At 63.0% G+C, this 56,319-nt stretch carries 53 protein-coding genes and 1 tRNA gene (1 of these 54 running past the window's edge); 28 read left to right on the forward strand and 26 right to left on the reverse strand.

The annotated features are described in order from the left end of the window. The 7 genes from N5J29_RS00510 to N5J29_RS00540 form a co-directional block, all read right to left on the reverse strand. On the reverse strand, positions 1 to 452 hold the 5' portion of the coding sequence (locus N5J29_RS00510; protein ID WP_279924064.1) for a hypothetical protein. 109 nt of this gene lie to the left of the window's left edge; 452 of the gene's 561 nt are visible here — the first part of the coding sequence; it begins with the start codon at positions 450 to 452; the stop codon falls past the left edge of the window. Between the two features lie 430 nt (positions 453 to 882). Beyond that, the gene (locus N5J29_RS00515) at positions 883 to 1,347 is read right to left on the reverse strand and encodes a hypothetical protein (RefSeq protein WP_279924065.1); all 465 of its coding nucleotides are present in this window, start codon (positions 1,345 to 1,347) and stop codon (positions 883 to 885) included. Between the two features lie 13 nt (positions 1,348 to 1,360). Further along, positions 1,361 to 1,579: a hypothetical protein gene (locus N5J29_RS00520; protein WP_279924066.1), complete on the reverse strand. Its 219-nt coding sequence runs from the start codon at positions 1,577 to 1,579 to the stop codon at positions 1,361 to 1,363. Beyond that, on the reverse strand, positions 1,579 to 1,788 hold the full coding sequence (locus N5J29_RS00525; RefSeq protein WP_279924067.1) for a helix-turn-helix domain-containing protein: 210 nt from the start codon (positions 1,786 to 1,788) through the stop codon (positions 1,579 to 1,581). Before N5J29_RS00525 ends, N5J29_RS00520 begins: the two co-directional genes overlap by 1 nt. 181 nt (positions 1,789 to 1,969) lie before the next feature. Beyond that, positions 1,970 to 2,356: a hypothetical protein gene (locus N5J29_RS00530; protein WP_279924068.1), complete on the reverse strand. Its 387-nt coding sequence runs from the start codon at positions 2,354 to 2,356 to the stop codon at positions 1,970 to 1,972. An 83-nt stretch (positions 2,357 to 2,439) separates the two neighbouring features. Further along, positions 2,440 to 2,712 (reverse strand): hypothetical protein, encoded by a 273-nt coding sequence (locus N5J29_RS00535; RefSeq protein WP_279924069.1) that lies wholly within the window; start codon positions 2,710 to 2,712, stop codon positions 2,440 to 2,442. A gap of 79 nt (positions 2,713 to 2,791) precedes the next feature. After that, a complete protein-coding gene (locus N5J29_RS00540; protein WP_279924070.1) occupies positions 2,792 to 3,016 on the reverse strand; it encodes a helix-turn-helix domain-containing protein in 225 nt (74 codons plus the stop codon). A gap of 119 nt (positions 3,017 to 3,135) precedes the next feature. Here N5J29_RS00540 and N5J29_RS00545 point away from each other — a divergent pair, with 119 nt between their 5' ends. The 12 genes from N5J29_RS00545 (at position 3,136) to N5J29_RS00600 (ending at position 18,957) form a co-directional block, all read left to right on the forward strand. Further along, positions 3,136 to 3,504 (forward strand): Arc family DNA-binding protein, encoded by a 369-nt coding sequence (locus N5J29_RS00545; RefSeq protein WP_279924071.1) that lies wholly within the window; start codon positions 3,136 to 3,138, stop codon positions 3,502 to 3,504. Continuing rightward, the gene (locus N5J29_RS00550; RefSeq protein WP_279924072.1) at positions 3,501 to 4,664 is read left to right on the forward strand and encodes a tyrosine-type recombinase/integrase; all 1,164 of its coding nucleotides are present in this window, start codon (positions 3,501 to 3,503) and stop codon (positions 4,662 to 4,664) included. Before N5J29_RS00545 ends, N5J29_RS00550 begins: the two co-directional genes overlap by 4 nt. Before the next feature lie 10 nt (positions 4,665 to 4,674). Then, positions 4,675 to 4,750: transfer RNA gene (locus N5J29_RS00555), tRNA-Ile, on the forward strand. 175 nt (positions 4,751 to 4,925) lie between these two features. After that, a complete protein-coding gene (locus N5J29_RS00560) occupies positions 4,926 to 6,134 on the forward strand; it encodes an integrase arm-type DNA-binding domain-containing protein (RefSeq protein ID WP_164151318.1) in 1,209 nt (402 codons plus the stop codon). Between the two features lie 164 nt (positions 6,135 to 6,298). Continuing rightward, positions 6,299 to 6,715: a very short patch repair endonuclease gene (locus N5J29_RS00565; protein WP_164151317.1), complete on the forward strand. Its 417-nt coding sequence runs from the start codon at positions 6,299 to 6,301 to the stop codon at positions 6,713 to 6,715. A gap of 42 nt (positions 6,716 to 6,757) precedes the next feature. Further along, a complete protein-coding gene (locus tag N5J29_RS00570; protein WP_164151315.1) occupies positions 6,758 to 8,068 on the forward strand; it encodes a DNA cytosine methyltransferase in 1,311 nt (436 codons plus the stop codon). Between the two features lie 61 nt (positions 8,069 to 8,129). Then, positions 8,130 to 10,109, forward strand: a complete 1,980-nt coding sequence (locus N5J29_RS00575) for a hypothetical protein (RefSeq protein ID WP_164151313.1) — start codon at positions 8,130 to 8,132, stop codon at positions 10,107 to 10,109. 173 nt (positions 10,110 to 10,282) lie between these two features. Next, entirely contained in the window at positions 10,283 to 11,554 is a 1,272-nt protein-coding gene (locus N5J29_RS00580; RefSeq protein ID WP_164151311.1) for a hypothetical protein, read from the forward strand. 1 nt (position 11,555) lies between these two features. After that, positions 11,556 to 17,021, forward strand: coding sequence for an FtsK/SpoIIIE domain-containing protein (locus N5J29_RS00585; protein ID WP_164151309.1), 5,466 nt, complete (start codon positions 11,556 to 11,558; stop codon positions 17,019 to 17,021). A 258-nt stretch (positions 17,022 to 17,279) separates the two neighbouring features. Continuing rightward, complete coding sequence (locus N5J29_RS00590) at positions 17,280 to 17,408, forward strand: hypothetical protein (protein ID WP_275576337.1); 129 nt, start codon at positions 17,280 to 17,282, stop codon at positions 17,406 to 17,408. 86 nt (positions 17,409 to 17,494) lie between these two features. Then, the gene (locus N5J29_RS00595) at positions 17,495 to 18,451 is read left to right on the forward strand and encodes a DUF932 domain-containing protein (protein ID WP_164151308.1); all 957 of its coding nucleotides are present in this window, start codon (positions 17,495 to 17,497) and stop codon (positions 18,449 to 18,451) included. Continuing rightward, positions 18,451 to 18,957: a JAB domain-containing protein gene (locus N5J29_RS00600; RefSeq protein WP_164151306.1), complete on the forward strand. Its 507-nt coding sequence runs from the start codon at positions 18,451 to 18,453 to the stop codon at positions 18,955 to 18,957. Before N5J29_RS00595 ends, N5J29_RS00600 begins: the two co-directional genes overlap by 1 nt. A 162-nt stretch (positions 18,958 to 19,119) precedes the next feature. Here N5J29_RS00600 and N5J29_RS00605 read toward each other — a convergent pair whose 3' ends face one another. Next, positions 19,120 to 19,461 (reverse strand): hypothetical protein, encoded by a 342-nt coding sequence (locus tag N5J29_RS00605; protein ID WP_164151304.1) that lies wholly within the window; start codon positions 19,459 to 19,461, stop codon positions 19,120 to 19,122. Here N5J29_RS00605 and N5J29_RS00610 point away from each other — a divergent pair. Together N5J29_RS00610 and N5J29_RS00615 are read left to right on the forward strand one after the other, a co-directional pair. Beyond that, entirely contained in the window at positions 19,435 to 19,830 is a 396-nt protein-coding gene (locus N5J29_RS00610; protein ID WP_164151302.1) for a hypothetical protein, read from the forward strand. The two genes, N5J29_RS00605 and N5J29_RS00610, sit on opposite strands and share 27 nt — an antisense overlap. A 224-nt stretch (positions 19,831 to 20,054) precedes the next feature. Continuing rightward, positions 20,055 to 21,755, forward strand: coding sequence for a hypothetical protein (locus tag N5J29_RS00615; protein WP_164151300.1), 1,701 nt, complete (start codon positions 20,055 to 20,057; stop codon positions 21,753 to 21,755). 629 nt (positions 21,756 to 22,384) lie between these two features. Here N5J29_RS00615 and N5J29_RS00620 read toward each other — a convergent pair. From N5J29_RS00620 to N5J29_RS00655, 8 genes are all read right to left on the reverse strand, one after another. Next, positions 22,385 to 23,950 (reverse strand): serine hydrolase, encoded by a 1,566-nt coding sequence (locus N5J29_RS00620; protein ID WP_197624506.1) that lies wholly within the window; start codon positions 23,948 to 23,950, stop codon positions 22,385 to 22,387. A gap of 43 nt (positions 23,951 to 23,993) precedes the next feature. Next, positions 23,994 to 25,118, reverse strand: a complete 1,125-nt coding sequence (locus N5J29_RS00625) for a hypothetical protein (protein ID WP_164151299.1) — start codon at positions 25,116 to 25,118, stop codon at positions 23,994 to 23,996. Between the two features lie 4 nt (positions 25,119 to 25,122). After that, positions 25,123 to 26,175: a DUF1611 domain-containing protein gene (locus N5J29_RS00630; protein WP_197624509.1), complete on the reverse strand. Its 1,053-nt coding sequence runs from the start codon at positions 26,173 to 26,175 to the stop codon at positions 25,123 to 25,125. A gap of 60 nt (positions 26,176 to 26,235) precedes the next feature. After that, positions 26,236 to 28,581: a TonB-dependent receptor gene (locus N5J29_RS00635; RefSeq protein ID WP_164151295.1), complete on the reverse strand. Its 2,346-nt coding sequence runs from the start codon at positions 28,579 to 28,581 to the stop codon at positions 26,236 to 26,238. A gap of 140 nt (positions 28,582 to 28,721) precedes the next feature. Beyond that, complete coding sequence (locus N5J29_RS00640; protein WP_164151294.1) at positions 28,722 to 30,428, reverse strand: D-aminoacylase; 1,707 nt, start codon at positions 30,426 to 30,428, stop codon at positions 28,722 to 28,724. 13 nt (positions 30,429 to 30,441) lie between these two features. Then, positions 30,442 to 31,713, reverse strand: coding sequence for a peptide MFS transporter (locus N5J29_RS00645; protein WP_227255308.1), 1,272 nt, complete (start codon positions 31,711 to 31,713; stop codon positions 30,442 to 30,444). Then, positions 31,710 to 32,711 (reverse strand): dipeptide epimerase, encoded by a 1,002-nt coding sequence (locus N5J29_RS00650; RefSeq protein WP_239519772.1) that lies wholly within the window; start codon positions 32,709 to 32,711, stop codon positions 31,710 to 31,712. Before N5J29_RS00650 ends, N5J29_RS00645 begins: the two co-directional genes overlap by 4 nt. 61 nt (positions 32,712 to 32,772) lie before the next feature. Then, positions 32,773 to 34,806 carry a serine hydrolase domain-containing protein gene (locus tag N5J29_RS00655; protein ID WP_164151291.1) on the reverse strand — a complete coding sequence of 678 codons (2,034 nt, stop codon included), beginning with the start codon at positions 34,804 to 34,806 and terminating at the stop codon, positions 32,773 to 32,775. A gap of 245 nt (positions 34,807 to 35,051) precedes the next feature. On the opposite strand from N5J29_RS00655, the gene N5J29_RS00660 reads away from it, so the two are divergent. Continuing rightward, on the forward strand, positions 35,052 to 35,771 hold the full coding sequence (locus tag N5J29_RS00660; protein ID WP_164151289.1) for an XRE family transcriptional regulator: 720 nt from the start codon (positions 35,052 to 35,054) through the stop codon (positions 35,769 to 35,771). 146 nt (positions 35,772 to 35,917) lie between these two features. Here N5J29_RS00660 and N5J29_RS00665 read toward each other — a convergent pair whose 3' ends face one another. Further along, positions 35,918 to 36,853, reverse strand: coding sequence for a LysR family transcriptional regulator (locus tag N5J29_RS00665; RefSeq protein WP_164151287.1), 936 nt, complete (start codon positions 36,851 to 36,853; stop codon positions 35,918 to 35,920). Between the two features lie 99 nt (positions 36,854 to 36,952). Here N5J29_RS00665 and N5J29_RS00670 point away from each other — a divergent pair, with 99 nt between their 5' ends. The 5 genes from N5J29_RS00670 (at position 36,953) to N5J29_RS00690 (ending at position 44,108) form a co-directional block, all read left to right on the forward strand. Beyond that, positions 36,953 to 37,279 carry a nuclear transport factor 2 family protein gene (locus N5J29_RS00670; RefSeq protein WP_065174462.1) on the forward strand — a complete coding sequence of 109 codons (327 nt, stop codon included), beginning with the start codon at positions 36,953 to 36,955 and terminating at the stop codon, positions 37,277 to 37,279. After that, positions 37,276 to 38,058 carry an SDR family oxidoreductase gene (locus N5J29_RS00675; protein ID WP_164151285.1) on the forward strand — a complete coding sequence of 261 codons (783 nt, stop codon included), beginning with the start codon at positions 37,276 to 37,278 and terminating at the stop codon, positions 38,056 to 38,058. The genes N5J29_RS00670 and N5J29_RS00675 overlap by 4 nt, the downstream gene beginning before the upstream one ends. A gap of 244 nt (positions 38,059 to 38,302) precedes the next feature. Then, positions 38,303 to 41,530, forward strand: a complete 3,228-nt coding sequence (locus N5J29_RS00680; RefSeq protein ID WP_279924074.1) for a DUF6531 domain-containing protein — start codon at positions 38,303 to 38,305, stop codon at positions 41,528 to 41,530. Next, positions 41,530 to 43,734 (forward strand): RHS repeat protein, encoded by a 2,205-nt coding sequence (locus N5J29_RS00685; protein ID WP_164151283.1) that lies wholly within the window; start codon positions 41,530 to 41,532, stop codon positions 43,732 to 43,734. The genes N5J29_RS00680 and N5J29_RS00685 overlap by 1 nt, the downstream gene beginning before the upstream one ends. Next, entirely contained in the window at positions 43,731 to 44,108 is a 378-nt protein-coding gene (locus N5J29_RS00690; protein WP_164151281.1) for a hypothetical protein, read from the forward strand. The genes N5J29_RS00685 and N5J29_RS00690 overlap by 4 nt, the downstream gene beginning before the upstream one ends. Here the strand turns inward: N5J29_RS00690 and N5J29_RS00695 are convergent. Both N5J29_RS00695 and N5J29_RS00700 read right to left on the reverse strand, forming a co-directional pair. Then, on the reverse strand, positions 44,080 to 44,697 hold the full coding sequence (locus tag N5J29_RS00695) for a hypothetical protein (protein ID WP_111186239.1): 618 nt from the start codon (positions 44,695 to 44,697) through the stop codon (positions 44,080 to 44,082). The two genes, N5J29_RS00690 and N5J29_RS00695, sit on opposite strands and share 29 nt — an antisense overlap. Before the next feature lie 178 nt (positions 44,698 to 44,875). Further along, a complete protein-coding gene (locus tag N5J29_RS00700; RefSeq protein ID WP_065174465.1) occupies positions 44,876 to 45,268 on the reverse strand; it encodes a DoxX family protein in 393 nt (130 codons plus the stop codon). Positions 45,269 to 45,451: 183 nt separating this feature from the next. Between N5J29_RS00700 and N5J29_RS00705 the strand changes: the two genes are divergently transcribed. Beyond that, a complete protein-coding gene (locus tag N5J29_RS00705; protein WP_164151279.1) occupies positions 45,452 to 45,859 on the forward strand; it encodes a hypothetical protein in 408 nt (135 codons plus the stop codon). A 52-nt stretch (positions 45,860 to 45,911) separates the two neighbouring features. Here the strand turns inward: N5J29_RS00705 and N5J29_RS00710 are convergent, their stop codons facing one another. From N5J29_RS00710 to N5J29_RS00730, 5 genes are all read right to left on the reverse strand, one after another. After that, on the reverse strand, positions 45,912 to 46,667 hold the full coding sequence (locus tag N5J29_RS00710) for an SDR family NAD(P)-dependent oxidoreductase (RefSeq protein WP_053517143.1): 756 nt from the start codon (positions 46,665 to 46,667) through the stop codon (positions 45,912 to 45,914). Positions 46,668 to 46,918: 251 nt separating this feature from the next. After that, positions 46,919 to 47,560, reverse strand: a complete 642-nt coding sequence (locus tag N5J29_RS00715) for a glutathione S-transferase family protein (protein ID WP_065181604.1) — start codon at positions 47,558 to 47,560, stop codon at positions 46,919 to 46,921. 74 nt (positions 47,561 to 47,634) lie between these two features. Then, positions 47,635 to 48,207: an isochorismatase family cysteine hydrolase gene (locus N5J29_RS00720; protein ID WP_065174468.1), complete on the reverse strand. Its 573-nt coding sequence runs from the start codon at positions 48,205 to 48,207 to the stop codon at positions 47,635 to 47,637. Positions 48,208 to 48,210: 3 nt separating this feature from the next. After that, complete coding sequence (locus tag N5J29_RS00725) at positions 48,211 to 48,849, reverse strand: DUF6766 family protein (RefSeq protein WP_164151277.1); 639 nt, start codon at positions 48,847 to 48,849, stop codon at positions 48,211 to 48,213. A gap of 99 nt (positions 48,850 to 48,948) precedes the next feature. Beyond that, entirely contained in the window at positions 48,949 to 49,143 is a 195-nt protein-coding gene (locus N5J29_RS00730; RefSeq protein WP_053517152.1) for a hypothetical protein, read from the reverse strand. Between the two features lie 157 nt (positions 49,144 to 49,300). Here N5J29_RS00730 and N5J29_RS00735 point away from each other — a divergent pair, with 157 nt between their 5' ends. From N5J29_RS00735 to N5J29_RS00745, 3 genes are all read left to right on the forward strand, one after another. Then, a complete protein-coding gene (locus tag N5J29_RS00735) occupies positions 49,301 to 50,464 on the forward strand; it encodes a zinc-dependent alcohol dehydrogenase (RefSeq protein ID WP_065174470.1) in 1,164 nt (387 codons plus the stop codon). 7 nt (positions 50,465 to 50,471) lie between these two features. Continuing rightward, on the forward strand, positions 50,472 to 50,966 hold the full coding sequence (locus N5J29_RS00740; RefSeq protein ID WP_065181605.1) for a hypothetical protein: 495 nt from the start codon (positions 50,472 to 50,474) through the stop codon (positions 50,964 to 50,966). Positions 50,967 to 51,089: 123 nt separating this feature from the next. Then, positions 51,090 to 51,518, forward strand: coding sequence for a BLUF domain-containing protein (locus tag N5J29_RS00745; RefSeq protein ID WP_053517158.1), 429 nt, complete (start codon positions 51,090 to 51,092; stop codon positions 51,516 to 51,518). Positions 51,519 to 51,560: 42 nt separating this feature from the next. On the opposite strand, the gene N5J29_RS00750 is transcribed toward N5J29_RS00745, so the two are convergent. After that, positions 51,561 to 51,953 carry a response regulator gene (locus tag N5J29_RS00750; RefSeq protein WP_053517160.1) on the reverse strand — a complete coding sequence of 131 codons (393 nt, stop codon included), beginning with the start codon at positions 51,951 to 51,953 and terminating at the stop codon, positions 51,561 to 51,563. Positions 51,954 to 52,144: 191 nt separating this feature from the next. Here N5J29_RS00750 and N5J29_RS00755 point away from each other — a divergent pair, with 191 nt between their 5' ends. The 4 genes from N5J29_RS00755 (at position 52,145) to N5J29_RS00770 (ending at position 55,716) form a co-directional block, all read left to right on the forward strand. Beyond that, positions 52,145 to 52,483 carry a hypothetical protein gene (locus N5J29_RS00755; protein WP_239519770.1) on the forward strand — a complete coding sequence of 113 codons (339 nt, stop codon included), beginning with the start codon at positions 52,145 to 52,147 and terminating at the stop codon, positions 52,481 to 52,483. 164 nt (positions 52,484 to 52,647) lie between these two features. Then, on the forward strand, positions 52,648 to 53,169 hold the full coding sequence (locus N5J29_RS00760; protein WP_053517162.1) for a ferritin-like domain-containing protein: 522 nt from the start codon (positions 52,648 to 52,650) through the stop codon (positions 53,167 to 53,169). Between the two features lie 30 nt (positions 53,170 to 53,199). Beyond that, positions 53,200 to 54,108 (forward strand): manganese catalase family protein, encoded by a 909-nt coding sequence (locus tag N5J29_RS00765; RefSeq protein WP_074899883.1) that lies wholly within the window; start codon positions 53,200 to 53,202, stop codon positions 54,106 to 54,108. Between the two features lie 120 nt (positions 54,109 to 54,228). Then, positions 54,229 to 55,716 carry an FAD-dependent oxidoreductase gene (locus N5J29_RS00770; RefSeq protein WP_164151275.1) on the forward strand — a complete coding sequence of 496 codons (1,488 nt, stop codon included), beginning with the start codon at positions 54,229 to 54,231 and terminating at the stop codon, positions 55,714 to 55,716. Positions 55,717 to 55,774: 58 nt separating this feature from the next. On the opposite strand, the gene N5J29_RS00775 is transcribed toward N5J29_RS00770, so the two are convergent. Then, on the reverse strand, positions 55,775 to 56,089 hold the full coding sequence (locus N5J29_RS00775; RefSeq protein WP_053517166.1) for a KGG domain-containing protein: 315 nt from the start codon (positions 56,087 to 56,089) through the stop codon (positions 55,775 to 55,777). Positions 56,090 to 56,319 lie beyond the last annotated feature (230 nt).

Here is a 56,319-nt window from a genome sequence, read left to right on the forward strand (position 1 = left end):
TGGTCGGCGCCACCGATGGCGCGGATACCCTTCGCGATGCTAACGGCATCAGCGTGCCAGGACGGCGGCTGAGAGGCGCGGGCGCGCCCACCAGCGGCTCTGGCCGCGGCCACCTTGTGTGCTGCCTGCATCAACGGCTCCGCCGCGAACCTCTGAAGCACCATGGATGCCGCCAGTCGATGGATCTGGATCCGCAGATCGTTGATGGCGCTCAGCTGATTGCCGATTACCCGCTCCAGCGCATCCAGCGCCGCGGTGTGCCGCTGCAGATCCCGGCGATAGGCATCCAGCTGGGCGGTGTCCAAGCGCCATGCCCGCTCCACCTCCGCGAACTCCCGCCAGAGGACGGCAGACAGCAGCTCGCCTGGCTGATAGCTGTGCACCCGATCCCACCGGGCCTGGTCACTGCCATCGGTCAGGTTGTAGGTGGTGGCCGGCGCGTGCCTTTTCATGGACTCGGTAACCCTTGGCGAAAGCCTTCCGGCAAGCCTTCGGCGAAGCCCCTTCGAAGGGGTGGGCAAGGGGTCAGTGAGGCCTCATTGATGCTGCAGTGAGCGGGCCTGCTACTAGCACGAAATTTGATGCTACTAGCAATGCTACTAGCACGGCACAGCTGCTCTGGCCGCGTGCCACGTACCATTGCAGCACTTGCCGATCGGTTGGCGAGCGCTCGGCGAGTCCTCGGCGAATGCGTGCCGCCGACCGCCGAAATCGAGTTTTCGCCGTTCGCAGTGCAGGTGCCCAGGAAGCGGTGATGCAAGGCAGCAGCGGGCGCCTGTGCGCTGCCGCCTGGTAGATATATATAAGGGACCACCCTCAGGGGGGTAAAAGACGCGTCCAAGATGGTAAACGTACCCCCCTGAGGGGTGTAAACGACCGTTCTCATGCGGCCTTTACCCCCCTGAAGGGGGTAACACACCCCCCTGAAGGGGGTAATGAATCTGTTTTTCGCCAGTCATTGCGGGCGGGGCCAGGCCCAATCTCGAGCCCCTTACCTGCGCACTCATCGATGCCATACCAGGTGAGCGCGTACAGACTGCACATCCGTTTGATGCCGTGCCTGGTCTTCACGATGAAGCCGGCGTCCTCTAGCTCCACCAGCAGGGAGTGGACCTTGCTGGGCGTGCATACGCCCGCCGTGCGAACCATGCTCTCTGTGGCGCTTAGATCGCCATTGTTCTTGCCGTTGTACTGGCCGGCGAGGAACAGCAGCAGCTTCACAGCGGCGCCCCCCAGCTTGTAGAACTGCTGGGACTGGATCATGTGGTGCGGCATCTGGACGAACGAATGCCCCTTGCCGCGCCCGGTGTGCTTGGCGCGCTTCCGCTCGGGGATTCTGTAGGACATCGAGATCCGCTCCTCAGGCCAACACGCGGGACAGCTGCTTGGTCAGCAGCTTTCGGTTGTGCTCGCAGACGGCGCGGTCGTTGGCGTACTGAGGGGCGTTGCACCCCATCGCGATGAGCGTGTCCAAGGCGCCCTCCGCGGTCCTGGTGCTGTCCAGCCAGCGCTGGAGGTGCGTGCGCGGGATGCCGCGTAGCTGACGGGCCGTGAGGCAGCGGATGGGTTGATAGGACATCAGTTCACCTCCTGGACAAGGCCGGCGCGGATCAGCGCCTGGCGGTACCTGCAGGCTGAGGCACGGGACATGCCCCAGCGTTCCACGATTTCAGCGATGGTCGGCGCGCGCCGCCGCCGGGTAGCCCATGCGGCGAACTGGAAGATCGCCTCGGTGTGGCTGGCCACGCCGGCAATGCGTTCCGAGTAAGCAGGGCTCCGCCGGCTCATACGCACCTCGTGGCTTGGCGGCTCGTGCTGAGTTCCCGGAGCTCTCGCAAGCGCCGCGCGAATGCGCTGCCAGGGTCCATCGCCATCTCCCTCAGCTTACTCAGGGCTCGCTGTTGTCCTGTCTGCTGGAAGCTGGGTGCTGCAGCAGCCGGCTTGGGAAATTGGATGACGTTGTTGGCGATCATTTCGGCACGCCCTCCTGCCAATACTCGTCATGATCGCGCAGCTGCTGCATGTCCTTGCTCGCCTGCAGGAGCAGCACCTCGATGATGCTGTGCAGATCCTCGATCTGTGAGGGACGCAGCGGATCGGGCCCGCTTTCGCGGATGGCGCCACACCATTCCGCTTTACGTTCGTCGTTGAGCAGCATGTTGTGCATGCCCATGACGCCCTGCAGAGCACGATCAATCGCGCTGAGCCGCATGGTCACGGCACGGGGAATCTGCTTGTCCTGCCATACCTCGTCCGACCAATGCTGCGACTGGCGGGAGCTGCGAGTACTCGGCTTGGTCGGAGAGACGGGTGCAACTGTCGGGTTGAGCTGCTGGCGCTGCGCGGTCGCTTTCATGGTCTTGTTGTTCCTTTCGAGGGCTCGGCGGCTCGGGTGCTCCAGCACTCGGGCCATCGTCGTTGCGGAAGGGTGTGAGGCCGTCAAACGACGCCTCCATACGAACGCGACTGGGTGAAAACGGGGGGCACAGCGGCCGCGCTGGCCATCTGCAGCAGAGCAGTCCGAGCAGCAGCCAGGCTCGGCGAACTGGTGTAAGCCTTGCGCCATGCCTGATTGAGGCGACGCTCGCTGCGCAGCATCACCAGCGAGAGCATCACGTCATCAAGGGGGAGGGCATCCAGGACATTCGGGATGCGCTTACGCGAATGCGCCGGGCGGGTTGCGGCGGCGGCGGGGGGGAGTACCATGTTCATGGTCGCTTCGTTCCTGTGAGAGGGTACGGGGATGGCTCAACGGCTCGTTCCGGGTGCAACCGGGCGGGCCGTTCTCTTTTCAGCCGGCACGGGTACGGCTGTCGGTCGTCTCCACGACCGCTGCTTCCAGATAGGCGTCGAGGTCCGATTGACGGTAGAAGACCCGCCCGCCGACCTTGAGGTATCTCGGGCCACGGCCGGTATGGCGCATCTTCTCCAGCGTGCTGTGGCTCAGGCCCAGATAGGTCGCTGCGTCCTGGCCCTTGAGGCGGGAGGTAGGAAGATCGGTAGGGGCTCTGGTCATGTCTGGTTTTCTCTGTGATTTGGCGTTCATAGCGAACGCAATAAAAGCTACTCCGGCAATTTCTGGATTGCAAGTGTTATTTGCGTTATCTTGCGTTCGCTCCGTGGAAACCGCCCTCTATGCCTAGCAACACCCCCAAGCGGCAAGGCCGCCCCCCAAAGCCGGAATCTGAACGGACGGGCAATTTCAGCGTCCGAATGCCCCAGGATCTCCGCGCCAAGCTGGAAGAGGCGGCGCAACGGGCTGGGCGATCGACCAATGCAGAGATCGTCCACCGCCTGCAGGGCAGCATTGAGGGCGTGGAGGGCTCGCCTAAGCGTCAGGCGGTCATCGATGCGCTCATTGAGGCAGCGGAGGAGGCAGTAAGGTGGTGGGAGGCGGTGGGCGATGCTCCAGAGGCTGAGGAGTACCGCGATCTGTTGAAGGATTCGATGGACGACCTCGACACCTGGCTCACCCGGCTGACGCGCCTCGACTCAGCAAAATGAGCATCTTCACCAAGCTCACCCGTGCAGGTATGCGCGGCTTGCGGCCTGGCCAGTCTGTGAGCGAGCACGGGATCACCTACACCCGGACAGCTGCCGGCGACGGCCGCTGGTCTGTCAACGTGATGGTGGCCAGACGCCGGCACCACCAGGTGGTGGGGTTGGAGTCGGAGGGTTACACCCGCACGCAGGCCGAGCAGCTGGTTGCCACGCTGAAGGCTGCCAAGCGCAGCGCTGGGCACGGGGTGCAGGGGAGCAGGGCCAACGCCTCGCAGAGCGTCGCGCAGGCTGCCGACGACTACCTGGCCTACCTGCGCCTGCACGATGGCAAGGACATCGACACGAAGGAGCGCCGGTTCCGCGATCACATCAATCCCCATCTCGGGCGCCGGCCCGTGGCCAGGCTGACCGATGACGACTGGCTGGCCTACGTGGCAACTCGGAAAGGCGAGGGAGCCAGCGCCGGCACCATCAACCGCGAGCGGTCAGCGCTGTTGCACATGCTCAACACCATGCGCCGTCGCAAGCTTCTCGCTGCAGCGCCGCTGCTGGTCCGCCAGCGCGAACCGCAGGGAAAGCTGGTGTACCTGACCCCCGAGGAGTCCCGGCAGCTGCTGCTGGCCGCCCAGGAGGATCTGTCGCCATTGGCACACCGGTTCGTGATGGTGACGCTCTACACCGGGCTGCGGCACAGCGCTGCGCTCAACCTTCGCGCGGGCGACGTCGACGTGCAGCGGCGGATCCTGTGGATCGGCAAGGACAAGGCCGGCCGGCGTGAGCAGCCCATGCCGCAGGTGCTGGCCGAATACCTGGCCAAGGTCATCGAGGGTCTCCAGGCCGACGACTTCCTCTTCCCCTCGGCACGCGCTGGCAGCGGCCGGGCGTACCAGATGAATGCCGTGTTCGCGCGATGCGTGCGAGCCGCTGGCATCACCAAGCACGTCACCCCGCACACCATGCGCCACACCGCGGCGACCAACGCTGCGCACGCCGGTCTTGATGCGGCCACCATCCAGGCAATGGGCGGCTGGAAGACAAGAGCCATGGCCGAACGGTACACTCACGCGGCTTCGATGCAGGACGCAATGGCGGCCCTACAGCAGCACCTTTCAGGCGACGCGGTTACACCGGAATTACCACGGTCGTCGCGCAAACGCGCCTGAAACCCTTACAGGGCCTATAGCTCAACGGTTAGAGCAGGGGACTCATAATCCTTTGGTTCCAGGTTCGAATCCTGGTGGGCCCACCACTTAGTAGTCCAAGGTTGTCCAGATTAGTCTGATGATTCTTGATAAACCCCACAAAAAGCGGGTTTTTGTGCACCATAGTCCAAGTTGATCCGCTTGAATCCGGGAAAGAAGTGAGTCAGGATGTGAGTCAAAGAGCATGGACTGTGCTCGATGATTCACAATCACCTGACTCACATGCTGACCGACACCAAGCTGCGCTTCCTGAAGCCACGCGAAGACGCTTACCGTGTCGCCGACACGAATGGTCTATGCATCGAAGTGCGGCCGTCGGGGGCGAAGGTGTGGCGCTATCGCTATCGCTACTCGGGCAAGGCCAGCATGATCACGCTGGCCGAGTACCCGGCCATGTCGCTCGGCGAGGCGCGAGCCGAGCGGGATCGGCTGCGGGCATTGGTCAAGGGCGGCGCCAACCCCGCCCAGGTGGCTCGTATCGAACGAGTCGCACAGACCGAGCGAGCCGAATCCACCTTCAGTGTGATCGCCATTGAACTGCTGGAGAAGCGAACCAAGGAAGGGCTGACTCCCGGGTCGGTAAAGCGCGAGCGCCGCCTGATCGAAAAGGACTTGGCGAGCATCAGCGATATCCCGATTACGGACGTAACAGCGCCTGTGCTGCTGGCAGCGTTGCGTAATTTGGAGAAGCGCGGCGTTGCCGAGACGGCCCACCGGACGCGCTCGCTTGCTAGTCGCGTGTTTCGCTACGCGATTGCCACTGGACGGGCGACATCAAACCCAGCCGATAGCTTGGTCGGAGCGTTGGAGCAACCACAAACCAAACACTTCGCGAGCATGACCGATCCTGCGCAGATCAGCGATCTTCTGCGGGCAATGTATTCCTATCAAGGGTCGCCGGTGACCTTGGCTGCGTTGAAGCTGGGGCCGATGCTCTTCGTGCGGCCTGGGGAGTTGCGAAAGGCTCGGTGGGAGGATGTCGATATTGAAAAGGCAGAGTGGCGTTTCATTGCCAGCAAGACGGGAACCCCGCACATCGTGCCCCTCTCGTCTCAGGCGAAAGAGATCTTCGAGGATCTGAAGCCTCTCACCCGGCGGAGCGAATTCGTCTTTCCGGGGGTTAGAAGCTCGAAGCGCCCGATGAGTGAGAACACGATCAATGCGGCGTTGCGGAATCTTGGCTTCGATGGCGGCACCATTACCGGTCATGGCTTTAGGGCCATGGCGAGAACAGTCTTGGATGAGGTCTTGGGATTCAGACCGGACTACATCGAACATCAATTGGCGCACGCTGTCAGAGATCCGCTTGGGCGCGCCTACAACCGCACCTCACACCTGGCTGAGCGAAAGAGGATGATGCAGGCGTGGGCGAATTATCTGGACTCGCTGAGGCTAAATGCCAATGTCGTTTCGATACGTCGCGCCGGGTAAACCTATCGGCTTCCTGATCGCTCGTGAGGTGCCGGCATGTGGCCGGCGCCGTGGAGCGGGGCTGTTTCTAAGCAGTCTCTTGTCAGGACAGTTCATTGCTCTGGCAATGACGTGCTTACTGAATAGCATGCCCTGGATGAAGGCATCCCGAGAAGAGCCCGGCAATGGCTGACATCATGACGTCAGCACAGCGGAGCGAAAGAATGTCGCGCATCCGCAGCCAGGATACCAAGCCGGAGATGCTGGTCCGGCGGTTCCTGCATGGACAAGGATTTCGATTCCGCTTGCACGCCAGAGATTTGCCTGGCAGGCCAGACTTGGTCCTGCCAAAATACGGGGTTGTGGTGTTCGTGGAAGGTTGCTTCTGGCATGGGCATTCATGCCAGAAAGGCCGCATTCCTGGCACCAATTCGGCTTTTTGGCACGCCAAAGTGACCTCCAACCAAGCTCGCGACAAGCGCAACCAACACGCATTGAGACGCGATGGCTGGCGGGTCATTCGTGTCTGGGAGTGCCAACTGGCCAAGAGCACGACTCGGGACGTGACCTTGGCACGGCTTGCTTCGCGGATTTTGGACTAGCTTGGCTGCTGGATTATCTAGAGATATTTTGGGGGAATTTTTTTGCAAAACAAACCTTTAAGCGTCGTGGATTTGTTCGCGGGGTGCGGTGGGTTCGGGCTCGGCCTTGAGCAGGCAGGCTTTACGCCCATTTTCGTCAATGAGTTGAATGATGATGCGCGCGGCACCTACATCGCTAACCGGAAAGATCGTCACGAGCACTTCGCGCGCGGCCTTGACGAGAGCAAGTGGCTGAATGATTTCAGTACTTCCGATGCGCGGAAGATAGTGAGCAAGAAGGGCTATCTTGATGGCCTCCAAAGGCTGTTCAAATCCGAATTCGGGATTTCACATGGCGAGATCGACCTGGTGGTGGGCGGGCCTCCATGCCAGGGGTTTTCCGGGATAGGGCACCGGAGATCCTATGCGGTGGATAAAAAAAATCTCCTGTCGAACCACCTCTACAAGGACATGGCCAAGATCATTGGCCATCTACGCCCGCGCGCATTCGTTTTCGAGAACGTACGAGGATTGCTGACCGGGCGCTGGACGGAGGACGGTCGAAGCGGGGAGATATGGCGAGACGTCAAGAGAGAGTTCGCGGGGATTGGTGAGTATACGCTTGCCGCCGAGTTGGTTTACGCAAAGAACTACGGTGTGGCGCAGAACCGACCGCGCATCATTCTTGTTGGCATAAGGTGCGATGTCATCGGCAGGGAAGCCACCACGAAGGCAGAGATTGAGCATATCGACGGAACCGGTATCTCCGGTGGCTTCTTGCCGCAGGGTGAGCCGGGAAAAGCGCCAAACATGATTGATGTCCTCGGTGACCTCGTTGATCCGTATTATGAAAACGGGGGGAGCACGACCGAGTATCCGTCCAAAGTAATGTGCGAAATCCAACGTCGGTTCAGGGCCTCGCCTGATGGTTCGCACGTAGCACCCAAGGGGTCCCCGGTCACCGAGCATGATTACAGCAAGCACCATCCGAACGTGGTCAAGAAGTTCAAGGCCATGATCCGTGGTGGCGAGTTCGAAGCCACGAAGAAGTTCGCCCAGCGCGTACTTCCGGAAGAGTGGGGGCCGACGGGCCCGTCGATAACGGCGACATCGCTGCCGGACGACTATGTGCATTTCGAGCAGCCGCGCACGTTGACGGTGCGGGAATGGGCACGGTTGCAGGGGTTCCCCGATTGGTATGAATTCAAGGGTAAGCGAACCACGGGTGGCTTGCGTCGTGCTGGTAATCCGCTTGAAGGGATCCATTTCCGCGAATTGCCTAAGTACACCCAGATCGGGAATGCAGTGCCAGTTCCCATGGCTAGGGCCATTGGGGAACATTTAGCGAGTATTCTCCGGAAGGAGAAGAAGTAGCTCCAGCCCGATGGCCGCGGCTTAGACCATTCACGTGCAGGAATCTTGACAGGGGGGGGTGATGAGTAGCGATCCGGGGAGTTCGGAAGCCGGGATCCATGCCGGGCTATCGGCGGATGCCACGCACGAAACAAGTTTCCAGAAACTCCAAAAGCGGGCTTTTGGCGGGGAAGATGTTGCTGCTCGCCCAGGAGCCGAGGATGACGAGTGGTGGCCCAAGGGCCCCTTGCTTCCCGGTGTTCAGGAATTGACCAGGGACTTCGTCGCTGGCACGGAATCCCCCGAGGGCCTGCATATCGTCTTCTTGCTTGGCGGCGCGGGCAACGGCAAGTCATTTGCCGCCCGATCACTCGGGAAGGAGCTTGGCCTCTCCGCATCTGCGAATGATGCGCTTGCGCATCGCATTTACAGAGCAGCTAGAAATGGGGTGAGCATTGAGCTTCTCAATGACGCAACAATTGCGCCAAGCGCGGACTACCAATCGCACCAGCCGGTTGCGCTTGCCTTTGACATACAGCGCTGGTGGAAAGAGTCGGTAGCCGGTCCTGTAGCAGCTTTTTGCTGCGTCAATCGGGGAATCGTCATTGATGAGCTGCGTTCGCTATCCGAGCATAGTCATGAAATCGAAGTCCTCGCGCGTGCCGTCCTCGCTTGGCTCGCTTCCTGGGAACAGGATGTCGCAGGCCAACTAGGCACTTCGCTGGAGGAACCCAAGCTGGTTCTTGGCGACCACTACCACGAGCTTCGATTCAATCTGGGTGGGCGTACAGTGCGAATCTCGGCCATGTCCGTGGATGCCTGCTCGCTGATGGACCTTGATGGCCACCAATCCCGCGCTGGAACATTGTTCCAACGAATCGTGGAACGATGCCGTGATGACGCCATGGTCAGGCCAGAGGATTGTCCGATCAGGGCCAATGTCCAGCAGTGGCTTCCTCCCAACACCATCCTGGGCTGGGAGAATATCCTCTCACACGCAGAGATAGCGTCGGGGAGATTGCACAGTTATCGCGATATCTGGGGGCTAGCTGCACTAAGCATCCTTGGGCCTCGATTCGCGGCCATTGATGGTTCGCGCTCCTTGCTGGATCACGTGGATCGCTGCCTGCATACCGCGCGTGATGGATCTTCGCTGAAGGGGAGGCTGGACGCCTTGCTTGAGTTGTCCCATTTCCGCATGCATAACGCCCTGTTTCGGGCTCCAATACCTACGGGTGATGATGCACTGCCTTTCTATCCGCCGACTACGCCGGCACACCTCGGGCTGTCGCTCGTAGATCCTTCGGCTTGGGAGGCAAAGGATAGCCAAGCCGTAGAAGCGGCAATGCAGAGCGTTACGCTCGGTGGGATGCCGAGTGAATCATTGCTCGGGAGCGGGTTGCTCGAAAATGCCTGGTGTGGTTTCGATAGATGCCTGGAGCAAGCAATCGTCGAGTACGTTGGCAGCAATGACTGTCCGGATAACGTGCGTCGCAGGCTTGTTTCCTGGTTCGGTGGCTATCTCACCCGCCTTGTTGGCGTGTCGACCGGGCATCTGGGCAACCGTGTCGTTGTAAAGCTATGGGAGCAATGCCGGGAAAAGTGCGTCAACGGCATAGGGCAACTGCCGTTGGAGTTTGAGAAGGCCATCAGGTCGCTGATTTTCCCGCAACATGATGACGCGCCACAGCACAGCATCCTCGTGCCCGCATTTGCTGCGAGAGTCGAGCCGTTGCAGGCGTCACGGGAAGGAACGACCCCGAGGCTCGCCGAAGTCATTCCCCACAACTTCATCAACCTTCAGGTGAGGCAACAGGGTGGGCGTCTCATGCTCGAATGCACTCTTACGGGGCATGCCGAAGTCATAGGGCAGCTTGTGCTCGATTTTTCGCTGGTACGGGAGGCCTTGGCTTGCCGTGGAAGCCGGGCCGGGCAAACGGAATCAACCGCCCATGTCGAGCCGCGAATCGAACGCTGTCGCGCATCGAGCCTTTCTGCGGTTCCAGCCAACCAGCGACGGCTTGTCGTGATTTCCGGTGGAAACCTGGTGGAGTTGAGCTAATGGCCTTTGCGTTCCCTGACCTAAAGCGTCCCCAGTACCCGTCGAGTCCGGAAGTGCTCCTGTCGGCCTTGGCATGGTCGGTAATCCCCAGAGTGCCCGAGTACAGCGCCACCGGGTTGATATACCAAAGGAAAGAAAGTCGGGCAAAACGTGGCGTGCTCATTGAGCAAACCATGCCACGCGACAAGGGGCTCGAGGATTTTCGCGCTAGCCTGCAATCGAATGGCTGGACCACTGCTGCCGCAGGGGACTTGCCCAGGGTGGTCGCCGAGGCGGCAGCGGATGCCATGCTGGGCGTCAAGCCTCCGAAAGGTGTTGGCTATGCATCATCGGCAATCGGTCTGGCTGGCGCACTCCTACAGGATCCTGTAGGCAGTCTGGCGACGAAGAACCCGCCGAACTTCGCCAGCCTGCTGAACACGATGTATGCGCTCGGTGGAGGTGTCGATGGGCAAACGGCCGCAAGCCGTTGGTTCGATGTTGCCCGCCACTACTCGGCGACGGGGAAATTGAAAGCCCTGGAAGATGCATTGGCGGGGACAACCCTCAAGCGCTTCCTGCCTGAAGGCGCTTGGCCGCCGACTGCACCACAAGTTGCGAGGGCGTCCGTACCGGAGCCCCTGCCGTCATGGTGGCAGGAGGACGTCGCTTCAGCAGGGGTGGGAACACCATTCTCTTGGTTCCATTCAAGTTGGAACCGGCTTTGTTCACGGGAGTGGTACAAGATTCTTCCGCCGCGGAGGTGGGCGGGCTGGGCTGTTTGCGTGCTTCGAAATGCCATTGGGTTCACCTTCCTCTGGGAAGCCAATTTCTTCCTGGAACTTGCGCTCGGGATCGCAGACCACGAGCGCGACCCGGCCACGGTCGCCCGCTGGGCATTGAGTCCGAAGAGGCCACTCGTTCCCTACCAGCGAGGTGGGATTGCACAGATGGATGTAATGCCGTCGATTCGGCGGTTGCTAACGCAGGGGCTGACATGCCGCAAGGCAATCATCGAGGCGGCCAGCAAGCTTAGTGAGGAGCCAAATGACCTCGCGAGCTTGGTCGAGGCACTTCGTGCTACTAACCCCAAATCGATCAACGCTGCACTCGGCGGTGGTGGCGACAAGGGGGGCTTGCCCAACTTGATTGAAACGGTCCGCTATTCCTTGCTGGCGCGAAGCGCTCCGGATGCACCGGACCACCATGCCCTGTTGAAGGTTGTCAGCAGGAACTACACGCATGTGGCTCCCGCGCCCGAGTGGATAGTAGTGATGTCCGCAATGGCTGCGACCGGGCCTTCGGATGTCGTTCGATTGGGGGACGTCCAGCGTTCGCTGGAGGACATTGGCTTCAAGCCCAGGATCGACTTCCTGCTTGGTGAATTGGAGCGGGCTGGGCTATGCGCGAGCGCCTCGGATGGCGACGAAGGCATTGAGATCAACCTTGGATTTGGACGGAAGTGAAATGTCATTGATTGGACGCGCGCTTGCCCGTTTGGCACACCGGATCAGCGGTCAGTTGATGCTGGAGTTGCCGGATGATCTCCAGCCGGCATTCATTGCCAAGGTTCTTGAGGGGGCGAATGCGGAAGTCGCCACGGATCCGTCGTTCGCTCTTTTTGTTCATGGGCAACGGCAGGATGTCGCTTCGATCTCGCCTCGCGTGGATTTCAGGGAGCTGGCGATGTACCGGCAGGGATCGCATATGGCAGTGGCCTTTGCGAGCGACAACCGGGGCATGTCGACGTACTCCAGCGTCTATCCACTGCTGCTCTCCAATGGATTTCCATCTGCCAATACTGCAAGCGGGGGAACTGGTGTTGCAGGCCTACACGAGTTTGCTGCATGTCTCGCCGAAGTGCTGGCCGAAAAAATCGGGACCCATGATTTGTCTTTGGAAGAATTCGAGAAAACGACACAAAGCATCCTCGGCTTCCTAGCAGCCGCCTATGAGGTGGTTGGGAATGGCCAATCTAGCTTTGCTGCGGACTGGTGGCTGCACGTACATCAATGGGTGGAATCGCTAGCCTTGGTGCCAGACGCTACGTTTGAGCCGAAGGGTATTGCCAGGCTTTATGGCTGTGCTGGATTGCCGGTGCCGTCTCGCGGGCATGCCTTGTCCACCAGGCCAAAGGAATATATCAAGGCACTGCAAGACCGTTGGTCGAATCCGTCAACGATCATGACGGAAGTCGCCAGGCTCGAAGGCTTGGCCTCGGCGACCAAGGCAGCACAATCTCTAGCAAAGCTTGATTGGGAAAAATCCCACACGAGAACAAGTCTCCGGAGCGATTCCGTCGTTGCATTGGTGGCTACGGCGAATGGCGCCGATCCCTTGGATAGGATCAGGGGGTGGGGCCATCTGGACGAAGTTGTGTTCAAGGAAAGCTTTGTCGAAGCAAAGGGCAGGCTTGGCGTTCGCCGGGAAGGGGCCGACCTGCCACTGCCTTGGAAAAATGCACTGCCGGTCTTGGTGGCCAAGATCGACGAGTCAAGGGACGCATATGGCAACAGCTTGCTGCTTGGAGAAGTCGAGCTGGTAGTGCCGTACAAGCCTGATGGCATGGGCTCCTCCGCGAACATGGGAGCAGACAAGCTACTCGCTCAGGTCCAAGTTTCCGGTATTCGTGGATGTGCGGCTGTGTTCGAGGCCGAATCAGGCCTGCTTCTTGCGGATGGCCTCCACCTGAAAGGAACGCTTGCACTCACGCCAGCCAAGAAGGCTCGTAACCTTGCATGGATTGAGCTCTCAACTTCTGGCGAGGCAGCCCAGCTTCTGGTTGATCGGTGTAACGCCTCGTTCACCTTGCTGAGGTCGGACGAGGTCGCACTTTGGGCGAAGTCCCAGGGCCGCACCACGAAGGCGTCAATGCGTGGCCCAGTCATATGGTCGCGAAGGGATAGTGATGCCGCTTCCGTCGAAGTGCCAGCACTAGGGGCCTACGACCTTGCGATCGCCTGGGGTAGTTCCGCGGGGTTTGATGGGAAAGCGGCCACGGTGCGAGCTACGTCATTCTCCCTTGCATGGACTGGCATGGAGGAAGCTGGCGCGAAGGCTGCCGTGGAGATCACGGAAGGCGTGGATGTTGGGTCCGTCGGTCAGGTGATTTTCCATATTGACCTGTTTTCGACCGAAGAGCGGCCTCTTTCGCCAATCATTGCGGCTGCGCATGGATTGCATCCAGATGCTTCCTTCCTTGCCGATGAAGATGCGTTCAATTACTTCGAAGGGCAAATTGGGGACTGCCTGGCCAATCTAGAGCGAGGACATGCCCTTGGGTGCATCCTGGCCACGAGTTCGCGAAAGAAAAGCGACTTTGTCACGAACGGAGACGGGGTTCGATGCACCCCGGACCTCCTCGCGCGTACTGGGAATGACCTTTCTCCTGGGTTCCCCAGCCAGCAGCTCATTTCACACCCGTCGTACATCGGGTTGCTTGAGGCTTATGTGTCACTTGGGATTCCCAAGGCGGTTGCCGATCTTGAGAAGGAGGAGGAAAGCGCGGGGCTAACCATTTCCCGCATTGCGCTTGATTGCATCCCGAGGGAGGCCATGGATGAGTTGCTCAGGGTCTATCGCGGACTGATCGAAGCCACTTCTGGATTGTCTCCATCTGATTGTTTCTGGGCGCGAAACCCTTTTTCCCTTGTGGTTTACGAGGAAGGGAGCGGATACCAATCTGCACAAGCCGTCTTGTTGAGCCCTTTGCATCCGATTCGGCTTGCCTGGGCGTGGGGGCTCCAGATCGGGCTACGCGAGGCGCATGATGATGGGGCCAAGCCCGCAGAATCGTTGGCGCTCTTGGATGGGACCAACTTCCCCTCGTCGGTTGTCTTCAGCGACCAGTTCGACAGCCCATCGGCACTGATGCCCGTGCCGGTCGATCCCAGACCCAATGACCTTTACCTCGGTTGGCACGCCAGCGTTGCAATCGTCAGGAGGCAAGCAGCAATTCCGGAATGGATTGCGGGGCGTCGCTTCCCGGTGGATGGGTTGTCGGCCCTTTCTGCTTCGTCGGTCAGTGCTGCAATCGATGATTTCTTGCGGGTTTCGCCGCATGTCCAATCCCTGCACATTGATTTGGCAACTGCCATTCCTTCGCGGCGCTCCTCGTCGATAGACGATGGCGTCCTTGCCAAGCTTGGTGAACTTGCCTTCGGCAGTTCAGGGTTGGACGGTGTCGCGGGCGTCCGGGTAACGGATTCCGAAACCCGTCTGGGGCCGATCCCGCGCTTCTCGGGGATTGACGACGCCATTGCAACTGCAAGGCCTGGATTCAACGTTCAATGGGTAAGTACGCCTTCTGGCCAGTCACCGAATAGCCACGTGACCTTCCTTGAAGGCAATGCGGCCATGTTGGCCATGGAGCCATTTACTGGCCGAGGCGAGGGATGGCTCCCGAGTCTGCCGCTACGGCGCACGCCCATCCGTTCACGCGAGGCTACATTCACATCGCTGGACTACACGCTTGCCGAACCTGATGTCGCCGCGAGCGAGTTCACGAAGGCTCTATATGCCTACGAGTCGGCCGCGACTGGTTCGCACTCCCTTAAGGTAATCCCAAATCCGGTTGGCGTTGCCGGGCGGCCGAGCTGGCTGGTTGCAGGCGATTTTGGTGTCGATCCCCAGGCCATCTCTCGTGCAGCAAGGGACCAATCGAACAGCGATTACATCCTTTGGGATTGGCGTCCGGCGACTACGATCAAGCCAAACAGGAAAACGAGCAGTCGCGCGCAGCCCTATTTCGTCCTGGCCTCGGTGCCCCCTGCGCTTAACAATGCCATCCACGCCCGTTTGAAGCAGCTCAATAACCAACTGGCTTCTGGGGACGTGGAAAAGCGCGCAAGATTCGTTGTTTCGACCCTAGCCGAGCGTGCAATTGGGTTGAATACGCTGCTTGCCATTGGACATCATCAAGCAACTGGCGCACTTGGATTCTTCTTTGCCCTGCGTTCGATCGGTACATGGCTGGATAGTGCTCCCTCCGGCGAAGTCCGCTTGGTAATCCCTGTGGACGCAGTTGACCCGTTCCTCCGGGCGAGCATCAACAACGCTGGTGCCGGAAGCAGGAGGCGAGCTGACTTGCTTGCGGTGCGCGCATTTGTTGGTGTTGGACAACGTCCTTGCGTGGTCCTCGTTCCAGTAGAGATCAAGCACTACGGCCTCGGGAATGGCGAGCTGGACCAGGCTTTCCCGTTGGCCGGGGAACCGCGATTGAATGAGCATGCCGAGCAACTGGCGAGCTATCAGGGCCAACTACAATCCTTGTGTGAAACCTACCGCAATGCAGCGGGTAGCCAGGCTTCGTTGCTAGGCCAGCGGCTGGCAGCCGTCTTGGACGCAGCAATCCAACTCGGCTGTGGCAGCCCGGAATTGGCTGGCGGCCTGCTTGCCAGCGTTGCCTCCGGTCAAGCAGATGTCGAACTTGGAAAGGGTGTTTTGCTTTGGTATCAGGCTAGGGCGAGCGGTATCGATGGCAGCAAGGCCGGTTGGGATGAAATTAGCGGTGCTGCAGCAAGCCTTCGCAACGATGTCAGGGTGGATCCTGCGGCCTTCGATGCATGCTTCTGGGATGGAGAGGACGGGCTAGCGCACAAGGTCGTACGCGAGGCGCTCAATGATGCTAGTGGCGCAGAAGTCGGGAAGCCTGCTGCGGAGGCGAATGCCGTTCCCGGTTCAAAGGATGCGCAACAAGGACGGCATGAGCTGGAGATCGAGAACACATCGGCTTCATCTTCCCCTGCTAATTCTATCCGCCCGAATAGCGAAGGCGGACCTATTCCCGGGCCCGCTCAGGTAGTTTCACTTGGTGATGGGAGTGGGAAGGAAGGCGCAGGCGAGGAGCTGCTTCCACCCGCGCCTGCCCCCAAGCCGTCACGCAACAAGATGGCTGACGCGGAACTTGAAAAGCGTTACGCGGGGCTTCTGGCGGCGCTAAGCGAATTCAACGTCAAGGTCGAGCGCCCGCGCGGTGAGGTTCCTTACCAGGAAGGACCTGCATTCATCGAGTATGCGGTTTTCCCGTCCTACGGAGTTTCAGTTAACAAGATCGAATCTCAGCTGGAAAACCTCAAGCTTCGACTGAAGCTGTCTTCAGATGCGGAGATTGGTTGTTCGACGCACAAGGGCAACGTGCTGCTGACCGTGCCGAAGGCGGACGACGAGCGCTATTTCGTGGATGCTGCAGACCTTTGGTCAAGGTGGGTGCGCCCGTCGTCCGGGTTCAAGGTTCCACTCGGTGAAGATGCTTCCGGAAACATTGTCGAACTCGATTTTTCTAATTCAAATTCGCCGCATTTGTTGATTGCCGGCGTTACGGGCAGTGGCAAGTCAGAGGCGCTACTTACAATTTTGCATGGGGCTGTTAGGTACTACTCGAAGGACGAGCTTCGTCTTCGGCTGATCGACCCCAAGCAAACTGAACTCAATACGCTTGCACGGTTGCCACATACGGATGGCCAGATAGGCTGGACGGCTGAAGAGGCCATCATCTTGCTTGAGCAAGCCGTGGAGGAAATGGAACGCCGATACGAAATATTTCGGCTGAAGGGCGTCAGGAACATTTCAGAGTACCAATCTCCTGAATCGCCCTTGCCGAGATGGATCGTTGTTCTTGATGAATACGCTGATCTTGTCAGCGATGACGACGAGCGCAAGGCAATTGAGAAACTCCTGCAGCGCCTTTCTCAGAAGGCTCGGGCAGCCGGGATTCACGTGATTGTTTCGACGCAAAAGCCAGTGGTCAAGGTGATCAATACCGTGGTCAAGGGAAACTTGCCCGGCAAGATCGCGCTGCGCGTAAATACTGCAATGGAAAGCAGGGTGATTTTGGATGAACCGGGGGCCGAGAAGTTGGCCGGTAAGGGGGATGCCATCGTCCTTGCCGGAAATGGCAGGGTGCGGATCCAGTTTGCGCGCTACGCAATCTAGCGGGAACGGCTTGAACTTGCTTGTCTTGCCGCCAAAACGCGCGCTGCGGTGCATTGGCCAAGCATTGATAGGGCAGCAAGGATTTCGAAAAGCGCCGCTGCCATGCAGCTCGCTTTTTTGGGAGGCCTGGCAGCGGCAAGCGTCCCGGATTTCCGATTGAACGCAGTTTCAAACCCATACCACCACCATGGAGCTGGGTGGTGCTGGCTTCGCGCATGACGCAGCGCTGGTCGCGTCTTTGAGGAGTCAATGAAGGCGATGAAGAGCAAGGTCGAGCTGATCTATTGCGTGATGGTTGTGGCTAAGGCCGTGCTGGCCGGCGTCATGAAATGCAGGGCGAGCGCGGCCTGCAGCAGATGCGGTGGCATGGTCGATCCGTTTGACTGATCTCCCCAAAACCTTTGGTACCTCGCACAAGGCCCGGCATTGACCGGGCCTTGTGCGTTTGTGCCGGCAACAACGAGGAGACGAAGATGCATATGGTCGAGATGATGGCTTATGCCGGCGAGAGGCCGTGGCATGGCCTGGGCAACCGGCTGGCGCCGCAACAGCCCATCGAAGTGTGGAAGCGGCAGGCGGGCATGGACTGGAAGATCGAGGAAGCGGAGGTGCGCTGTGTCGCCGGCAACCACAACCTTGGCGTCATACATGTCTTTCCGGAGCAGAAAGTGCTGTACCGGTCCGACAACCGCAAACCGCTGTCGGTGGTGTCCAAGCGCTTCCAGATCGTGCAGCCCGGCCAGATTCTGGAGTTCTACCGGGACCTGACTGCCAGCAGTGGTTTCGAGCTGGAAGCCGCTGGCGTGCTGCGCGAGGGACGCAAGTTCTGGGCGCTGGCCCGTACCGGGCAGAGCACGACGCTGAAGGGTCGCGACAAGGTCGATGGCTACCTGCTGCTGGCCACCGCCTGCGATGGCACGCTGGCGACCACGGCGCAGTTCACCTCGGTCCGGGTGGTCTGCAACAACACCCTGTCGATCGCGCTGGGCAATGCCACCGGAGCGATCAAGGTGCCGCACCGCAGCCAGTTCGACCCGGATGTGGTGAAGCGCCAGCTCGGCATCACGGTCTCATCTTGGGATGGTTTCGTGGCCCGGATGAAGGCGCTGGTGGAACGCCCAGTGGATCCGGACTCGGTGGAAGGGCTGCTGCGCCGGGTGCTGACCTATACCGGGCCGGACCGCAAGGCCACGGTGGTCAACGAGCAGGCTATGGCCACCGTCCGCTCGCTGTATGAGGGCGACGGCAAGGGCGCGCTGATGGTCTCCAGCCGGGGGACGGTCTGGGGCCTGCTCAACAGCGTGACGGAGTTCGTCGACCACCATCGACGCGCGCGCAGCGATGACCACCGCCGGGATGCGGCCTGGTTCGGGCCGGGCGTCCAGATCAAGCAGCGGGCCTGGGATGAAGTGATGAAGCTGGTGACCTGATGGGTGCCCGGTCACCACGCGTGCGTGAGTTGGCCCGGGTGACCTCCCCCGAGGAGGCTGCCCGGGTCCGGGAGGACCGGGCCATTAGCCGGGCCTTGGGCATCCTATCGCGTAGGCTCTCTGAGTCTGGTCCGCCGCTCGGGGACATCGCCACCTGCGGGAGGTTCTTCCGGCTGCGGCTGGGCAGCGAATCCCGTGAGCACTTCGAGGTGGCGTTCCTGAATACCAAGCATCGGTTCATCGCGGTGGAGCGTCTGTTCTCCGGCTCGGTGGACGGGGCGGAGGTCCATCCGCGCATCGTGGTCCAGCGGGCGTTGGCCTTGAACGCCGCGGCGGTCCTGATGGCCCACAACCACCCCAGTGGCAGTACCGAGCCGTCAGCTGCCGATCGGGCGGCAACGGCGAGGCTGAAGAGTGCGTTGGGGCTGGTAGATGTGCGGCTGCTGGATCACTTCGTAGTCACTGCCAGCGAGACGGTCTCGATGGCTTCCCGGGGATGGGTATAGGGGCTTGTATCGGTATGGAGATCGATGGCGCCCGGCCACTTGGGCCGGGCGCCATGTCCAGCGGGATCGATACAAGGATGGTCAGTAATGGGCACTCAAACCCTAGCGGGTGTCTCATTTCGTGCCGGGACGTGTGTTGCGGCGCTGGAGCATGCGACTTCCCTACGACGCGACGACGTCGACTTGGACTCGGTCGATAGCCGCCTGCACGTCTTCCAGCAGGGTATGCAGTTCCGTTACGGTCACCCGGACTTCGCGACCGATCCGCTCGGTGGCTTGGACCCGCTCCAGGTATTTGCGATCGATCACGCCCAGATTATGGGTAACCGGATGGCGCTTCTCGAACGGGCCCGTGAGCCGCGTCCACAAGGCATCATCGCCCGGATCGAATCCAAACAGCTCGCGCAGCGTTTCGAGCGTCCTGGGAACGCTCTGGAAAGCGTTCCCGATTCGCTTTAGCCGGCCTTCGACGTCCTCGTGGCCTGCCGACAGCGCGCGCCGCACAAGCGCTTTCAACGCAGCCTCAAAGATCGAAACCACGCCCTCGAGGCAGTTCTCCAGGTCTTTGGCCGCGATCCGCTTGCCCAGGAGTTCTTCGCGCCTGCCGACGTCGCCGATCCCAAGCCGCCGCGTCCGATTCAGGACGCCCAGTGGCTATTGGAGTGCTTCGCGAAAGTACGCGGGACGCGTGGGGATGCCTTGCTTGCGGACGTGATCATGCTGGCCGGGCTGCGCGGACCGCGGCTGGAAACTGCCCTCGCATGGCTCAAGCTCGATCAGGCCATCGAGATCGTTGGCAGGGGCGGAACTGCGATGATGCGTATTCCGGTTACAGCGGCTAACTCTTCGTTTCGCGCTTTTCCGCATCTCTGATTGCGGTGTGCCACCCACCCGTCGCCGTGGATTTATCAAGCGTGGGGGATGATCAGCTCTGCTGTCTTCGAAGGGCGCCGTTCGACTCAAGTTGGGTTTCGGCTTAACCTGAAGCCCGTATTCTTGAGCGAGCTTGAGCTGTGGTCGATTCCAGCATAAGAGCCCTTAGAGTCTTAGCGGATGCCCATCTTGGAGCCATTCTTAAGTTATTGCCGAGCAACCGCATGGACCGGTTTACCCTGTTCATCGAGGTAGTCCGAACAATGGACTACTGGGGCATTAACGCCTATCCAGGGAGCTCGAGAAGCGAAGAGATCAAGCAGTCCCTGGACCTCATGTATTGGGGGTGGAACAGGGCGGTCGCTGAGTTATTTGAGCCCCTTGATGAGCCGGGCGCCTTTCCATTGATGGAGAGCACACAAGAATCTCGCAGCTTTGCCGCTGGGCTCATGCAGGAGTTCGGCAAGGTGTCGCTTGCGCGCCGGCTGGCCGACATGGGTGAACGGGGCATCATGGAGATCGTCAAGGATGGTAGTGATTTCCAAATCCGCATGAGTGTGGACGCCAGATCGCAACTTTCCGACGTCATGGAGGTCGACCGCCTCAAGGCAGCGGAGGATCGAGCATCTTCGTCGAATTCGGGTTGGACGATGGCCACAATGCGTGACGCCGTCCGCTCCCCTTGGATGCCTGGGAACTACCTGGCGGTAGCCGATGTGCCGATGAAGCGTTGGTTGAGGGCTGACCTCGAAGAACTCATCAAGCCTCTCGTGCGGCCATGGGACACGGGGCGAGGCATCATGGTGGCCTACGACGCCCGCATTGAAGTGGACAAGCACTATATGGCTGAAGCTCTTGCGCTGGCGACGCCGTGGCGTGATGAGTCAGGCATCCACGCCTACGCAAAACTAGGCCTACTCACAGGTGCAGACGTTGCGGGTATTGGGGCCGCGCTCATTAGCCTTCACGCCAAACATTTCGGCTGCGTGTCGGTTGCCAAAAAGCTGTTTCCCGAAGTGTCAGTAGCTCAGAGCCTGACCATTTGGGGGCCAAGGGATTCGCTGGAAGAATCGATTTCACTGATGAGTGGCAGTTCCGAGTCGATGGTCCGTGCCGCCTTCAACGTGTTGGCGATGACATCGGGGCAGGCCAAAAAGTTGGCAGATCACTCGACACCCTTGATCCCCTTGCTCTTCGATCTGGGCAACGGCTTCATCCTGCGTCCGGTCTCGTGTTTGACCCGGAACCCATTCACCGCTGCCAGAATCCAACACCATTGGCTGGATCCACGTACTGAGCACGCTGTCGCGGCTGACCGCGAGGAGTGGATGCGGCAAGATCTCTACTACATGTTCGGCGGCCAGCGCTACATCCGCTTCCCCGGCAATCTGAAATTGCGTCGAGGTGGTACGGTTCTGACGGACATCGATGCGATCATCTACGATCGGGCCACTGGCGATGTTGGGCTCTTCCAGTTGAAGTGGCAGGATTACTCCACCAACGACGTGCGCCAGCTTCGCAGCAAAGCTGTAAACCTGGCAGCCGAGTTGGCGGATTGGTCTGCCAAGGTCAAATCGTGGATCGAGGAGAACGGCGTTTCGGCTCTTGACCAATCGCTGCGGCTCAAACAGAAGAGGCGCGAGGCCGTGAAAGGCGTCCTGCTTTTCGCTATCTCGAAGTCGTCGGTTCGCACGCAAGGCTACGGTGTGAGTACCGAAGCTCCTGGTTTGGCGATGGCAGTCTGGCCGCAGTTCGTTCGGGCACGAATGGAGATTGGTCCTTCAAGGTTGTCATTGCGGGACATCCATGCGCGACTTATCGAAGAGTACGGACAGACGCCCGACATTCATCCGATGCCCGCTTCAGTCCGAATGGCGGGCATAACGTTACAGATCCATGATTTTTGGAACAAAATTAAGGAGTAGCTGCCGACATGCGGTCTTGGCCCCCTCAGGCTTTTCGGGGTCCCAGAGCGGTCGCTGCCAGAGGGGCATCCGTCTGCTTCTCGCGCACGTTCAACGTCAATGACGACTTCAACCGCGAATCGCTGCGATCGAGATCGACACCAGCCCGCCGTCGGCGCGGGTGATTCAGGTTCTGGAGGAACTGGTCGAACTGCGCGGGCCCCGCGTCTGCTGCGGCTGGACAACGCCCCGGAGTTCATCGGCAGCTTTGCCCTTAAACTTTCCGGAACCATCCCATGGCTTCCGGCTCACGTTGACTCAAAAGTGAGTCAAAAAGTGAGTCAAAAAGTGAGTCGAATTCCTATCTTGTTCATGACAATTCTCGCCAGAACAGGTAGATGCACCAGTTATTCGTGTGCTGGTGGACAACGAGCAGTCCAAGGCTGTCCGAATTGGTCCGGCAAGCTCACAGCTTCCTGACTCACATGTTGCCCGACACCAAGCGTGCTCTCTGCATCAGTCAGAGGTGGCGCCAACCCTGTCCAGGTGGTTCTTATCGAACGAGCCGCACAGATCGCGCGAGCCGAATCGACCTTCCAGGCGATGCCATTGGACTATATGGTGCGGCATCCCCCGAGCGGCCAGGGAACCTACTTCCCGACCGGCTCGAACCTGAGGTCCTGGTAGTCGTAACTGAAGTCCGCAAGCGGTGACGCCGCTTTCATCGTGATGTTCGCCACGTGTCCTTCCGCGTTCAACGCAAAGGTCACGAACGCGGGTTCGAGCGCCGTGTCATCCCAGTCGACGCGGAACGTGTCGTACTGCCAATGCCGCAGCGTACCCACCATGTTGGGGGTGCGGGTGAAATCCATGCGGAGCGTTCCCCCCTGTTCGGCGACGGTCGCTTCGCCATACCACGCATCCACGTAACGACCCACGTAGCCGCGTGCCGGCAGCGATGGACGCGACGCGGTGCGTGCGGTCGGCGCCATGTCTTTGAGTGCCTTCAATCCGCCGGTGAGGCGATCCTGGTACCAGCTCGAAAAGGCGCCCACCCAATCGCGCCGCTCAAAGCCGAGATAATGATCCATCAGCTCGTAACCGAGGCCACGGAGCACGTCCACGTCCTCGGCGTTCATCTGCAGGGCGATACCGAGCTTCCGGTCGGGTACCAGCACGACGAACGTGATCACACCGAACACCGCACCGCCGTGCTGTATCACCTTCACACCGCGATAGTCCTGCACGTACCACCCGTAGCTGTAGCCGGAAAACTGCGGGGTGATGTCGCTGATCGGAGCCGGATAGGGGCTGATGGGGGTCGGCACCTGCGGTGTCCACATCGCGCGTGCGGAGGCCTCGCTGTACAGGCGCGTGCCACCATCGGGCAGCGCGCCCTGACCCAACTGCACCTGCATCCAGCGGGCAAAATCCTTTGCGCTCCACGACAGGCCGCCGGCGGGAGCGCCCACCTGGCCCAGACCTTCCCGCTCAGGCAGCATCTGCTGTTTTCCCAGGCCGCGCAGCCGTGCGTCCAGGCGTGCATGCGGTTGTACCCGATTGGCAGTGGCGAACCGGTTGGCCTCGTCGCTGACGGCCGTTGTCATGCCCAACGGCTTGAAGATCCGGTTGGCCACGAAGGTTTCCCAGGACTGCCCGCTGACCTGGCTTATCAGTTCACCGGCCACGATGTACAGGATGTTGTCGTACGCATACCCACTGCGGAAACTGGTGGCGGGCTTGAGATGGCGCAGTGCTCTCACGATCTCCATGCGCGTGCGGGACGTGCGCGGAATGAACAGGAGGTCGCCTGCGCCCAGTCCCAGGCCACTGCGGTGCAGCAGCAGGTCCGCCACGGTCATTTCGCGGGTGACCCACGGGTCGTACATGCGGAAGTCCGGCAGGTGGTCGATCACCTTGTCGTCCCATCCCAGCTTGCCCTCATCCACCAGAATCGCCAGCGCGGCAGCGGTAACGGCCTTGCCGGTCGAGCCGGTGGGAAAGATCGTATCGCCATCGACCGGCTCGCTGCCTCCCAGGCGGCGTACGCCATATCCCCGGGCCTGCACGATCTGCCCGTCCTTGACGATGGAGATCGCCATGCCCGGTACCTCGCGGGATTTCATCGCCTGCAGAACACGGGCATCAAAGTCCGCCGGCAGCGAGGACTGTGCGTTGGCCAGTGCCGCCACGCAGAAAAGCGCGCAGGAGATCATTGTCTTCCATGTTCTGGACGTGGGGGTCATGCGCGATCTCCGATCAGGAATGGGCGGTAGGCGCCGTGCGGCGCGCAGCACGTTGCAACAGGCGCCAGCTGCCAACGGTCAGCAGCGGCAGGATGTAGAGGCACAGGAACATATAGGCCAGTCCCCGGTAGCCCTGCGCGATCAGCGCCACGAGGCCCACGCGATCAGCGATGAAAATGGAGCCGACCAGCAGCACGCCGGCGATCATCGACCGTGCGGGTTTGCCCAGTCCCGCACCATCACCTCCTGCGAACGTACGGGCGATGCGTTCGTTGCAGGCATGCACGACGGCCGTTCCGCTTTCCAGCAGAGCGCTGAAGATCATCAGCTGGAACAGCACATGGAATACCGGCAGGTTCAACTGGCGCAGGATGAAGTCCGAAGGCAGCGCGACGGTTCCGATCCGGGGATACCACGCCAGCATGCACAGAAAGAAGAACAGCCCCGGGAGCATCGCCAGCGGGCCGGACAGCACGCCGGCCACCACGGCATCACGACGGCTGAGGAAGTGCCTGGCCAGCGGCAGTATGATCACCGCGCCGACGATGTTGTAACCCGCGTAGGTCAAGCCGCCCTGGAGCCAGCCGGTGGTCGGTTGCGGCACCGACAGCGTGGTGAACGCCGCATCGCCGAAGCGGGCCAGCACCAGCACCAGGAAGGCGGCATAGGTGCCATACAGCAGTACGGAGACCCATTTGAACAGGGCCTCCACGGTATCGTTGCCGAAGGTGACGAAGAATCCGATGGTCACCATCAGCAGCAGCGTGCCGGCCAGTGTCGGCCAACCCAGCAACGCCGAAAAGATTTCCCCTGCCGCTGCTCCGAACACCGCCAGGATGAGCACCATGAAGATGCCGTACGCCAGCTCGAACAGGAAAGCGAACGGTCCAAGCAGCATTTCAAAGAAGCTGCGGTAGTCGAAACTGCGGGTGGCATGCGCCAGCGCGAAGGTCAGTGCGCAGACGAGGCTCCAGCAGGCCATCGCTACCAGGATCGCCAGCATGCCGCCCTGGGGGCCGCTGGGAATGAAGTATTCCGCCAGCTCGCGGCCCGTCGCGTATCCGCCGCCGATCACCGCGGCCTTGAAGGCAAGACCGGGAAGTATCCAACGTTGGAATCGCGTCGCGGCGTTGGTCATTGGCTCATTCTGCCTGCTTGGCCAGGCAGGCGCTTACCAGGGCATCGAATGATTCCCCACCCCGCACGGGATCGGCCACGGGCATGCCGAGGCGGTCGGAAAGCGCATTGATGGCGCGGTACGCGGCGTCCGCCTCCAGTTTCGCGGTATTGAGGCTGATGCCGGCGCAACGGATGTCCGGGTTGGTGCGCGATCCCAGGGTCAGGGCCAGCTCGACCGTGTCTTCCAGCGAGGGGAGCGCATAGTGGGGATAGCCCAGCACATGGTCGCGTCCATGCTCGTGGCAGACCACCACCACGTCCGGCTGGCTGCCATGCAGCAGGGCCAGTGATACGCCGGCGTAGGCGGGATGTGAGAGCGATCCCTGGCCTTCGATCACGTCCCAATGGCAGGGGTCCGCATCGGGAGACAGCATTTCAGCTGCGCCGGCGGCGAAATCCGCGATGACCGCGTCCATCGGAATGCCGGCGCCGGCGATCAGGATGCCCGTCTGACCACTGGCGCGGAAATCCGCATCAACCCCGCGGGCCTGGAACGCGCGGGCCAGCGTGAGCGCCGTGTACTTCTTGCCGAGCGCGCAATCTGTGCCGACAGTGAGCAGGCGTTTGCCCGTGCGACGGATGCCGCTGGCGATGGGCAGGTTGCGTGGTGGCTCACGGACGTCGATCAGCCGACGGCCGAGCGCGCGTGCCGCGTTGCGAAGGGTATCGATGTCCGACAGCCGCATGTGCATGCCGCCGATCAGGTCCAGGCCAGCTTCCAGTGCCTGCAACAGCAACGGAATCCACGCGTTGGGGATATGTCCGCCGGGGTTGGCGACGCCGATCACCATCGCCCGGGCGCCCGCCATGCGGGCATGCTCGGGGGCGAGGAAGGGCAGGCCGGCGCTGACGCCGACATCCTCGCACGCGAACTCACCCACGCAGCGCTCGCGTGCCCAGTCGCGAAGGCCGTAGGCGGTCTTCGCATAGTTCGGCTCCCGGGTGTCGCCGAGGAACAACAGGTAGGGCTGCGGAAGCGCTGCGGCTTCGTGCAAGCTCGAAACGGCGGTCTGCATGCGCGGGTCCCGAAGGGGGTGGGAGGATGAACGGCGGCAGTGAAGCGATGCAGGCCAGGCTCAGAACCGGAAGTCCAGCTCCATGCCGTACGTCCGCGGTTGTACGGGGACTGCGGCCACGTGCGAGTTGAACCGCGACAGCGCACCGGCGACGCGTGCCAGCGTCAGCCAGCCGTCCTCCCCGGTCACGTTGTTGACGTAGGCACGCAGTTCCCAGCTGCCACGGCCGATGCCGGCATACAGGTCGAGGGAATGGTTACTGCCGAGCTTCAGCGGCGAGGTGATGACGTCCGGCATCACCTGGGTATCTGGATCACCGGGGGCAGTGAAGCGCTGCCGTTCGGTGGTGCCATTGAAGCGTTCACCGGTCCAGCGGAACGCGCCGCCGATCTGGCCGTTGTAGCCGTTGGCGGTGGAAAACGCGTATTCGGCGGTCGCCGTCCAGGACAGTCGCGGGGAATACGGCATGCGATCGTCGGCCAGGCCGGTCCACTGGATGAAATCAAACCCATCCTGCGGAATCACGGTAGGGTCAAAATCGTTCTTCAGCCGTGAGTTGGTGTAGGCACCGTTGAGCCCGAGCGTCAATGCATCGGTGACACTGAACTGCGAAGAAAGCTCAACGCCTTCGCTGGTGGCCTGGCCGCCATTGACCAGGCCGCTGATGCCGTTGAACGAGGAGGAAACCTGGATGTCGTCCCAGTCGATGCGGAAGACGGAAAGATCGAACGTGACGCGGCGATCGGCGAACTGCGATTTGATGCCGACCTCATAGCTGTCGAGCATCGACGAATCCACCTGCGGCGGAATGCCGACCATCGCCACGTTGGGGCCGCCGGGCTGGTAGCCGGTGGCGACGCGGGCATACAGCATGATGTCGTCGGAGAGCTTGAACTGCGGGCTCACGCTCCAGGTGAACACATTCTCGCTGGAGGTTCCGGTGGTTACACCGATCGGTGCGAGGATGCCTTCCGATACCCGCTGGCTGTACCACTGGTCATTGCGCGCCTGGCGGACGCCGAGGTCCAGCTTGAAGCGATCGCTGATGCGCCAGGAGCCATTGGCGAACACCGCGTATTCCTTGTAGGTGCTGGGCAGGCCAATGACCGCCAGGGTGCCGAACTGCGCATCGTAGGGCGGCGGCAGCGGCGTGCCATTCCGCTCGGCGAGACTGGCCACCTGATCCTGCTTGCTGTCTTCCTTGGTGTAGAAGCCACCGACCATCCATTCGAATGTTCCACCATCCTTGGACAGCAGGCGGAACTCCTGGGTGATCTTGTCCATGTCGTAACCGTAGCGCAGGCTGGAACTTCCCGGCGCGGGCAGGCCCAGCAACAGGTCGGCCACTTCACCGAACTGTGTCGTCGCGTCGATCTGGTCCATGGTCTTGGTCTGCGACCAGCCGGTTGCCGATACGAGATTGCCCCAGCCCAGGTCCCAGTCCATGCTCAGCGACACCAGCGTCAGGTCCTTGGAGAAGGGACGCGGCTGCCAGACGGTGTCCTTCTGTTCGCCGAACAGCGGCGTCAGTGTTTCCGGATCGAGCGCCACACCGGCGCGATCATCACTGCGGATACGCTGGTGCAGCACCGACAGTCCGAGATCGAATGCATCACCATCCCAGGCCAGCGCAGTACGGGCACCGATCTGGTCGCCGGTGTTGATGTCCTTGCGGCCGTCGATGACGTTGTCGGTGAAGCCGGCAAGACCGTTGCGGGCGAAGCTCATGCGCAGGCCGAGCCGCTCGTCCTTCAGCGGCAGGCTGGCGCCCAGGCGCGCGTTCCAGGCTTGGCCGCCGCCCTGCACGGAGCGCAGGCCGAAACCCACACGGGTTTCTTCACCCACTACTTCCGGCGCGCGGGTCACGTACTTCAGCAGGCCACCAATGGCGCCTGCGCCGTACAGGGTGCCCTGCGGACCGCGCAGTACTTCGACGCGGCTGATGTCGTAGGGCATCAGGTCGAGCATCAGCGCACTGGCGCCCTGGTAGATGCCGCTGGAGCCGACGGGCACGTCGTCGATGTAGGTGGCCACCGTCGCGCCGGACGACAGCGCGGAGATGCCGCGCAGGGACACGCGGGTCAGGCCAGGGGTGCCGTCGTTCTGCACCTGCAGGCCGGGAATATAGGCGGCATAGTCTGACAGCGAGACCGCGCCGGTGTTTTCCAACTGGCGTTCACCGATCACGCTGATCGAGGCGCCCACTTCACGCACATTCTCTTCGCGCTTGTTGGCAGTGACCACCACGGTATCGAGCTGCTGGGCATCGGTGCGCTGGGCACCTGCGTTCGCCGCGTTCGTGCCGTCCTGTGCGAGTGCCGAAGCACTGCAACAGGCCAGCGCGCCAGCGATCGAAAGGGAAAGGTGGGTGCGGTACCACGGCCGTGCGGACTGGAACTGGGTCATGCCTGCTCTCCCGGGCAAGGTTGAATCAGTGATGGTCTGGCGTCGACATGTCGCCCTTCGCACGCGAGCTGTCCTGATCCGGGATAATGATCCTAATCAGAGAATTGTCAATACATTCAGAAAAATCATGTGTGAAGCGGTCAGCGCGTGGCTGGCGTCCAGCCCGGCCCTCGGACCACCTGGCCCGGCGTGGCGCCGGTATGCTCGCCTTCGCGCAGCACCTGTACGCCGTTGACGAAGACATCGCTGACGCCGGTCGCGTACTGCTGGGGTTCTTCGTAGGTCGCGTGATCGGTGATGGTGCCGGGATCGAAGATCACGATGTCGGCATGACAGCCCGCGCGCAGGCAACCCCGATCAGTCAGCTTCCAGTTGCTGGCCGGCAGGCCGGTAAGTCGGTGGATGCCCTCTTCCAGCGGCATCAGCTTGCGGTCGCGGACGTAGTGGCCGAGGAAACGCGCCACGTTGCCGTAGGCGCGCGGATGCGTGCTGGATTTCAGGAAAACACCTTCCGGAGCGGCGGACTCGGCATCCGAACCCAGGCTCACCCACGGCTGCTTCAACCCCAGCTCGATGTTGTCCTCGCTCATCAGGAAGTAGGCGGTGCCGATGCGGTGGTCGTCCTCGACGATCAGGTCCATCGCTGTTTCTTCAACGGATGTCCCGCGTTCACGCGCGATCGCTGCCAGTGACTTTCCGGCCAAGGGCTTCAGTGCTTCGCTCTTGAATTCGATCGGAACCAATCGTTCATCCGATGCGGCGAGCATGCGCAGGTTCTCCCAGGGCACATTCGGATCGCGCATTTCGGCGATCAGCCGCGCGCGCGTGGCGGGATCCTTGAGCCGCCGGATCATCGCGTCGTGGCCTCCGGCCTGCAGCCACGGTGGCATGCTCGCCGCAAGCCATGTCCCGCCTGCGGTGTAGACGTACATGTCCGCACTCAGCTTGAGTCCTTCCTTGCGCGCCGCCTCGATGCGATCGATCGCCTGCTGCATCTTCGGCCAGTTCTTCTCGCCGGCTGCCTTCAGGTGGTAGATCTCGGCATGCTGGCCGGTTGCACGTGCGATGGCCACGACCTCATCGATGCCTTCGAGCAGGCGATCGGCTTCGCTGCGCATATGGGAGATGTATCCGCCACCGGATTCGGCAGCGGCCTTGGCCAGCGCGATCAGTTCGTCGGTTTCGGCGAACCCGCCTGGCGGGTAGATCAACGAACTGCCTACGCCCAGCGCTCCTTCGCGCATCGCCTGGCGAACCACGTCCTGCATGCGGGAAAGCTGCTCGGGGGTTGGTTTGACGTCGTCCTCGCCGAGCTCATGGATGCGGACCGTCGCAGTGCCGATGAACGACGCGACATTGGGTGTTACGCCCCGCTGCTGCAGATGTTCCAGGTAGCCACCGAGGGTGGTCCAGGGGATGTCGTATCGGATATCGGCCTGCTGCTTGAGGGCATCGGCCTTCATGCGTTCGTTGACCGGTCCCATCGACCAGCCTTCGCCGAAGATCTCCAGCGTCACCCCCTGCTTGGTATCACTGACACCGCGTCCATCAACGATGAGCGACTCCGTCGCCCAGCTCAGCACGTTGATGAAGCCCGGGGCGACTGCCTTGCCGCCGGCGTCGATCTCCTTCCCGGCGTGCGCCGCCTTGCCGGCGTGCAACAGCTCCACGATGCGACCATCCCGCACTGCCACGTCCACGCGCTGGGGCGGGCTGCCGCTGCCGTCGTAGACCACGCCGTTGCGAATTACCAGGTCGTAGCGCGGGAGCGCATCGGCGCTGCGGGCCGTGGTACAGGCGGCGAGGGCGAGGGTGAAGGCGAGCAGGGTCGGCGTGAATCGCGGCATGGTGCTTTCTCCATCAGGATGACAACGAACGTATCGGCCGATCCAGCCGCCACAGGATCAGCGCGGCAACCGCGGCCAGGCCGGCAAGCAGCAGGAAGAAACCGGCGTGACTGGTCCTCGACCACAGCGTGCCCACCAGTCCCGCCAGCAGGCTGCCGCTGAAGACGGCGAGGAACCAAGAGGCAACGGTGGTCGCACCCAGGCGCGGTGGCGCGAGCCGGGCGAACAGCCCCAGCCCGGTCGGCAGGATGTACAGCTCACCCAGCGTCAGGATCATGAAGAAGGCCACCAGCCAGAGTCCGTTGACCAGCATCTGGCCGGCACCCGCAGCGAGCCCGGCAAGCAGCACGTAGGCGACGGCAACGATCAAGGCACCGATGGCCATGCGACGGGCCGGGGAGGATTCCCGGCCCTGGTCTGCACGACGTCGCCACTGGGCCAGCAGTACGGGGGTGATCGCGATCACCAGCAGCGGATTGAGCGACTGGAACCACGTCATCGGTACCAGGAAGCCTCCGACCACACGGTCAACGCGGCTGTCGATCCACAACGGCAGTGTGTTGCCGATCTGCTCGTAGGCGCCACGGAAAATCGTCGCGGCCAGTCCAACGCCCAGCAGCAGCCACCAGATCCGCGGGTCGCTGCGGGTGGGCCCGGCATCGGTGATCACCCGCGTGCGGCGGGGTGGCTCCGGTGGCAGGTAACGGCGACCGGCCACGTAGATCAGCAGCCCGATGAACATGCCGATGCCGGCGGCGCCGAAGCCGTAATGCCAACCGTACAGTTCGCCCAAGGTGCCGCACACCAGCGGGGCCAGCAGGCCACCGATGTTGAGGCCGACATAATAGACGTTGTAGGCCCGCCCACGGCGGGGATCGTCGCTGGCGTACAGGTCGTTGATCTGGCTGGGTAGACTGGGCAGGAACAGGCCATTACCCAGCGCGATCGTCGCCAGCGCGGGGTAGAACATTGAATCGAACGCCATCAGGAAATGGCCGAAGGCCATGATGCTGCCGCCCAGGATGACCGCGTTGCGCTTGCCGAGATGACGATCAGCGATGATCCCGCCGATGATCGGCGTGAAGTACGCCATCGCCGTGTACAGGCCGTAGACGAAGGATGCTTTTTCCTGTGCGAAGAGCAGCTGCTTGGTCATGTAATAGACCAGCATCGTGCGCATGCCATAGTAGGAGAACAGCTCCCACATGTTGGTCAGGAACAGGATCGTCAGTCCGCGCGGCTGGCCGAACCAGGTCTTGCCATGGAGATCGGCCGGCATGCTCATGGGTGGGTCCGCGGCCCCCATACCTCGTCGCCGCAATCGATGAAACCATCCACGTAACGTACCGAAGGCGTGCGATCCTTCACCAGGAAGGTGGGGCCGTCCAGATCGACGATGTCGCAGAACTGCCCGAGCACGAAGGCCGGTGCCGCCGCGAGGCTGGTCCCGCACATGTTCCCGACCATCACCTGCTTGCCCAGCTCACGCGCGCGACGGGCCATCATCAGGCCTTCGGTCAGCCCGCCACATTTGTCGAGTTTGATGTTGATGACGTTGAAACGATGGTGCAACGCTTCCAGTTCGGCCAGGTCAAGGATGCTTTCATCGGCGGCGAAGGGCAGTGGGCGTTCGATGCCGTCCAGGTCGGATTCGTGCCCGCGCCGACAGGGCTGTTCCAGCAGCGAGATGTGCGCCTGGACCAGTGCCGGCAGCAGCAACGGCAGCGTGGCCGCGGTGTAGCCCTGGTTGGCGTCCACCCCGATCCACGGCGTCGGACAGCGTGCGCGTACGGCGCGCACGCGAGCTGTGTCCAGTTCGGGGTCGCCTGTCAGTTTGAGTTTCAGCGCGCGTGCCTGCGCATAGGCGGCTGCGCGCTCGGCCATGACCTCCGGTGTATCAGCGCCCACCGTGAAGGTCGTCAACAGCGGGCGCACACCATCCAGGCCGGCCAGCTGCCATACCGGCAGCCCGCTGCGCTGTGCCTCCAGTTCCCACAGCGCGGCATCCAATGCATTGCGCGCGCCACCTGCGGGCAGCAGCTGGCGCAGCGCATCGCGGTCGATGCCGGCTTCGATGCGTGGACGCAGTGCTTCCAGCGTGGCTTTCATCGTGTCCGGCTGGTCGTCGTTGTAGTAGACGCCGGCAGCCTCGCCGCGGCCGATGAAGTCCGCGTCGTACAGGGTCGCCACGGTGGCGGGCATTGCCTCGAAGACATGTCCGGCGATGCGGAACGGTGCCGACATCGGCAACGGTTCGTTGTGCAGCTCAAGTCGAAGGGCCACTACTGCCTCGTGCAGAAGGAAGGAGGGGGGCGGCCGGCGGAGGCCCCGCCGGCCGGTGGCATCAGTAGTTCGCGCCGAATCCGATGACATGCTGCGCGAAGCCGAGCCACAGCAGGAACAGGCAGGCCAGTGCCAGCAGCACGGCCCACAGCTTGGCCAACCATCTGCGCTGACTGCGCAGGACATGCCAGGCATTCCAGACCGCGAACGCTGCGCCGACGGGCAGGGCAACGGTGGCGAACAGGCGCATCGCGTTGATCATGACGTCGCTTCTTGGCGAGGTCATTTCCAGGGCGCTCAGCATGCTGGCCACGAGCGCCAGCGCGGCGCTCGTGGCCAGCAGCGAGAGCAGCGCACCGATCCGCACCAGGCGATGGGCGCGTGCGTCCACGCCGCTCAGCCGGTAGGGCACGCCATAGTAACGACGGACCAGTGCCGACACCGGCCAGGCGACCACGGTCAGCAGCACCACGATCAGGCTGGCGATCAGCAGCGGCAGGTAGGCGGCGTGCCAGCTCGACAGGCGCTGGAAAACCATGATCGGTGCGTACGGTTCCAGGGTGAAGCGCGTGACCTTTCCATCCACCACGTCTGCCGCCAGGCGATCGGTGCTGGTGGTGTCCTGCCAGACGTATGGTGCGATCTCGCGCCACTTCTTCGGCGCGCCACCGTAGCCGATCGCCGCGCTCACGGTAAGGGATCCATCGTCGTTGGCGATGACCTTGACTGGTCCCAGAAGATTGGAAAGCGACACGAAGCTGCTGTCCGCACGGCGGCTGCTTACGTACGTGCCTGCCATCTGTGAAGCGTGCAGGAGGGCCTCCTCCTTCGACACGCCCTGTGGTGCGGCCGGCTTGCCGGGCAGGTAACGGTCGGCGAAGCCGCGCGACAGCGCAGTGCGGATGTGCCCGGTTGCCCCGTCGCGCCCGGCGCTGTTCATCGACACGAACAGGCCGATGCCATCGTCCAGGAACAGCTGCAGGTCGCTATGGAACCACTGGGTATCGCCACCATGCGAAATGGCACGGTGGCCATTGACCGAGGTCTCGTAGAAACCCAGCATCATTCGGTTCAGCGGTCCGATCGACGCCTGACCGGTGGAGTGCATCTGCTGTGCAGTGGCGGCATCGAGGATGCGCGCATCACCAAAGGCACCGTCCTGCAGGTGGGCGATCATGAAACGGCCCATGTCCGATCCCGTGGCGGCCAGGCTGCCGGCGGGCGCCAGGCTGATGAATTCATACTCCTTGGCCTCGCCGGACGATGCGCGCTCATATCCCTTGGACATGCCGGACAGCAGCGTTGCCGGCAATGGCTGGCGGAAACTGGAGTGTTTCATGCCCAGCGGTTTGAAGATCTGCGCGTCGATGTAGTCGTAGAACGGCTGGCCCGAGGCGCGCTCGACGATGTAGCCGGCCAGTGCCGTGGCGTAGTTCGAATAGGCCGGTGTGGTGCCCGGTGCGTAGATGCGCTCGGGTGTCCAGTTCTTGAGTGCATCACCGAGCGGTACCACCTCGTCCAGGCGGGAGGTGATCAGCCCGCGGATCTGCTCTTCCATTCCGGTGGTATGGGTCATCACGTGCCGCAGCGTGATGGGCTTGCCGTCACGCTGCGGTATCTTGAAATCAAGATAGGTGTTGATGTCGGCGTCCAGGTCCAGCTTGCCCTGGCTGACCAGTTGCATCACCGCCGTCCAGGTGAACAGCTTGGAGACAGAGCCGGGGCGGAACAGCGTGTTTTCCGGATCAACCGGTGCGCGCTTCTCCAGGTCGGCGTATCCGTAGCCTTTCTGCACCAGGATCCGCCCATCCTTCACCACCACCACGACGGCGCCGGCGATGTCGCCGTTGGCCAGTGCATAGGGCATGATGCCGTCCAGCCAGGCCTCGGCGTCTTCGCGGGTCAGTACCGGCGCGCCTGCTGACGGCGCGGAAGGCGTGTTCTCTGCGGCCGGCAGCAAGGAGCGCGCGGTGGGTACGGGCGCCGTTGTCGGCGGCACCGATACGGGCGGAGCGATGGCCTGCTGGGCCTGCAGCGGCAGCGCAGCGACCATGGTCAGCACCGCGCTGCACAGGAGGACAGGGATCTTACGCATCGAACGGTCTCCGAACTGAAGCGACTGGACGGCCTCCTGTGCGTCTGGCACGTCGCACGGTGGCGGATATATCCTGATTTGGCGATAATGATCCTAATCAGAGAATTGTCAACCCGTGCCGAAAGTCCCGGGCCAGGGTGCCTGGGCAGGGAACTGCTCTTTCCAAAGGACATCCCCGAGGGTGATCATGGCCCGGGCTGGGAGGTTCCAGCAGAAGTACTGGTGTTCCAGGAGATACCGCAAGAATGACGTCACAACACCCCACCATTGGCGGACTGCTGCGGTCGCTGCGCGCTCGCAAGGGTTGGACGCTCAAGCAGATGAGCGAACACTCCGGCATTCCGCTGTCCACCTTGTCCAAGGTCGAGCACGATCGCCTGACCCTCAGCTATGACAAGCTCCTGCAGCTCGCGCAGCGGCTGCAATTGCGGATGTCCGAGCTGTTCGCCGAGGATGCCGATGCCGTAGAGCCGTCGGTGACCGCGCGCCGCAGCATCGGCCGCATTGAGGACGCGATCCGGGTCACCACGCCAAACTATGACTATTTCTATCTCTGCCCGGAGCTGCGCCGCAAGCGCATGATCCCGGTACTGACCCGTGTGCGGGCGAAAACCATCGAGGAATTCGGTGCCCTGGTACACCACTCCGGCGAGGAGTACATCCACGTACTCGAAGGCCGCATGGAAGTGCATACCGAATTCTACGATCCGGTCGTGCTCGAGGCCGGGCAGTCGGTCTACATCGATTCCAACATGGGCCACGCCTACATCGCGGCCGAGGGCTGTGACGAGGTGGTGCTGCTTGGGGTCTGCTCCAGCAGCGACGAGCATCTCATGGAGTCGCTGCTGACGCTGCATGGCGACGAAAATGCGGTGCGCCCCGGCAAGGTGGAACGCCTCCCGCCACCGACGAAGATGGTGCCCAAGGCGCGTCGCCGGAAATCCCCGGCGTCATCGAAGGCCTGAAGCGAAGGCCGCCGGGCGTGCGTCATCGTGCGCGGCGGCCGGATCCCGTCATGGCCGATCCTGCAGCGCGAAGCGGACCGTCGCCTCGACGTGGATCGGATATCCAGAACCGTTTCAGTTCGTTTGCGGGTGGGCCCACCCCATCCTCAGCGCAACCGCACCTCTGTCTGCTTCCCTTCATCGAATGGCCCTTGATCCAGAAGACAGTCGATGAGGGCGCCCAGCAGGGCGGGTCGATGCTGCCGGCTCGGGTAGTAGAGGAACAGCCCGGGGCGCGAGATCGACCAGTCCGACAGGACCCGGACCAGCCGCCCCTGGGCCAGGAGTTCGCCTACGCCGTCCTGCTCGAAGTGATAGGCAATGCCGAGCCCACCCAGCGCAGCAGCAATGCCGACGTCAGCGTGATTGGTGATGACAGGGCCATCGACGGCTACATCGAGCCGATGCCCCTGCTTCTCGAACTCCCAGCGATAGTGCCTGCCATCCATCTCGAGTCGCCAGTTGATGCACGCGTGCTCGTGCAGCTCGGCCGGCGAGGTGGGGGTGCCTCGACGTGAGAGGTAGTCGGGCGATGCCACCGCCATCATCTTCATGTCGGGAGTGAGGCGGACGGCAACCATGTCCTTTTCGAGCTGGCCGCCGACGCGGATGCCTGCATCAAAGCGGCCCCGGACGATATCGGCCAGCGCATCGTCGACCACGATGTCGAGCACGACATCAGGATGCGCGCGATGGAAGCGCGCAAGCCGTGGGGCGATGACCGTCCTTGCCGCGATGCCCAGCGTGTTGATGCGCAGCGTGCCGCTCATCCGCCCCGTCGCCTCACCGGCATCCGCCACTGCAGCAGCCATCTCCCGGAACAGCGGGGCGATGCGCCTGTAGAGCAGTTCGCCCGTTGCCGAGGGTGCGACGCTGCGTGTGGTGCGATTCAGAAGGCGGGCGCCGATGCGACCTTCGAGCTGGCGGATCGTCTGGCTCAGCGCCGAAGGCGACAGGCCAAGATGCTCTGCGGCTCGCGCAAAACTCTGACGCTCCACGACGGCAACAAAGGCCCTGAGTTCAGCAAAGTCGGATCCGCGCATTATGTACTCGTTTCTAAAGAGCCCATCCGGATTCTAGGATATTCAATAAACTAGCCTGGGTGCGCATCCTACGGGCCATCCACCCGAGGAGACAGAAACGTGAGCGCCTTGACCCTTCCCGAGCCCATTGCGGCGTACTTCGCGGCAGAGCAGAACCCGGACGCCTTGACGCAGTGCTTCACGGCACACGCGGTGATGAAGGACGACGGACATACCTACGTGGGCATCGACGCCATCAAGGCGTTCATGGCCGAGGCAACGGCCCGGTACCACGCGACGAGTGTGCCGTTTGCCATCGAGCGGCAGGACGACATCCACAGGGTGCAGGCCGACGTCACCGGTGACTTTCCCGGCAGCCCGACGGTTCTGACGTACCGCTTTCGACTGGAGCGCGGCCGGATCGCATCGCTGGAGATCACGGCATGAACTTCGACCTTCAACTGAAGGACCTGAGGGCAGTGGTCACAGGAGGAACGCTGGGACTGGGGGCTGCCGTTGTGAAAACCCTGGCGGAGGCCGGAGCGCGCGTGACGACGTCCGCGCGTGCGGTTCCCGCCCAGCCGCGCGAGGGCGTCACCTACGTCGCTGCCGACCTGTCGACCGCGGAAGGCACGGATCACCTTGCGCAGGCCGTCCTCCGGCAGTGGGGAGGTGTGGACATCGTGATCAATGTGCTCGGAGGCTCGAACACGCCCGGTGGTGGCTTCGCTGCCATTAGCGATGCGCACTGGTTCGCCGAGCTGAACCTGAATCTCATGTCCGCGGTGCGCCTGGACCGTGCACTGCTGCCCACGATGCTGCACCAGGGTTCGGGTGTGGTGATCCATGTCAGCTCGATCCAGCGCGTGCTGCCGCTGCCGGAGTCCACCACTGCGTACGCTGCGGCAAAGGGCGCTCTCACCACGTACAGCAAGTCGCTTGCCAGAGAGGTGACACCCAAGGGAGTGCGCGTACTGAGCGTTGCGCCGGGCTGGATCGAGACCGAGGCGTCCGTGGCGTTCGCGGCGAGGATGGCCGCAGAGGCCGGAACGGATTACGAAGGTGGCAGGAAGATCGTGATGGATTGGCTGGGCGGGATTCCGGTGGGTCGACCTGCCAAGCCACAGGAGGTGGCCGACCTGATCGCATTCCTGGCTTCCCCGCGCTCCGCGTCGATCGCAGGGACGGAGTATCGGATCGATGGGGGTACGGTCCCCACCGTGTGATCAACGGGCTTGGCGGTCGTATCGGGCGCCAGGCTGCACGCGTCTATGGGCCGCCGTTTCACAAAACTTCCATCTACCTGAATCAGCTGTTAGGCTCCGGGCGGAAGGTCGTCTCATTCAGGTACCAAAGTCCCCGCTGAACAGCCCGCATACAGGAATTGGAGAGAGCATGAAGCTCCGCGTGACAGGCAGGTCCCGTTCCAACGTACTGTTGTTTCTTCCCCTTGTTTCCCTCTGCGCCGGCGTGGCTATCGCGCCTTCGGTGAAAGCGGCGGAAAAGCCCACCGATATCGACACAGTTCAAGTGCGCGCCAAGCGCATACAGAACGAGATCATCCCGTGGCATCTGTTCGACATGGGGGGAGGAGGCGGACGCTGGGACTTCCTCGGCGGTGGTGGTGGCGGTGCAGCCCCCAACCAGACCGCCAAGGAGCAGGAGACCGACGACCGCGAGAAGCAGTGCGATGGAACGACCGGCAATCCGATCGTCCTGTACACCGGCAACAAGGTCGAGCACGAGCTGGACTTCGCAAGTGCCAGTGAGATGGGCTTGTTCCTGCGACGCAGCTACAACCATCACTGGAGTGCGACCGGCCTTTTCGGCAATCACTGGCTGAGCAACTTCGATTACTCGCTGGCGTTCTCTGATGGCCAGAACACTCTCTGGAACCAACGGCCGGACGGTCGCCGGATCAAGTTCCAGCGCGATCCCGCCAGCGGCCACTGGAACGAGGACAAGGCACAGCCCATTGCCTACATCGTCAAGAATGCGGACGGCAGTTTCACGCTTCACAACGATGAGAATGGTGCGGAGAACTACAACGCAGAGGGCTACATCACCCAGCTTCGCAACGAGCAGGGGATCGCCTGGAACTTCGTCTACAGCAACAAGTACCTGCAGACGGTCACGCACTCTTCCGGCCGCCAGGTGAAGTTCACCTGGAGCGGCAGCCAAGTCACGCAGGTGACCGATCCGGCCGGAAACATCTTCCAGTACGCCTATACACCCAACGTGTTCGGGACTGGGCGGGGGCGTCTGGCATCGACCACGCTGCCAGGCGCGCCAGCCACCACCATTACCTATCACTATGAGGACGCGCGGTATCCCGGCGGCTTCACCGGAAAGTCCTTCAATGGTGTGCGCTATTCCACCTTTGCCTACGACGAGAATCGCCGTGCGGTTCTCTCCGAGCATGCCGGTGGCGTCGAACGCCACACCATCAGCTACGTGGTGGAAAGCACGGAACAGGTGCTGCCGCCACCCGCGCCGGCACGGCCGGGTGGCATCTTCGTGGAAGCAGAGCGGGGCTGGTGCGAGGACACGCGCAACGGGATGATGTGCTATCAGCCGCGCTCTTTGCCGGGTGGCAGTGTTCCCATGGCAGGCACGGGCGCCGGCACGGGAATCGGCAGCATCCAGCTGTCCTCGACACCTGAAGGCAAGGCGCGCCCTGTCAAGATCAAAGCGATCGAAACCAATCCACTGGGTCGCAGGACAACCCACGCCTACGAAGATGGTCGCCCGGTGTCGGTGACCGGCGCCGCCTCGCCGCGCTGCGCAGCCAGCTACAAGGAGAGCAGCTACGACGCCAATGGTTATCCTGATCTGGTCCACGATTTCGCCGACAACCTGACCGACTTCGACTACAGCCCCCAGGGCTATCTGCTGAAGCGTGTTGATGCGGCAGGTACAGCCGTGCAGCGGACTACGACCTTTGAATGGGACACGGCACGCAATCGCCGGACCAAGGTGTCGGTCGCCAACGACAAGGAGACCAGCTACACCTACGACGCGCGCGGCAATGTTGCATCGGTGACAGAGAAGAACCTCTCCAGTCATGGTGCCCCGGGGCAGAGCCGTACGACCACGCTGACCTACACGTATCACCCGAATGGGCTGAAGGCCTCCATGAAGGTGGATGGCCCGTTGGCGCAGGATGACGCCACCTCGGTCTATGACGCCAATGGCGACCTGGTCAGCGTGACCAACGCGCTGGGACACAGCATTGCGTTCAGTGGTTACAACGGGTTGGGCCAACCGGCCCGCATCATCCAGGTCAATGGCCAGGTTCGCGAGTACAGCTACGACGCGCGTGGCCGCGTGGTCAGCCAGCGCGACAGCTTCGGCGACAGCTGGGCCACGACGACCTTCGGCTATGACGCGACGGGCAATCTGGCCAGCGCCACCCGGCCAGATGGAGTGATCGAGCGCTACGAGTACGACGCAGCACGGCGCCGCCTGGCGAAGGTGGTTCCCTTGGGTGACGGCACCTACGCATGGACGCGCTACAGCTATGACGCCGCCTCGAACATCACACGCAAGGAGGTGGCACACACCGACTTCCCACTGGGCAGCACGGTTACCGGCGTGATCGACGAACTGACCCACGACGGCAACTGGAACTGGTTCCTGCGTGGTTGGGCCTGCAGTACTGGATCCAACGCCTCCATCGAGGTCCATGGCTACGCGGAAGGTCAGTTCCTGGCCGCTGCGCAGGCCAACCTGGCCAGTGAACCGGGTGTCGCCTCTGCCTGCCAGGCGGGCGGCAGCGCTTACCGCTTCCAGCTGCCGGTGTCGCTGGCCCAGCGACAGCAGCTGGGCGGACGCAAGATCACCCTGTACGGCCTGTCGCCACAGGGCGGCGCCCACAATCGTGCGCTCGCCAATTCGGGCGTGTTCACGGTACCGCAGGCGACTGTGGTGGGAGACATCGGTGGCGTCACTCATGACGGCAACGGCAACTACGCGGTAGAAGGCTGGGCCTGCTCGGTGGGTGTGGACAGTTCCATCGATGTGCATGCCTACGTCGGCGGTTCCGCCGGCGGCGGCGCATTCGCGATCGCCGGCACTGCCAACCTTCCCACTGATGGCAACGTTGCCAACGCCTGCCAGGCGAGAGGTACGGCTTATTGGTTCAAGCTGCCGCTGGACGCTGCGCTGCGCCAGAACCATGGCGGCAAACCGATCTACATCCACGGCATCTCGCCGGTCGGCCAGGCCAACCTGACCATCAACCGCTCGGGCGCATTCACGGTTCCATCGATTGTGCGCAGTGCCGAATTCATCACCTTCAACTCCAGTTCGTATCACATCTACAACGGCGACCGGGTGACCCTCACAGCGCAGGTGCGCAACACTGGCAATGTCACCTGGGATGGCAACACCTATCTCGCCTGGGGCCATGATTTCCCGACGCAATCACATGGATTGTCGGCACCTGTTCCGCCAGGGGGGATCGCCACCTTCAGCTTCGATATCGCGCCCTATCACGACGGCGTAGGCATCGGCGGCTATTCCTATGTCGCGCAGATGGCTACGAGCGGAACAGCGTGGGGCCCCCGTCCCTACGTCACCATCGTGGTGGAAAACGGGGACTGGCATTGCCCCAATGGTCCAAATGGTCCCAACTGCCAAGAGCCGATGCGGGTCACGCCGCCCATTTGGTTGGACGCTAAGGAAGGAGTCCGCTGATGTCTGTGATCACTCTGACCCTGATGGGATTGAACGCTGTGACGTTCAGCGTCAACTACGACTACGACGAACTGGGACGGCTCATTGGCGAGCGCGGCAATAATGGACAGAACATCCGGTATGCCTACGACGCCGAAGGCCGCCTTGTCCAGATCACGGATTCGCAGAACCGCGTGAGGCAACTCAGCTACGACGCGCTTGGGCAGATGGTGCAGGCAGTGGACCCGGCCAATGGCACCACCCACGTCTCCTACGATCCGGGTGGCCGCGTTGCGCGGGTCAGCGACCCGCGGGGGCTGGTGACGACCTACGAGTACGACGGACTGGGTAACTTGTGGAAGCAGGCCAGCCCGGATACGGGCATTACGTTACATCAGTACGATGCGGTCGGGCTGCGGGTGTCGACCACCCGCAGCGACGGCAGCACCGTGGCGATGGGTTACGACGGACTGGGTCGACTGGCATCGATGCAGAGTGATGGCCAGCGGCAGGACTTCAGCTACGACTGGTGTGCGTGGGGCAAGGGCATGCTGTGCGGCCTCTCCGGCCCCGGCACCGCGACCCACTTCGCCTACGTTCCGAGCGGGCAGTTGTGGATCCGGCGGGACTTCATCACTGTTGCCGGCCAGCAGACCGATCACAGCACGGAATTTCTCTACGACGGCATTGGGCGCCCGAACCAGATCACCTATCCCAACGCTGACCGCGTCAACTACGCGTACGGCGCCGGCGGACGACTGGCGTCGATGACCGCAACGATCGACGGCGTTTCGCGTGCGGTCATCGCCCAGGCCAGCTGGAAAGCGACCGGCGCGTCGGGCTGGCTGGCGTACGGCAATGGACTGGCCCGCGGTTACAATCATGATGCCGATGGCCGACTGACCGCGATGTCGGTGTGGGGCCCCAACAGCGCCCGGTTGAGCTACTGGGATTATCAGTACAGCGCGGACGGCGAGATGACTGCAATCATCGATGCCGCAGTGCCCGACCTGACCCAGACGATCGGTTACGACGCGCTCAGCAGGCTGACCCAGTTGAGGCGGTTCGGAATCGACAACCAGCTTTCCTATGATGCCGGTGGCAACCATGACCGCTACCAGGCCGGGAACCAGTTGACGCAGTACACCATCGACCCGGCAAGCAACCGGGTGCTGGGCTATGCCAACCAGGATGGGACACGGCAGTACCAGTATGACGCGCTGGGCAATCGCATCAGCGAGACGGCAGGAAGCCGGGTCAGCACGTATGAGTACAACGCGTTCAACCGGATGAGCCGTGCCAACATCGCGGGACAGGTCACCGATTACCTGATCAATGCGCAGGGGCAGCGTGTGGCCAAGGCCAATGCCACCGCTACCAGCCGATACTTCTACAGCGACCAGAACCAGATGCTGGCCGAGCTCAGCAACAACACCTGGACCAACTACCTGTGGTTCAACGGTGAGCTGGTGGGTCTTTCGCGCAATGGCCAGCTCAACTTCGTCCATACCGACCACCTGGGCCGTCCCGATTTCGTCAGCAGCCCGCAGCAGGCGACCGTCTGGAAGGCCTACAACTATGCCTACGGTCGAAGTGTGCAGCAGGATGATATTGGAGGCCTCAACATCGGCTTCCCGGGGCAGTACTACGATGCCGAAAGTGGACTCTGGTACAACGGGTTCCGCGATTACGATGCGTCCATTGCACGCTATGTCCAGAGCGATCCGATCGGCCTGGCAGGCGGCCTCAACACCTACGCCTATGCTGCCGCAAACCCAATCCAACGCACCGATCCGCTGGGGCTTGAGCCTACAGTGGCATCTGTTGTGCTGTGCATCTCAGGCGCCGCCGGAGGCTACATGACGGTGGACGGAATCAAGGCCGCCAAGCAGGATTTCGATGCGATGCAGAAGGCCAGAGCCGAGGCTGCGGAGAAGCAGGCGTGCGAGGATGCCAAGAGCGATACCACGCGTGCCGGTGCGAGCAATCCTGCGCTGGCCAAGGCGGCGGGGGTTGTGGCGGACGCGGCCAGCGCCTTCTCTGACCAGGGGGCGTCGTTCAAGGCAACCATGGCCATGTCGGTGGTATCAGGCGCGATCGGCATCAAGCCGTGTACGGTGATCGGCGCCGCCATAGGCATCTTCGCGGCCGATGGCAGCGCAACCCGGAGAGTGGAGGCAATGACCAAGGCAGCCGGTGACTGGATGAAGGACAACACGCGATGAAACTGCCGGTCCGCTTCTGGGTGCATCTTCTCAGCCACCTGGCACTCGTCGCGATCCTGGCTGGGCTGCTGGCCGGCTGGGTCGGGACGTTCTTCGAAGCCCTGGCCGGTCATTCCGGTGCCGCAACCGACGGCGCTCGTGTGGGCGACGTGGGCACGGTGTTCGGCTTCTGCATGCTGGCCCTGTTGCTGTTGGGGGCGCTGACGGTCACCGGCGAGCTGTTCGGTCTGGCGAGGCCGTACAGCCGCGACGCGCCCTACCGGAACGAGGCGCAGGCGATGTATCGAAAGGTGCTGTTGATCGCGGTGGCGCTGTTGTCCTGGGGAGGCCTTGCATCGGCCACCCTCATTGGATCGCTGATGCGCTCCGGCTGACCGGCCCGGGCGCTGTCGGCAGCCGCTCGAAGGCAACGACCCGGCGCGAGAGCCATGGCCAGAACATCCGCCTGCGCAACAGCAGGCCGCGCACCTCATCCAGGCTTGCATGGAGCAGGCCGATGCGGTGCGCCAGCTCCTCCAGCGTACTGTCGGGCAGGCGCGCGAAGCCCTCCTGCTCGATATGCCAGTTGTCGGCGTACTCGATCAGCTGCACGCAGCGCATCTCCAGATGGATACGTGCGTGGATCACATCCCAGTCGATCAGCTCGTGCGTTGGAATCTGACGCAGCGAGTTGAGCATGTCCATGCCGCAGGTGCGGTGGTAGCGATACAGCTGTGTGTCGCCGGATCGATCCGTGGCCAGCTTCGCCGCCTGCAGGAACTGGAAGAGGGTGATGCCGCACAGTGTCAGCGAGGTGGTGATGCGGCGCTGGGTCTGCGCGCGGGACATCTGCCAGGGCACATAGATGGCAGCAAAGCCGATCACCACTGCCACCAGCACCTGTGACCAGTCCGCCCATTCGCCGACCGGCAGGCAGGGACGGCCGATGATCCAGGGGCAGAAGGTATCCACCGTGTCGCTCATGCAGGACCTTGCGCGTTGCCGATCTGGAGCACCACGTAATCACAGGCCCGCCGATGCAGGCAAGGCAGGGGCCCGCAACCGGCGCGGTGTCGGGCGCCGGCGCAGATCGCGAAGGCGGGGGAGCGGTGAAAAACGACACGCTGCCACCCCCGTCAGCCTCAGATGGACGAGGGTGCCCTCATCCGCGACGCCGGCGACCATCGATGCTGTAGCGGCCGGCGCCGGTGCAGGCCAGCAGAATGAAGCCACCGGCGATGCCCATGTTCTTCAGGAACATGATCTGCTGGGTGGGATCGTTGAACTGGTGATGGAAGATGAAGGCGGTCACCAGGCTGAAGGCGGCCAGGACCGCGGCGACCAGACGGGTCTGGAAGCCCAGCAGGATGCACAGGCCGGTAATGATCTCGAATGCGATGGTCGGCCACAGCAGGATGCCGGGCACGCCCATCGTCTCCATGTAGCTCTGTGTGCCGGCCAGGTTGCCGAGTTTGCCAAGGCCGGAGACCAGGAACAGCAGCATCAGCAGTACGCGTGCAACGAGGATGGCAAGGGGAGGCGATGAGTGGTTCACGTCGATATCCTCAGGCGGAGACAGGCAGGGTGGCCGTGCGCGAGGGCACAGGAGATGGGCCGATCGGACTCCAGAGCCGGTGAAGCCCGCGTTGAGAGCATTGCGGGCACAGGGCTGCGGGGTGGGGTCATACGGCGCGTTTCACGCTACCCTGCGCGGGTCCGGCGACGAAGGAGGCACAGGATGGCAGACGATGGCGGCATGACGATTCCAGCGAAGACCCTGTACATCGCAGGCGCCGTGGCTGTGCTGGTGAGCCTGCTGGCGTGGTCGGTGGAGTGGAGCGGGCTGGCCTACGTCTGTCCCTATTGCCGTGTGCAGCGCACGGTCATCGGCGTGCTGGGGGTGCTGACCCTGTTCGCGCGGCCCGGCGGCATCGTCGTGCCCTGGCTCTCCTTCTCCGCGGGAGGCTTCGCGTTCGTGGTGGCGGCGATGCAGCACTTCAACGGCTGGAAGCGCATTTCCTCAGGCAGCTTCAGCTTCAACGCGCAGTGGTACATCGACCCGTGGTTGCTGTCGGGATGCGCGATGCTGATCCTGGTCGCGCAGTTGATGCTGGTGCAGACGGCCTGCCGGCGCAGCGCGCGCTGAAGCCACCGCCGGCGTCTGCCGGCGGCGGCCTCCATTGCATTCCGTGCCTGCGCTAGGCTGGATTCATCAGTGCGAAGAGCGTGTCGTAGGTGCCATCGCGTTCGGCCCAGCGTCGCGCCTGGTCCGGCTCCAGCAGCAGCTCACCCCGCGGGTGGTCCCCGCGCTCGAGCTTTAGCAGAACCTGCTGCACGTACTCCTGCACGGGCATCGCGCGCGGGTCGGTCGCCTGCGCCTCACCCGTCAGTCCGGTCTGCACGTACGGGGGCGACAGTTCCAGCACCTCCACCGGCAGATGGCGAAGCTGATGACGCAGCGATACCAGCCACGAATGCAGGAACGCCTTGCTGGCGCAGTAGGTCGGGAAGCTGGCCAGTGGCAGGAAGGCGAGCGCAGAACCGGTGGCCATCAAGGTGGCGCTGCGTTGTTGTGTCAGCAACGGCAGGAACGTGGCCACGGTGCGGAGCACCCCCAGGATGTTGGTGTCGATGATGGCTTCGGCATCGAAGTCGTCCCAGTGGCCGCTGGCCAGGTTTTCCGGGCGGGAGATGCCCGCGTTGGCGATGAGCACGTTGAGGCCGGGGAAGCGGGCATGGACGATCTCGGCCAGGTCCGCCAGTGATGCAGGATCGCCCAGCTCCAGCGGCAGGGCGACGAGGCCCGGGCGCTGCTCGCCGATCGCCTGCAGCAGTGCCCGGTCGCGGCCGGTGATGATGACCTGGTTGCCGCGGTCGTGCAGCGCCTCGGCCAATGCACGGCCGATGCCGCGGCTGCCGCCGGTGATGAGGATGGTGTTGCCGGTGAGGTTCATGGGAGTGCCTTTCCAGAGGGTCTTGGGAAAGGCCACGGCGTGATGCATCCACTCCCGTAGGAGCGAAGGGCAGGGCAGTACCGTGGCGCCTGTCGCCCGGGTTTCCTCTGCTGAGGCCCTCCCGGCTGTGGGCGCGTTGGATGACGATAACGCCTGCGGCAGCGCCGTTGCGGGGCTGCGGCGCAGACTGTAGGCGCAGCCTGATGAGGCGTCAACCGTGTCGGCGCATCGGGGTCCCGCCCGATGCAGGGCTACCGGCTCTGGAAGACCGCCCGCTGGGCGGCGAATGCGCGCTGGTAGGCAGGGCGTTCCGTGGCCCGCGCCAGGTAGGCGGCCAGCGTCGGATACCCGCCGATCATGCCGCTGCTTTGAAGACGCAGCAGCACCGCCACCATCATCAGGTCGCCAACGCTGAATTCGTCCTCCAGCCAGGTCCTGTCGCCCAACCATGCCGACAGCTGGGACAGCCGTGCGTGCACGCGCTCGTCCAGCATCACCTGCCGCTGCGCATACCAGGGCTGCTCGCGTTCCAGCAGCCATGCCATGGATCGCTCGACGATGGGCGGCTCGACGGTGTTCAGCGCAGCGAACATCCACATGATCGCGCGCATGCGGGCGCTGTCCCCGGCCGGCAGCAGGCCGCGATGGCGCTCGGCCAGGTGCAGCAGGATCGCGCCGGATTCGAACAGCACCCGCTCGCCTTCCTGGTAGGTGGGGATCTGCCCGAAGGGGTGGCGCGCCAGATGGGCCGGCTGCTTCATCTCGGCAAAGGACAGCAGCTGGACGTCATAGGCCACGCCCAGTTCTTCCAGTGCCCAGCGCACGCGCATGTCGCGGGCCAGGCCCTGGCCGCGATCGGGCGAGGTGGCGAAGGCAGTGAGGATCGGGGTCATCGGAGGTGCTCCGGCCGGCGGGAGGCCTGCCTTCCCTGTTTCGACGAGCGGCAGGACCGGAAATCGACGGTTGCTCAGCGCTGCGCTCGCCGCGGCGAGGACAGCAGCCCGGCAACCGTCTCGATCCGTGCGGCGCCTGAACGCTCCAGCGTCTGCAGTGCCACTCTCCTGCGTGCTGGCAGCGCCGCGGTGGCATCAGCCACCACGGTTACTTCGAACTCCCGCGCGTTGGCATCCAGCGCGGTCGCCAGCACGCAGGAATCGGTCGCCATGCCGGTGAGCCACAGGTGGCGGACCCCCAGTTTGGCCAGCAGGATCGGCAGGGGCGTGGCGAGGAACGCCGAGTGCTTCGGTTTGAGCACGAAATAGTGGTGAGGGGCCGGCGCCAACATATCCGCGATGCGCGCGGCACTGCCACCGTCCCGTCTGCACTGCTCCACCTGCTGACGGAAATCCCGTTGCCAGTCGGAGAAGTTGTCGTTGGCATGGATCACCGGCCAGCGGCGGGCATCGCAATGGTCACGCACCCTGCGGATGCGGGTCGCGGCCCGCTCCGCCAGGGGCGCCAGCGCGCCAGCGTCGGGAAAATCGAAGCGGCTGAACATGTCGATGACCAGCAGTGCGGTCGTGGCATTCCGGCGTGGCATGGCTCAGTCTCCGGTCTGCGCATGCGGCGCCTGCACGGGCTTGGACTGCGGGGAATCCTTCTGCCGCAGGAAGATGGTCAGCACGACCAGCGCCAGTACCGCCAGGAATTCGCTCTGCCAGTTCTGCATGGACTCGAACCAGAACGTGCTGCTGGTCAGATGCTGCAGGAAGGACGGTGGGGGAAGCCCCTGCAACTGCTGTTCAACCTGTTCCGCCTTCCAGCTGCCGACGGCATGCAGACTGAAGCTGACCAGGAAGAGCAGTCCGAAAGCGATCGCCAGTGAATGTCCATAGAGCGTCTTCCATATACCGCCACGCAGCACCGGCCAGGGTGTCGGGCCGGGCTCGATCCGTGCGTGTTCCTGTGCAGGGTCAAGTGGGCGCGATTCCGCAGAGCCGCGCTGGCGCAGGCTGACGGTGAGCAGCACGTACATGCCCATCTGCAGGAACTCGCTTTCCCAGTTCTCGAAGGTGGCACTGATGAAGTGGCCGCTGGCCAGGTAATGCCACAGATCCAGCGGCGCGCGGCCGTGATGGACCAGCTCCTCGTTGTGCACCTGCAGTCCTGACAGTGCCTGGCCGGCAATGAACAGCAGGGTCAGAGCCAGCAGAACCAGTGACAGACCGTTCCGCTTCCACATGCAGCACCTCGCCATGCAGATCCTATGGGGATGCGGTGAGCTTGCGTGGCCGGTCAAGAAACATCCGTGAATCCCGCGCATGCGGTCCGTGAGGCGGACTCAGCGATGGCGCTTTCCGGTGGGGTCCGGATCGAGCCGTTCATAGTCATCCGGGCGCGCCTTGGGGCCATCGCCATCGTCGGGCATGTCGTGCTCCTTCCATCTGGCGTTGTCGTTGCGGCGCTTGTCGGGTGTATGTGCCTTGGCCTGGTCATCGACATCGACGGTGGGGTTGAACGGCAGCTTGTTGCTCATGGCAGTCTTCCCGTGGACGGTGGATGGAGGCTTCAGCGTGCACGCGTGAGGGTTAACGCAATGGCGCAGTCGAATGAACATCCCGCACACCGTGCGGTCACTCTGCCCGCAGGGGGCGGGCTGCGATCCTGCAGGTCCGTTCCCTTGGAGAAGCACGATGCAGGCACTGACCTATCACGGCCGCAGGGATGTGCGTGTCGAGACAGTTCCCGATCCGGTGCTGGCGCAGGATGACGATCTCATCCTGCGCGTGACCGCGACGGCCATCTGTGGCTCGGACCTGCACCTGTATCGCGGAAAGATCCCGGACCTGCATGATGGCGATGTGCTCGGCCATGAATTCATGGGCATCGTGGAAGAGGTCGGCAGCGCCGTTACCCAGGTGCGCGCCGGTGACCGCGTGGTGATCCCGTTCGTGATCGCCTGCGGTGAGTGCTTCCATTGCCGCCTGGCCGAGTATGCCGCCTGCGAGACCACCAATCCCGGCAAGGGGGCGGCGCTCAACCAGAAAGGCCTGCTGCCTCCTGCAGCGCTGTTCGGCTACAGCCACCTGTACGGGGGCGTGGCCGGGGGGCAGGCTGAATTTGTCCGCGTGCCCAAGGCCAACATCGGCCCGCTGCGGATTCCGGACGGTGTGGCGGACGAGCAGGTCCTGTTCCTGTCCGACATCCTGCCCACCGGCTACCAGGCTGCACTCAACGCGGGCATCAGGCCGGGCTCGACCGTGGCCATCTTCGGGGCGGGTCCAGTCGGCCTGATGAGCGCAGCATGCTGCCGCCTGCTGGGTGCGGAAACCATCTTCATGGTCGACCATCTGTCCTACCGGCTGGACTATGCACGGGATGCCTACGGCGTCATTCCGATCGATTTCAGGGATATTCCGGATCCTGCCGATTACATCCTCAGCCAGACCAGTGGCCGGGGCGTGGATGCCTGCATCGAGGCCGTCGGATTCGAGGCCGAAGGCAGTGCACTGGAAACAGCGCTGACGACCGTCAAGCTGGAAGGCAGCAGTGGCGTGGCGATCCGGCAGTGCATCGCGGCCGCGCGACGGGGCGGCGTGATCAGCATTCCCGGCGTCTATGCCGGTTTCATCCACGGCTTCCTGCTCGGCGATGCTTTTGACAAGGGCCTGACCTTCAAGATGGGACAGACGCATGTGCAGGGCCTGATGCCGGAACTGCTGGATGCCATCATGGAGGGCCGCCTCGACCCGGGCGACATCATCTCCCACCGCATGCGGCTGGCCGACGCCGCACAGGGCTACGCGATGTTCGATGCCAAGGACGATGACTGCCGCAAAATCGTGCTTACGCCGTGAGGGCAGCATGAGCGCCTCGGCCATGATGGTCCTGTACGTGCTGTGGCTTGCCGCAGGCACGCTGGACTTCCATTTTCATCGCCGCACCGATCTGCCCCACACCTCGGGCCTGCGCGAGAGCACGCTGCATGGGGTGCAGCTGGGGCTTGTGGGGACTGGTGTGCTGGCCTGGTTGCTGCTGGCCGATACGCGGGCGCTGGCGGTGTTGCTTGCCGTGCTGGCGGCCGCCCATGCGATCGCGGGGTATCTCGATACCGCCAGCGCGGATGGCCGGCGACGCATTAGTCCGGCCGAGCAGCATGTGCACAGCGTGCTGGATGTGGCACCGTGGCTGTTCGTGCTTTGGGTAGCCCATCACGCTGAACCGGCGTGGGCACTGCAATGGCGCCCGGCGCCGGCGCAGGACTGGGTGCTCACGCTGCTGCCGGCGATGGTGGTTGCGTTGTCATGGCTGTGGGAACTGCGGCACTGCCTGCGCGCAGACCGGTCTCTTTCGCGATGACCGCGTTGCGGCCGCCGACACGAGTATGAATGCAGCGGAGTGTGACCGGGTCACGGTACGTGTATACAGGCGCTGAACGGGAAGCACGATAGGCTCGATGTTTGTGGGAGCAGGAGCCGGATTGTGCCGAACAGAGCCATCGTCTACATCAGTGAGGCCAGCGAGGGTTTCACGGCCGGGAAGCTGGAATCCCTGATGGCCGACGCCGCGCGTTTCAATCGAGGCGCGGGTGTAACCGGTGTGCTGCTGTTTGATGGGCAGCGGTTCCTGCAGTACATGGAAGGCCCACCGGATGGACTGGAGGTGGCCTACTCACGGGTGACGGGTGCCAGCAGCCATGGTGGCATCATCGAGTTGGCCCACGGTCGAGTCGGTCAGCGCCGGTTGCCGTTCTGGCCAATGCGATGCCTGCATACAGAGTCTGACATCCTGCGGGACATCGCCCGGGCGGACTGGACCAGCTTCATCCTGCGCGCTGCCGACGGTCACGAGGATGCAACGGCGATGGAGCGGCTGCTTGCCGTGGTCGAGCCCTACGCCCGCGCGGCCTGAGCCGTCGTCGGCGGCGCGCGTTTCGCTGCTGCACGATCTGGTTCAGCGCTGGCCTCCCGCCGCCGTATCGCTGCAGAGCGTCTGACGGACAGCGCGTTGCAGGCCCTCGATGTGGAACGGCTTGGCGACGAAGGGGGCACGCCGGTGGCGCGCAGGTACCAGCTGGTCGTACACCGCAGAGACGAACAGGTAGGGAATCTTCAGTTCGGCCAGGCGGTCGGCTACCGGAAACACCACGCCATCGCGCAGTTCCACATCCAGTACCGCGCCATCGAACCGTTGACGGTCCAGCAGGCCGAGGGCATCAAACACGCTGTAGGCATGGGTGACGTGGTCGCCACTGTCCTCAAGTGCCTGTTCCATCAGTGCCGCCAGATCGAACTGGTCCTCCACCAGAAGCAGATTGCAGGGAGGCTGGCCGGTCGTGCGAGGCATGAGGTAGGTCTATAGAGCCGTGGGGACGACAGTGTCCGCCGCAGGCCATCAAGGCGATGCGGAGATGATGTGGTGTCGACGCGAAGCCGCGCGTGCCGTGCAGGCAGCGTGCACGGATGGGCCGGCGACGTTGACGATGCCTTGGCGATCACTGTGGATACTGCCGCCGTCCCCGCACGAGGAGTCGCCCAATGAACGCTTCCGGACCCCTGTCTGCGCCCCAGGTGCTGCGCGTGGAAAGCATGCCGCTCGCCTGCGGTGGGACGGCAGTCGTCGTCGAACTTGACGGGGTGCCCTCCCGCGCCTGGATGAAGTCGCTGAAGCGGGCACTGCTGTTGGCAGACGGTCTCGACGGCGCACAGGCCAAGTTCGATGGCCGCTTCGTCTACGTGGTGGGCGTGGAGGTCACGCAGCGTCGAGCCGAGCATCGGGTCATGCAGGTGCTGTCCGCTGCGGAGGGCCGGCCGGCCGCTGCCGCGCGCACGTACACGATGCCGCCTGCGGCTCCCTCATCCGTGCTGCAGGCCTGAGCGCGCATCGGCGGCAATGGACAGCACGAGGCAAGGGTGTTAGCGCGGCATCGGCGTCATGTTGACGCGCCATTGGAAACCGCTCACGCATGACCACGTGCAGCTGATCGACACGCCTTCAGCATGATCCGCGGTGGCATGTTGCCCCGCACCGGAGTGTCGTGATGTCCGAGAAGACTACGGCTCGCAGCGAGCGCCTGCTGAAGTGGTTGCAGGACGCCTACGCAATGGAGCAGGAAGCCGAGACCATGATGAAGGCCATGGCCTCGCGTATCGAGAACTATCCCGCGCTGGCTGCGCGTATCGCCCAGCACGTTCAGGAGACCCAGCAGCAGGCTGCATCGCTGCGCCAGTGCATTGAATCACTGGGTGGCAGCGTGCCCACGGCCAAGGGCGTGTTCGCCAGCCTGACGGCCGCCATCCACGCGGCCGGAAACAGCCTGATGGAGGATGAGGTCGTGAAGGGTCTGGGTCTGTCCTTTGGTTTCGAGAATACCGAGATCGCCACGTACCGCGCCCTGATCATCGCCGCCGAGCGTGCCGGCGCTGCCGACATCGCTGCCGTGTGCGGGCAGATCCTGCAGGAGGAGGTTGCCATGGCACGCTGGCTGGAAGATCACCAGGACGGCCTGGTCGGTGCCTTCCTCAACCGCGATGAAACCCCCGGTGCTGAAGCCAAGCGCTAGGACAGGGCGTGCCCGCTACTGGAGATTGCCATGTTTTTCCACCACAAAAAATTGATGTACACCGTACGCGTGCGTGCGTCGAACCCGCAGCTGGCCACGCTGATGCTGGAGCAGTTCGGCGGCCCGCAGGGCGAGCTGGCGGCGGCCATGCGCTACTTCACCCAGGGACTGGCGGAGTGTGATCCCGGGCGCAAGGATCTGCTGATGGACATTGCCACGGAAGAGATCAGCCACCTGGAAATCATCGGCACCATCATCGCGCTGTTGAACCGCGGGCCCAAGGCGATACAGTCCGAGGCGCTGGCAGAGGCCGAGGACATGCGGCTGCTGGGGCAGAACAGCACCAGCCACACAGAGCAGATCCTCTACGGTGCCGGTCCTGCGCTGGTGAACTCCAGCGGGGTGCCGTGGACTGCCGCCTACATCGATACGATCGGTGACCCCAGTGCCGACCTGCGCTCCAACATCGCCGCCGAGGCCCGCGCCAAGCTGGTCTATGAGCGCCTGATCAATGTCACCGACGATCCCGGCATCAAGGATGCACTGCGCTTCCTGATGACCCGCGAGGTGGCGCACATGAAGTCATTCGAGAAGGCGCTGCACAGCATCCAGCCCAACTTCCCGCCCGGCAAGCTGCCGGGTGACCCGGCCTACACGGATCTGTACATGGACCTGTCGCAGGGCGAAGGATCGGAGGGATTGCAGGGCAGCTGGAACAGCGGCGAGCTCTGGGAGCGCGTTGACGACCGCGATGCGCAGATGGCCCTGGATGGCGGCGACGGCAGCGCCTCGGTGGAACTGGACACACGTGAGCAGGCTGCCGTGCAGGCGATGACAGTGCGCACGATGTCTGATCCGGAGGCGAGGCCGGTGACCGGTGCCGAGCTGGGTGCCGGACCCGGCTCGGGCGCGCTGGACCTTCCGGCCCGCGAGCCATGATGCGGCGGTGGGCGCGGCACGCTGTACCGCGTGCATGGCCGACGGATCGTACACAGCAAGGCCACCGCCGCTTCACCCCCTGATCGCCATAAACGGTTCTCCGGAGGGAGACGAGTGACCATGAACGACCCGCGCCCACGCACCAGCCTGTGGCTGGAGATGATGCAGAGCCATCCCTGTCCGCCGGCACAGGGCGATCTGCGCACGCAGGTGCTGGTGGTGGGCGCGGGCATGACGGGCCTGCTGACTGCAGCCCGGCTTGCCGATTGCGGGTTGGACGTCGTGGTGGTGGACGCGGGACGCATTGCTTCGCGTAATACGGGTCTGTCGACGGGCAATCTGTATGCACCGGTTTCGAACATGGCGGATCTGGTCGCGCGCTGGGGAGGCGATGTCGTGTCCCGCGTGGTGCGGTGGCGCGCCCAGGCGATCCGTGCGATCGAACTGCTGGTCAGACGATACGACCTGCGTTGCGGTTTCGACCGGGTCCCGATGCAGTACGGAGTCCAGGGCCGGGACCGGCAGGCGACACTGCAGTTCGAGAGGGAGCTGCAGGCGTACACCTGCGCCGGCCTGCCGTGCCGGCATCGGCAGCACGGACTTCCGTTCACGCTGGGCCACGCCTTCACGCTCGAGGGGCAGGCGCAGTTCGACCCAGCTGCGTTCTGCGCTGGACTTGCCATGCGATTGTCAGGCCGCGTCCGGATCCATGAGCACACCGCGTTGACCGCGCTCGATCCCGAGGCGGGTATCGCCAGCACACGGCATGGCTCGATCCACGCCGACCATTTCGTACTCGCTACCCACTCACCTGCGGGCTTCAATCTCGTACAGGCAGAGATGGAGTGCTATCGCGAATACGCGGTGGCCGCGCCCGTCTCCGGGCCGCCCGCCGCCGGTATTCACTGGATTGCGGACCGGCACCGCTCCCTGCGGCGTGCGACCGGGCCGGACGGCGCGCCCTGGCTGGTGATGGTGGGTGAATCGCACCGCGTCGGAGAGACCCCCGCCACAGATCCCTGCGCAGCCCTCGAGGCGGATCTGCAGCACCATTTCGCTGTGTCAGGCCCATCCGTGAGCTGGTCGGCGCAGCAGTTCCGGCCGGCAGACCGGCTGCCCTTCATCGGCAACAGTGCCCATGACAACGTCTGGATAGCCTCCGGTTACGGTGCTGACGGCCTGACCTGGGCAGGTGTGGCGGCGCATGCCATCTGCGAGGGCATCCAGGGTGTGCAGACCGATGCGGCGCGATTGTTCAGTCCCATGCGGTTCACACCGCTGCGTTCGATTGCCGGATGGGCCCGCTGCAACGCGACCGTCGCCAAGCATATGATCGCGGACCGGATGCGGGCGACACACATGCGCACGGCGAACATCGCGCCAGGCGAGGGCGTGGTCGTCCAGGTGGGCGGCGATCATCTGGCCGTGCATCGCGACGACGCGGGCGATGTGCATGTGATGTCAGCGGTATGCCCGCATCTGAAGTGCCTGGTGCAGTGGAATGGGCTGGAGCGCAGCTGGGACTGCCCTTGTCACGGAAGCCGCTTCAGCGCGACCGGCGCATTGCTGGAAGGTCCGGCCCGGACGGGACTGGAGCCGCGCCGCTGATGTGAAGATGGGCGGGAACGTTGCCCGCCCATCCGCTGTTGCATCCGGTCACGACCGATCAGCGCTGCTGGCCGCCACGGTTATTGCCGCCGCGTTGCTGCTGTTGCTGTTGCTGACCGTCGCCCCGGTTTCCGCCGCCGCGGCTCGCCTGCCCGCCCTCGCGACCGATGTCGGCCATGTGCTGACGATCCTGGCTTACGGATTCGCCGCCCTTGCGGCCGGCTTCACGGGCTTCCTCCGGGCTGAACTCGTGTGCGTTGCCCGACTCATGCGCAGCGCGTCCGCCCTTGGCAGCGATGTCGCGCTGCTTGTCCTCGTCCATCGAAGCGAAGCCTCGGTTGCTGTTGCCCTGGTTCTGATTCTGGTTGGCCATGGAATGTCTCCAGTGTTGAGCCGTCGTATTGACGGCACCGACCATCATCCACATCCGCCGCTAGCCGGCGGTGCTTCATGCGGCAACACGACGTCGTCCGCGCTTGCCGTATTCCTCATGCCATCACCACGAGCGCACAGCCGGCCCCGCACTTGAACGCGGCTTGCACGCCGGAATCACCGCACCTTCGGTAGCAAGGACTAAGGTAGAGACCCCTGCAATCACCGGTG

Source organism: Stenotrophomonas sp. GD03680 (assembly GCF_029844625.1).
Taxonomy (GTDB): Bacteria; Pseudomonadota; Gammaproteobacteria; order Xanthomonadales; family Xanthomonadaceae; genus Stenotrophomonas; species Stenotrophomonas maltophilia_P.

What these genes read in the sequence shown, in the direction of transcription:
- N5J29_RS00545 (WP_279924071.1), top strand. Translation starts at nt 3,136, where the DNA reads ATGCCTAGCAACACCCCCAAGCGGCAAGGCCGCCCCCCAAAGCCGGAA.
- N5J29_RS00625 (WP_164151299.1), bottom strand. Translation starts at nt 25,118, where the DNA reads ATGACCAACGCCGCGACGCGATTCCAACGTTGGATACTTCCCGGTCTT.
- N5J29_RS00585 (WP_164151309.1), top strand. Translation starts at nt 11,556, where the DNA reads ATGTCATTGATTGGACGCGCGCTTGCCCGTTTGGCACACCGGATCAGC.
- N5J29_RS00725 (WP_164151277.1), bottom strand. Translation starts at nt 48,849, where the DNA reads ATGTGGAAGCGGAACGGTCTGTCACTGGTTCTGCTGGCTCTGACCCTG.
- N5J29_RS00685 (WP_164151283.1), top strand. Translation starts at nt 41,530, where the DNA reads ATGTCTGTGATCACTCTGACCCTGATGGGATTGAACGCTGTGACGTTC.
- N5J29_RS00600 (WP_164151306.1), top strand. Translation starts at nt 18,451, where the DNA reads ATGGGTGCCCGGTCACCACGCGTGCGTGAGTTGGCCCGGGTGACCTCC.
- N5J29_RS00515 (WP_279924065.1), bottom strand. Translation starts at nt 1,347, where the DNA reads ATGTCCTACAGAATCCCCGAGCGGAAGCGCGCCAAGCACACCGGGCGC.
- N5J29_RS00595 (WP_164151308.1), top strand. Translation starts at nt 17,495, where the DNA reads ATGCATATGGTCGAGATGATGGCTTATGCCGGCGAGAGGCCGTGGCAT.
- N5J29_RS00770 (WP_164151275.1), top strand. Translation starts at nt 54,229, where the DNA reads ATGAACGACCCGCGCCCACGCACCAGCCTGTGGCTGGAGATGATGCAG.
- N5J29_RS00525 (WP_279924067.1), bottom strand. Translation starts at nt 1,788, where the DNA reads ATGAGCCGGCGGAGCCCTGCTTACTCGGAACGCATTGCCGGCGTGGCC.
- N5J29_RS00535 (WP_279924069.1), bottom strand. Translation starts at nt 2,712, where the DNA reads ATGAACATGGTACTCCCCCCCGCCGCCGCCGCAACCCGCCCGGCGCAT.
- N5J29_RS00630 (WP_197624509.1), bottom strand. Translation starts at nt 26,175, where the DNA reads ATGCAGACCGCCGTTTCGAGCTTGCACGAAGCCGCAGCGCTTCCGCAG.
- N5J29_RS00540 (WP_279924070.1), bottom strand. Translation starts at nt 3,016, where the DNA reads ATGACCAGAGCCCCTACCGATCTTCCTACCTCCCGCCTCAAGGGCCAG.
- N5J29_RS00695 (WP_111186239.1), bottom strand. Translation starts at nt 44,697, where the DNA reads ATGAGCGACACGGTGGATACCTTCTGCCCCTGGATCATCGGCCGTCCC.
- N5J29_RS00640 (WP_164151294.1), bottom strand. Translation starts at nt 30,428, where the DNA reads ATGCCGCGATTCACGCCGACCCTGCTCGCCTTCACCCTCGCCCTCGCC.
- N5J29_RS00615 (WP_164151300.1), top strand. Translation starts at nt 20,055, where the DNA reads ATGGACCGGTTTACCCTGTTCATCGAGGTAGTCCGAACAATGGACTAC.
- N5J29_RS00720 (WP_065174468.1), bottom strand. Translation starts at nt 48,207, where the DNA reads ATGCCACGCCGGAATGCCACGACCGCACTGCTGGTCATCGACATGTTC.
- N5J29_RS00755 (WP_239519770.1), top strand. Translation starts at nt 52,145, where the DNA reads ATGAACGCTTCCGGACCCCTGTCTGCGCCCCAGGTGCTGCGCGTGGAA.
- N5J29_RS00655 (WP_164151291.1), bottom strand. Translation starts at nt 34,806, where the DNA reads ATGCGTAAGATCCCTGTCCTCCTGTGCAGCGCGGTGCTGACCATGGTC.
- N5J29_RS00740 (WP_065181605.1), top strand. Translation starts at nt 50,472, where the DNA reads ATGAGCGCCTCGGCCATGATGGTCCTGTACGTGCTGTGGCTTGCCGCA.
- N5J29_RS00735 (WP_065174470.1), top strand. Translation starts at nt 49,301, where the DNA reads ATGCAGGCACTGACCTATCACGGCCGCAGGGATGTGCGTGTCGAGACA.
- N5J29_RS00635 (WP_164151295.1), bottom strand. Translation starts at nt 28,581, where the DNA reads ATGACCCAGTTCCAGTCCGCACGGCCGTGGTACCGCACCCACCTTTCC.
- N5J29_RS00580 (WP_164151311.1), top strand. Translation starts at nt 10,283, where the DNA reads ATGCCACGCGACAAGGGGCTCGAGGATTTTCGCGCTAGCCTGCAATCG.
- N5J29_RS00520 (WP_279924066.1), bottom strand. Translation starts at nt 1,579, where the DNA reads ATGTCCTATCAACCCATCCGCTGCCTCACGGCCCGTCAGCTACGCGGC.
- N5J29_RS00675 (WP_164151285.1), top strand. Translation starts at nt 37,276, where the DNA reads ATGAACTTCGACCTTCAACTGAAGGACCTGAGGGCAGTGGTCACAGGA.
- N5J29_RS00775 (WP_053517166.1), bottom strand. Translation starts at nt 56,089, where the DNA reads ATGGCCAACCAGAATCAGAACCAGGGCAACAGCAACCGAGGCTTCGCT.
- N5J29_RS00550 (WP_279924072.1), top strand. Translation starts at nt 3,501, where the DNA reads ATGAGCATCTTCACCAAGCTCACCCGTGCAGGTATGCGCGGCTTGCGG.
- N5J29_RS00565 (WP_164151317.1), top strand. Translation starts at nt 6,299, where the DNA reads ATGGCTGACATCATGACGTCAGCACAGCGGAGCGAAAGAATGTCGCGC.
- N5J29_RS00665 (WP_164151287.1), bottom strand. Translation starts at nt 36,853, where the DNA reads ATGCGCGGATCCGACTTTGCTGAACTCAGGGCCTTTGTTGCCGTCGTG.
- N5J29_RS00620 (WP_197624506.1), bottom strand. Translation starts at nt 23,950, where the DNA reads ATGATCTCCTGCGCGCTTTTCTGCGTGGCGGCACTGGCCAACGCACAG.
- N5J29_RS00750 (WP_053517160.1), bottom strand. Translation starts at nt 51,953, where the DNA reads ATGCCTCGCACGACCGGCCAGCCTCCCTGCAATCTGCTTCTGGTGGAG.
- N5J29_RS00645 (WP_227255308.1), bottom strand. Translation starts at nt 31,713, where the DNA reads ATGAGCATGCCGGCCGATCTCCATGGCAAGACCTGGTTCGGCCAGCCG.
- N5J29_RS00765 (WP_074899883.1), top strand. Translation starts at nt 53,200, where the DNA reads ATGTTTTTCCACCACAAAAAATTGATGTACACCGTACGCGTGCGTGCG.
- N5J29_RS00715 (WP_065181604.1), bottom strand. Translation starts at nt 47,560, where the DNA reads ATGACCCCGATCCTCACTGCCTTCGCCACCTCGCCCGATCGCGGCCAG.
- N5J29_RS00710 (WP_053517143.1), bottom strand. Translation starts at nt 46,667, where the DNA reads ATGAACCTCACCGGCAACACCATCCTCATCACCGGCGGCAGCCGCGGC.
- N5J29_RS00760 (WP_053517162.1), top strand. Translation starts at nt 52,648, where the DNA reads ATGTCCGAGAAGACTACGGCTCGCAGCGAGCGCCTGCTGAAGTGGTTG.
- N5J29_RS00690 (WP_164151281.1), top strand. Translation starts at nt 43,731, where the DNA reads ATGAAACTGCCGGTCCGCTTCTGGGTGCATCTTCTCAGCCACCTGGCA.
- N5J29_RS00730 (WP_053517152.1), bottom strand. Translation starts at nt 49,143, where the DNA reads ATGAGCAACAAGCTGCCGTTCAACCCCACCGTCGATGTCGATGACCAG.
- N5J29_RS00660 (WP_164151289.1), top strand. Translation starts at nt 35,052, where the DNA reads ATGACGTCACAACACCCCACCATTGGCGGACTGCTGCGGTCGCTGCGC.
- N5J29_RS00705 (WP_164151279.1), top strand. Translation starts at nt 45,452, where the DNA reads ATGGCAGACGATGGCGGCATGACGATTCCAGCGAAGACCCTGTACATC.
- N5J29_RS00530 (WP_279924068.1), bottom strand. Translation starts at nt 2,356, where the DNA reads ATGAAAGCGACCGCGCAGCGCCAGCAGCTCAACCCGACAGTTGCACCC.
- N5J29_RS00560 (WP_164151318.1), top strand. Translation starts at nt 4,926, where the DNA reads ATGCTGACCGACACCAAGCTGCGCTTCCTGAAGCCACGCGAAGACGCT.
- N5J29_RS00575 (WP_164151313.1), top strand. Translation starts at nt 8,130, where the DNA reads ATGAGTAGCGATCCGGGGAGTTCGGAAGCCGGGATCCATGCCGGGCTA.
- N5J29_RS00590 (WP_275576337.1), top strand. Translation starts at nt 17,280, where the DNA reads ATGAAGAGCAAGGTCGAGCTGATCTATTGCGTGATGGTTGTGGCTAAG.